This window comes from Lyngbya confervoides BDU141951 (assembly GCF_000817775.3).
Taxonomy (GTDB): domain Bacteria; phylum Cyanobacteriota; class Cyanobacteriia; order Thermosynechococcales; family Thermosynechococcaceae; genus Lyngbya; species Lyngbya confervoides.
On sequence record NZ_JTHE03000044.1, the window covers coordinates 1 to 57,671 of the forward strand.

General features: G+C 54.5%; 42 protein-coding genes (1 of these 42 running past the window's edge). 16 read left to right on the forward strand and 26 right to left on the reverse strand.

The genetic code is table 11. The features are described 5' to 3' along the window. Nucleotides 1-333: transposase (locus QQ91_RS07100; protein ID WP_166274437.1), on the forward strand; the 333-nt coding region annotated here is incomplete at its 5' end. Between the two features lie 44 nt (nt 334-377). Here QQ91_RS07100 and QQ91_RS07105 read toward each other — a convergent pair. From QQ91_RS07105 to QQ91_RS07130, 6 genes are all read right to left on the reverse strand, one after another. Continuing rightward, nucleotides 378-1,232, reverse strand: a complete 855-nt coding sequence (locus QQ91_RS07105) for a hypothetical protein (RefSeq protein ID WP_166274439.1) — start codon at nt 1,230-1,232, stop codon at nt 378-380. Nucleotides 1,233-1,790: 558 nt separating this feature from the next. Beyond that, a complete protein-coding gene (locus tag QQ91_RS07110; protein ID WP_166274441.1) occupies nt 1,791-2,372 on the reverse strand; it encodes a DJ-1/PfpI family protein in 582 nt (193 codons plus the stop codon). Between the two features lie 25 nt (nt 2,373-2,397). After that, complete coding sequence (locus QQ91_RS07115; protein ID WP_166274443.1) at nt 2,398-3,987, reverse strand: trehalase family glycosidase; 1,590 nt, start codon at nt 3,985-3,987, stop codon at nt 2,398-2,400. Between the two features lie 25 nt (nt 3,988-4,012). Beyond that, nucleotides 4,013-6,901 carry a malto-oligosyltrehalose synthase gene (gene treY / locus QQ91_RS07120; protein ID WP_166274445.1) on the reverse strand — a complete coding sequence of 963 codons (2,889 nt, stop codon included), beginning with the start codon at nt 6,899-6,901 and terminating at the stop codon, nt 4,013-4,015. Between the two features lie 61 nt (nt 6,902-6,962). Further along, nucleotides 6,963-8,840 (reverse strand): malto-oligosyltrehalose trehalohydrolase, encoded by a 1,878-nt coding sequence (treZ, locus tag QQ91_RS07125; RefSeq protein ID WP_201277036.1) that lies wholly within the window; start codon nt 8,838-8,840, stop codon nt 6,963-6,965. A 292-nt stretch (nt 8,841-9,132) separates the two neighbouring features. After that, nucleotides 9,133-10,056, reverse strand: coding sequence for a pentapeptide repeat-containing protein (locus QQ91_RS07130; RefSeq protein ID WP_166274447.1), 924 nt, complete (start codon nt 10,054-10,056; stop codon nt 9,133-9,135). Nucleotides 10,057-10,297: 241 nt separating this feature from the next. Here QQ91_RS07130 and QQ91_RS07135 point away from each other — a divergent pair, with 241 nt between their 5' ends. Further along, a complete protein-coding gene (locus tag QQ91_RS07135) occupies nt 10,298-11,230 on the forward strand; it encodes a pentapeptide repeat-containing protein (RefSeq protein WP_166274449.1) in 933 nt (310 codons plus the stop codon). 109 nt (nt 11,231-11,339) lie between these two features. Here the strand turns inward: QQ91_RS07135 and QQ91_RS07140 are convergent, their stop codons facing one another. From QQ91_RS07140 to QQ91_RS07175, 8 genes are all read right to left on the reverse strand, one after another. Then, nucleotides 11,340-12,218 (reverse strand): ChaN family lipoprotein, encoded by an 879-nt coding sequence (locus tag QQ91_RS07140; RefSeq protein WP_250833283.1) that lies wholly within the window; start codon nt 12,216-12,218, stop codon nt 11,340-11,342. A gap of 21 nt (nt 12,219-12,239) precedes the next feature. Next, the gene (locus tag QQ91_RS07145) at nt 12,240-12,464 is read right to left on the reverse strand and encodes a hypothetical protein (protein ID WP_166274451.1); all 225 of its coding nucleotides are present in this window, start codon (nt 12,462-12,464) and stop codon (nt 12,240-12,242) included. 114 nt (nt 12,465-12,578) lie between these two features. Next, complete coding sequence (locus tag QQ91_RS07150; RefSeq protein ID WP_166274453.1) at nt 12,579-13,070, reverse strand: thioredoxin domain-containing protein; 492 nt, start codon at nt 13,068-13,070, stop codon at nt 12,579-12,581. Nucleotides 13,071-13,173: 103 nt separating this feature from the next. Beyond that, nucleotides 13,174-13,878: a hypothetical protein gene (locus QQ91_RS07155; RefSeq protein WP_236095847.1), complete on the reverse strand. Its 705-nt coding sequence runs from the start codon at nt 13,876-13,878 to the stop codon at nt 13,174-13,176. A gap of 155 nt (nt 13,879-14,033) precedes the next feature. Further along, a complete protein-coding gene (locus tag QQ91_RS07160) occupies nt 14,034-14,687 on the reverse strand; it encodes a Tll0287-like domain-containing protein (protein WP_201277060.1) in 654 nt (217 codons plus the stop codon). Between the two features lie 90 nt (nt 14,688-14,777). After that, nucleotides 14,778-15,572, reverse strand: coding sequence for a cytochrome c3 family protein (locus tag QQ91_RS07165; RefSeq protein WP_166274457.1), 795 nt, complete (start codon nt 15,570-15,572; stop codon nt 14,778-14,780). Continuing rightward, entirely contained in the window at nt 15,569-16,216 is a 648-nt protein-coding gene (locus QQ91_RS07170) for a cytochrome c3 family protein (protein ID WP_236095848.1), read from the reverse strand. Before QQ91_RS07170 ends, QQ91_RS07165 begins: the two co-directional genes overlap by 4 nt. 26 nt (nt 16,217-16,242) lie before the next feature. Further along, nucleotides 16,243-17,304, reverse strand: a complete 1,062-nt coding sequence (locus QQ91_RS07175) for a globin family protein (protein ID WP_166274459.1) — start codon at nt 17,302-17,304, stop codon at nt 16,243-16,245. A 649-nt stretch (nt 17,305-17,953) separates the two neighbouring features. Between QQ91_RS07175 and QQ91_RS07180 the strand changes: the two genes are divergently transcribed. The 3 genes from QQ91_RS07180 to QQ91_RS07190 all read left to right on the forward strand — a co-directional run bounded on the left by QQ91_RS07180 (nt 17,954) and on the right by QQ91_RS07190 (nt 21,882). Then, nucleotides 17,954-19,714 (forward strand): cytochrome c biogenesis ResB family protein, encoded by a 1,761-nt coding sequence (locus tag QQ91_RS07180; protein ID WP_166274461.1) that lies wholly within the window; start codon nt 17,954-17,956, stop codon nt 19,712-19,714. A 134-nt stretch (nt 19,715-19,848) separates the two neighbouring features. After that, nucleotides 19,849-21,555: a cytochrome c biogenesis protein gene (locus tag QQ91_RS07185; protein ID WP_166274472.1), complete on the forward strand. Its 1,707-nt coding sequence runs from the start codon at nt 19,849-19,851 to the stop codon at nt 21,553-21,555. 147 nt (nt 21,556-21,702) lie between these two features. Further along, entirely contained in the window at nt 21,703-21,882 is a 180-nt protein-coding gene (locus tag QQ91_RS07190) for a QcrA and Rieske domain-containing protein (RefSeq protein WP_236095849.1), read from the forward strand. 294 nt (nt 21,883-22,176) lie between these two features. On the opposite strand, the gene rbp is transcribed toward QQ91_RS07190, so the two are convergent. The 3 genes from rbp to QQ91_RS07205 form a co-directional block, all read right to left on the reverse strand. Further along, a complete protein-coding gene (gene rbp / locus QQ91_RS07195; protein ID WP_166274474.1) occupies nt 22,177-22,464 on the reverse strand; it encodes an RNA-binding regulator in 288 nt (95 codons plus the stop codon). Nucleotides 22,465-22,732: 268 nt separating this feature from the next. Beyond that, nucleotides 22,733-25,333, reverse strand: a complete 2,601-nt coding sequence (locus QQ91_RS07200) for a M1 family aminopeptidase (RefSeq protein WP_349306858.1) — start codon at nt 25,331-25,333, stop codon at nt 22,733-22,735. Nucleotides 25,334-25,403: 70 nt separating this feature from the next. Next, nucleotides 25,404-26,789, reverse strand: a complete 1,386-nt coding sequence (locus QQ91_RS07205; RefSeq protein WP_166274478.1) for a hypothetical protein — start codon at nt 26,787-26,789, stop codon at nt 25,404-25,406. Nucleotides 26,790-27,276: 487 nt separating this feature from the next. Between QQ91_RS07205 and QQ91_RS07210 the strand changes: the two genes are divergently transcribed. From QQ91_RS07210 to QQ91_RS07250, 9 genes are all read left to right on the forward strand, one after another. Beyond that, the gene (locus QQ91_RS07210; RefSeq protein WP_166274480.1) at nt 27,277-27,753 is read left to right on the forward strand and encodes a hypothetical protein; all 477 of its coding nucleotides are present in this window, start codon (nt 27,277-27,279) and stop codon (nt 27,751-27,753) included. Between the two features lie 3 nt (nt 27,754-27,756). After that, nucleotides 27,757-29,271, forward strand: coding sequence for an FtsZ/tubulin family protein (locus QQ91_RS07215; RefSeq protein ID WP_166274482.1), 1,515 nt, complete (start codon nt 27,757-27,759; stop codon nt 29,269-29,271). Nucleotides 29,272-29,280: 9 nt separating this feature from the next. Further along, the gene (locus QQ91_RS07220) at nt 29,281-32,511 is read left to right on the forward strand and encodes a cell division protein FtsA (protein ID WP_166274484.1); all 3,231 of its coding nucleotides are present in this window, start codon (nt 29,281-29,283) and stop codon (nt 32,509-32,511) included. 7 nt (nt 32,512-32,518) lie between these two features. Continuing rightward, nucleotides 32,519-33,697: a hypothetical protein gene (locus tag QQ91_RS07225; protein WP_166274486.1), complete on the forward strand. Its 1,179-nt coding sequence runs from the start codon at nt 32,519-32,521 to the stop codon at nt 33,695-33,697. Nucleotides 33,698-33,769: 72 nt separating this feature from the next. Continuing rightward, nucleotides 33,770-34,723, forward strand: coding sequence for a hypothetical protein (locus QQ91_RS07230; protein ID WP_250833284.1), 954 nt, complete (start codon nt 33,770-33,772; stop codon nt 34,721-34,723). A gap of 32 nt (nt 34,724-34,755) precedes the next feature. Beyond that, nucleotides 34,756-37,668 (forward strand): DUF3450 domain-containing protein, encoded by a 2,913-nt coding sequence (locus tag QQ91_RS07235; RefSeq protein WP_166274488.1) that lies wholly within the window; start codon nt 34,756-34,758, stop codon nt 37,666-37,668. Nucleotides 37,669-37,795: 127 nt separating this feature from the next. After that, nucleotides 37,796-39,280, forward strand: coding sequence for a WD40 repeat domain-containing protein (locus tag QQ91_RS07240; protein WP_166274490.1), 1,485 nt, complete (start codon nt 37,796-37,798; stop codon nt 39,278-39,280). A gap of 107 nt (nt 39,281-39,387) precedes the next feature. Continuing rightward, complete coding sequence (locus tag QQ91_RS07245; protein WP_166274492.1) at nt 39,388-40,167, forward strand: ChaN family lipoprotein; 780 nt, start codon at nt 39,388-39,390, stop codon at nt 40,165-40,167. A gap of 224 nt (nt 40,168-40,391) precedes the next feature. After that, entirely contained in the window at nt 40,392-40,856 is a 465-nt protein-coding gene (locus QQ91_RS07250; RefSeq protein ID WP_166274494.1) for a DUF2808 domain-containing protein, read from the forward strand. A gap of 72 nt (nt 40,857-40,928) precedes the next feature. Here QQ91_RS07250 and QQ91_RS07255 read toward each other — a convergent pair whose 3' ends face one another. From QQ91_RS07255 to QQ91_RS07270, 4 genes are all read right to left on the reverse strand, one after another. After that, nucleotides 40,929-42,629, reverse strand: coding sequence for a multicopper oxidase family protein (locus QQ91_RS07255; RefSeq protein WP_166274496.1), 1,701 nt, complete (start codon nt 42,627-42,629; stop codon nt 40,929-40,931). Between the two features lie 161 nt (nt 42,630-42,790). After that, complete coding sequence (locus QQ91_RS07260) at nt 42,791-43,174, reverse strand: DUF6464 family protein (RefSeq protein ID WP_166274498.1); 384 nt, start codon at nt 43,172-43,174, stop codon at nt 42,791-42,793. 173 nt (nt 43,175-43,347) lie between these two features. Beyond that, a complete protein-coding gene (gene fusA / locus QQ91_RS07265) occupies nt 43,348-45,435 on the reverse strand; it encodes an elongation factor G (RefSeq protein ID WP_166274500.1) in 2,088 nt (695 codons plus the stop codon). A 194-nt stretch (nt 45,436-45,629) separates the two neighbouring features. Beyond that, a complete protein-coding gene (locus tag QQ91_RS07270) occupies nt 45,630-46,040 on the reverse strand; it encodes an acyl-CoA thioesterase (protein WP_166274501.1) in 411 nt (136 codons plus the stop codon). Between the two features lie 363 nt (nt 46,041-46,403). Here QQ91_RS07270 and QQ91_RS07275 point away from each other — a divergent pair, with 363 nt between their 5' ends. After that, entirely contained in the window at nt 46,404-47,576 is a 1,173-nt protein-coding gene (locus QQ91_RS07275) for a TRC40/GET3/ArsA family transport-energizing ATPase (protein WP_166274502.1), read from the forward strand. 101 nt (nt 47,577-47,677) lie between these two features. Here the strand turns inward: QQ91_RS07275 and QQ91_RS07280 are convergent, their stop codons facing one another. Next, on the reverse strand, nt 47,678-48,265 hold the full coding sequence (locus tag QQ91_RS07280) for a hypothetical protein (RefSeq protein ID WP_166274503.1): 588 nt from the start codon (nt 48,263-48,265) through the stop codon (nt 47,678-47,680). A gap of 211 nt (nt 48,266-48,476) precedes the next feature. On the opposite strand from QQ91_RS07280, the gene QQ91_RS07285 reads away from it, so the two are divergent. Continuing rightward, on the forward strand, nt 48,477-50,579 hold the full coding sequence (locus QQ91_RS07285) for a YrzE family protein (RefSeq protein WP_166274505.1): 2,103 nt from the start codon (nt 48,477-48,479) through the stop codon (nt 50,577-50,579). Here the strand turns inward: QQ91_RS07285 and QQ91_RS07290 are convergent. The 4 genes from QQ91_RS07290 to QQ91_RS07305 form a co-directional block, all read right to left on the reverse strand. Next, nucleotides 50,492-54,382, reverse strand: a complete 3,891-nt coding sequence (locus tag QQ91_RS07290; protein WP_166274506.1) for a DUF7379 domain-containing protein — start codon at nt 54,380-54,382, stop codon at nt 50,492-50,494. The genes QQ91_RS07285 and QQ91_RS07290 overlap by 88 nt on opposite strands. A 154-nt stretch (nt 54,383-54,536) precedes the next feature. After that, on the reverse strand, nt 54,537-55,541 hold the full coding sequence (locus tag QQ91_RS07295; RefSeq protein WP_201277038.1) for a M12 family metallopeptidase: 1,005 nt from the start codon (nt 55,539-55,541) through the stop codon (nt 54,537-54,539). 359 nt (nt 55,542-55,900) lie between these two features. After that, the gene (locus tag QQ91_RS07300) at nt 55,901-56,866 is read right to left on the reverse strand and encodes a hypothetical protein (RefSeq protein ID WP_166274510.1); all 966 of its coding nucleotides are present in this window, start codon (nt 56,864-56,866) and stop codon (nt 55,901-55,903) included. A gap of 156 nt (nt 56,867-57,022) precedes the next feature. Further along, nucleotides 57,023-57,671: the end of an ATP-binding protein gene (locus tag QQ91_RS07305; RefSeq protein WP_166274512.1), read on the reverse strand. Its footprint extends 671 nt past the window's final position; only the last 649 of its 1,320 coding nucleotides appear in the window; its start codon lies off the right edge, out of view; it ends in the stop codon at nt 57,023-57,025.

Here is a 57,671-nt window from a genome sequence, read left to right on the forward strand (position 1 = left end):
CTCAAGCAAGCGTATACCCTGCGTGAGGAGTTAACCCAGATTTTTGAGCGTAATTACACGAAAAGGGGGGCCAAATGTGCCATCCGAGCTTGGTGCAAACGGGTGCGCAATAGCGACCTGGATGAATTTGAGAGTTTCATGAGGACGGTGGACACGTGGTTAGACTTCATCACCAATTACTTTTTAGAAGGATGGTCCAGCGGCTTTGTGGAGGGCTTTAATAATCGAGTGAAGGTTCTCAAACGGCGGTGCTACGGCATCTTTGATGTGGAAACAATGTTCCAACGACTCTCACTCGACCTCGATGGATATGAGAAGTTCGGCTTTACCTAGCAACCACCACATTTAGGGGGTACCACGGGAATTCCGGGAGATCCTTAAATCTTCCACCAGATGGCAGCATACCTATCCTGGCCATTGACGGTGTACCCATCCACATGCGTTAAGCGATACCCCTGTCCCACCAGCTGATCAAAGGTTTGCTGATATTGAGCTGCACTCATCCCATGGCGCGCTTGCCAGGGAAAACTACCTGATTTAATCCAGATTGCGGCATATCTGGCTTGACCGTTTTCCTCATAACCCGTGACATCTGTGAGGCGATACCCTTGAGAAACGAGTTGATTGAACGTTTGTTGGTATTGAGCCGCACTCATCCCATGGCGCGCTTGCCAGGGCGTCCCTCCCCCCTTAATCCAAATGGCAGCAAATCTGGAGTTACCGCCAATAGAATATCCATTGATGTGCACTAAGCGATATCCTTGACCGACTAGCTGGTTAAAGGTTTGCTGATATTGAGCCGCGCTCATCCCATGGCGTGCTTGCCAAACCGTATTAGGATCTCGTTTCTGCCAAAAAGCGGCATAGCGATCTGTCCCATTCACCTCATACCCACTGACATCAATTAACTGATAACCCTGACTGACATACTGATCAAATTTTTGCTGATATTGAGCTGACGTCATATTGTGATGCGCAACCCAGGGCGATTGGGCGCTGGAGGACTGATTCCAAAGCGCAGCAAATCTTGGCTGACCATTCACGGTATAGCCACTCACATCTGTCAAACGGTAGCCGTTACCCACGATGGTATTAAAGTTATTTTGATACGACGAAGCCGTCATGCCATGGCGTGCGATCCATGCGCCACTAGCAAAAGCGCTACTGCACCACAGCGGCAAAAGTGCCGTCGCCAATAGAGACCAAGAGGCCCGCTTAAAAAAGATATTCATGTTTATCTCCTGATACGTTCGGTGGATCGCTTCGTGGGGATATCGAGCGCTATCCAATGATTGAACGAAGTGTTGTTGTAGAACCGAAATGGGGCTAACTCAACCTAGGTCGGTGTAGTCCATTATCGGATCGCCACTGTGCATTGCGGGTGATTCATCCCGAGAGTTTCCAGTGACACTTATCACTCAAGCTTCACTCAAGCCTCACTCAAGCGAACAACCCTTATCTAGGAGATAAGGCCCAGCCCGATCGCCCAAATATCCACCCTTGATCAGATCGCAACGTTGCTGATTAGTATTGTCTTTTGGGCCTCGTTTCCACTTATAGTATCGTTTCCACATTTAGTTGGGAAGCGATCGCCTTCTTCTCCTTTGGATTGGGTCCCTGGCTCACTGGATTGCGGCGATGGCCAGGAAGCCTGTTACTGGCGAAATCTCTCAGGTAGGGTTTGTTAGGGCGATCATCGCCCTTGCTTGCTATCTGAAAACCTCAGACCGCACAGGGGTCATTGCCCCTGCTCCAGGGTTGCCAAACCCATGGTTCGAGGCACCCCAATCTCAAAGCGTAATTTTTGTCCCCAGCACAGCCAGAAACTTGGCCAACCAGTCAGGATGGGCAGGCCAAGCCGGGGCCGTGACCAGGTTGCCGTCCACGTGGGCTTGGTTCATCGGAATCTCCATATACTGACCCCCAGATCGGGTAACATCTGGAGCCAGGGCTGGGTAAGCCGAGCAAGCTTTTCCCTCTAGGACTCCAGCTGCGGTCAACACCTGGGCACCATGACAGATGACGGCCATGGGCTTTTGGGCCTGGGCAAAGTGTCGGACCATCTCCAGCACCCTTGAGTTTAGGCGAATATATTCCGGAGCCCGACCGCCTGGAATCACCAGTGCATCATAGTCTTCGGCCCGCACCTCAGCAAAGGTGGCGTTGAGTTCAAAGTTATGGCCGGGTTTTTCGCTGTAGGTTTGGTCCCCCTCAAAGTCGTGCACCGCAGTGCGGATCTGGTCGCCCGCTTGCTTCTCGGGGCAAACGGCATGAACCGTGTGGCCAACCATGATCAGCGCCTGAAATGGCACCATCACCTCATAGTCTTCCACGTAGTCGCCCACCAGCATAAGAATTTTTTGGGCTCCCATTGCACTGCTCCTTTCAACGATGGGTTCACTGGTCCTTGGTTTCGGATCCCCCTTGATGCCGTTGAAGGGCAACCGGATCAGGATCCTTGGCTTCAAAAAGTCCCAGCAGGGCCAGGAACTCTAGAATAACGCCATTGGTCCAGCCAAACCCAATTTCGTTGGAGCTGTAGCCAAAGAGAATTTCGTCGGAAACCTGGGCGGAGCAGCGCTCCACATCGTATTTTTCAAAAATATTGCCCGTGCGTCCAAATTCTGCGCTGACCAGATGCACAAACTTAGCCGCTAGGCGGTGGGCCTCCGGGTGGTAGCCATAGCGCGTAAGGCCCTGTACGGCAAAAAACTGGAGGGGAGCCCAGCCAAAGGGCGCATCCCATTGATTCCCGGAAACGTGGGTACTGGTGAGTAATCCGCCGGGGGCTTCAAAGTGGACCAGGTTTTGAGCCACCCGCTGCGCCTGCGCTTGGGAAGCTAATCCAGCCCACAGGGGCATAAAGGTCGTGGCAAACTTGTAGGGGCGGCGATGACCGCTGCGGAAATTGTAGTCAAAGTACTGGCCCGCCGCTTCATCCCAAAGAAACTGATTCACTAAATGCTGACGCCGGGATCCTTGATCCTCCCAATAGGCCACCTGATCGAGATGCTTAACCTGGCGATGCATCCAGGCGATATCTTGCTCCATTTGATAGAGCAGCGAATTCAGGCAAACCGGTGCATAGTGAATAATGTCCACGCTAAACGGCCCAAAGCGATCGCTGATATCGAACCCCGACTCGCGCATGGATCGATCGCCCTGATAGAACAGATCCGTGAGCTTGTCTGCCTCCGCATCGTAGTAAAGCCGCACATCGTAAGCGGTGACGGGGTGCTGTTGGTAATAGGCCCGGACGCGATCATAGTGAGTTTGCCCCTGATCATCTTTTTCTGAGGCTAAGACCTCAGGAGCAGGGCCATGACCCAGGGCATGGTAATGGGAAAGCCCCGTGGCAGGATTGAGGTGCGGGGGGACGGTCCAATAGGAATAGTAGCGCTCCACGGCGGGCAGCAAGGAGTGCAGCCATTCCAGATCGGGCCTGGCCCGAAAGACGGCCCGAATCATGGGCGTGAGCAGGGGGGGATGGGATCGGTTGAGCATGTAGGTGCGATTGCCGTTGAGGACGGTCCCGTAATGCTCTATCTCGTAGATCAAAAGTGCCACCATGCTGTGAGCTAGGGCGTATTCCCCATCTCGAAGCAGCCCTAACACAATAAAGTAGCTATCCCAACCATAGAGTTCATTAAAGCGCCCTCCAGGCACCACGTACTCCTGGGGGAGATAGAGCAAGCCGTGTTCCTGCAGATTATCGATTTCTGCGGGCAGAATCTTGAGATCAATCTGACTCAGTTCGGCCGCCGTCAAACTTTGGGCTAAACTTGCCTGAACCTGCTGAAAATTTTCTCGCTGGGAGATGTAGATTATCCAGGGCCTTTGTGGATGATACTCCACCTTGGGATCTTGAGCTGCGGCCAGCAGATGGACTTGGCTGCGGGTGAGCACCCGCCAGGTATCCTGAATATAGGCTCGCAGATGATTAATTTGGTCAGGGGTTGGTAAGGGGAAGGGAGGGGGAGAAGTCACAGGTCAGGGCTTGGAAGTAGGGAACTTAGGCGGTGACCCAGAGAGCCACGGGAAACTGGTTGAGGAGTTGCCCCACCGGAAGGGTTGCCCCTCCAGAGATCGATTGCTGGCTAAACACATCTTGCCACTGGGCCGGATAAGGCTCCGGCATCTCCAGGATTGTGTTCCCCCAAACGGCTTCCCCCAGTGGGAAGGTGCCGGGTGGCACGATTTGCGTCAAAAAGCGCGGCACTACCGTCATGGCCTGCTGGGTTCCATCACGGCGCACAAAGGCAATGATTTGATCGGCGTGATCCCCAACCACCTTGATTGGCAGATAGTCGCCATCTTGAAACACATTCAGAAACTGGGAGCGCGCCGCTAATGCCGTGGCCATCAAAAACAGCTTGATACGACCATCTTCAGGATAGTGGATCAAATTGTCTAACAGGGCTGGGCGATCGCGATCCGCCCACCGCTGTAACTCCTGGAGTTCGTGACGACGGTGATGATAGTCCACCGGACGGCGGTTGTCAGGATCCACCAGGCTAAGATCCCACATCTCGGTGCCTTGATAGATGTCGGGAACGCCAGGAGCAGTCAGCTTAATTAATAGCTGAGAGAGCGAGTTTTGCATGCCATAAAAGGCGATTTTTCCTTGAAACTCGCGCAGTCGCTTAAAAAATAGGTTGTCATCTCTGGGATCGAGGAGACGATCGATAAACGCTAAAAACCCCTCTTCATAGTCCGTGTCGGGGCGCAGCCAGGCGGTATGCACCTTAGCCTCGCGAACCGCCTTAATCACGTAATCCCTCAGGCGCTGCACCAGGGTCTCTAGATCGAAAGGTTCAAAGGGCCAAACTCCCACCAAGGTCTGGTAGAGAAAATATTCATCGTTGGCATCGGGAATCGTGCCCTGCTTGTGGGGCTGGTTCATGACCTGCCAGTCCAAGACTTCCCGTTTCCACTCCTCGGGTAGTTCCGAGAGGACGTTTAACCGCGCGCGCACATCTTCGCTGCGCTTGGTGTCATGGGTGGAGGTGGCGTTCATAGAATAGGGCCAGTAGGCCACTTGATGCTGATTAAAGGCATGAAATTCAGGCAGGGTAACGCCGAAGTGGTCTGGAGATCCGCCCACTTCATTGAGGGATAGAAACCGATGATAGATGTAGAGCAGCGTGTCCTCAATGCCCTTGGCCATGAGCGGGCCGGAGAACTGCTGCATCCGCATGACAAAATTCACCCACTCTGCTTGTTCTGCCGCCGTCAGCCAATCCTCGTGCTCCAGTAGCATCAGCTTGCCAATAAAGTCGAGCTCGTTGGTATAGTTGGGCACGCGTCGCTTGGCAGCTTGGATCACGCGCAGAATATAGGTACGGTTACGTTCATTAAGGCCGTCGCCCGTAATATAGGTTCGGTAGATGGGAAATAGCACCAGCACTTCTACAATGGCACGCCGTAATCCAATCAGCGTAAAGTCACTGGCATAGCGATAGCGGCTGGCAATTCGCTTGAGCTGGTTGGCCAGGTTCTCGATATCACCGGCCAGATTTTTGTCCGCAATCAGCCGCTTACACTGCACTGCCAGGGTTTCGTAGGATTGGGTTTGACCGGTGAAGGTCTGATAGATTTGGCTGAAGGCAGCAGCATGATCGCTGCGACAAAAGATGCCGTTGACCTGATTGAGAAACTCATAGCCCGAGGTGCCCTGCACCGGCCAGCTTTCGGGTAAGGTTTCACCCGGCTCTAGAATTTTTTCAACGGTAATATAGAGATTCCCCAGATGCTGCCGCAGTCGATCTAGATATTGCTGTGGATTATAGAGTCCATCAATGTGGTCAATGCGCACTCCCGTCACCGCTCCTTGATCCACCAGGGATTGAATGAAGCGGTGCGTTTGTGCAAAGACCTGCGGATCCTCAATACTGACGCAGATCAGCTCATTGACGGTAAAGAAGCGGCGGTAGTTCAGCTCTTCTGCGCCCACCTTCCAATAGGAGAGGCGAAAGAACTGGTTAGAGAGCATCTGGTGGAGCAGGTCAAAGTCAGCCTTAGCATCAGGGTCGGGATTGGGAGATTCAAGGGGACTCGAAGCATCAGGATCAGGAGATTCAAAACCGTCAGACGCTGTCTCCCGCATTGTCTGGGGCGATCGCCCATTAAACTGAGCAAGATTTTGGTCTATAAAGGTCTGAATATCCTGGTTAGACTGGTACAGATCCCAGAGAATTCCCTTCACAAAGGCCACTTGGTCTCGATACTGTTGACCGCAAGTTTCCGCGATGGCGCTGTTGAGCAGATAGAGAATCCCCAGTAGCTTAATAAAGTCGGGGTGTTCTCGCCCCAGAGTTTGCTGGATCCGATCTAGATCATGGGTGATGATCTGCGTATAGGATTCAATCCGCAGCGGCAATCGTAGATCATAGTAGATAATGCTCAGTCCTGAGGCATCATACCGGAGCTGTAGATCCCCCCTCTCTAAACAGCGCCCGTAGAAATCCCCCAGCAGGGGAGCGAGGACCTTCCCTTGAATATCTGTATAGGGATGCTCCCACTGAATATCAAAAAACTGGTAGTAGTCAGAATTCGGGCCATATTCCAGCACATCCATCAAGAACGCATTGTCGCTGTCGTAGGCCATGTGATTGGGAACAATATCCTGAAGCCACCCTAACCCGTGGGATTTCAGGGACTGGTTTAATTGCTCAAAGGCCGCTTGGGCAGCCTCCTCTGTACCGTCCGCTAGTTCCGGATTCAGCCTTTGAGGATCAACGATATCATAGCCGTGGGTACTACCCTGCCGGGCCTTGAAAATGGGCGAAGCATAGAGGTCGGAAATCCCAAGCTGGGCCAGGTAAGGAACAATCGCTTCGGCATCGCTGAACTTAAAGTCGGGACGGAATTGGATACGGTAGGTGGCGGTGGGAACTCGCATAGCACACACAGAAGCAGGATAAATAGAACAGGAGGAACCGAGATGGCCCCGATGGGGGGATCTAGGGCTGTAGGAGATAAAGGCCCACGCTATGGGGTTGCAGCGAGAGGGCGGCCCCAGGACTTAGACATTCGGGTAGTTGAGAACCAGGGCCTTTCCAAGCTGGATCGGCGGAATCCAGGTGCTTCTGTCCGGGAAATCTGGAGACCTGGGGAATGGTCACAGGGGTGGAGTTCCAGTTCATGGCCAGCAGCACCGCATCCTGGCCGTGGAATCGATGTACGCTTAACCAACGATGCTCCTCATCAAAGCGGACCTCCAGGGCATCGCGGTCAAAATTTTGCAGGGGGGACAGCGATCGCCGCAGCCCAATCAGGTGACGATGATAGTTCAGCAAAACCTGATGGTGGCCTTGGGTGCGAGTGTCCCATCGCAGCAGGGACCGAGTAAAGGTGTCTGGGGCGGCGGCATCGGGAGGCTCGCCTGCGCGATGAAAAGCGGCAAATTCCTGCTGGCGCCCCTCGCGCACGGCCTGGACTAAGGCGGGGTCAGCATGGCTGACAAAATAGAAAAAGGGAGCCTCCTCACCGTACTCTTCCCCCATAAACAGCATGGGAATCCCTGGAGCCAGCAGCACCGAGGCTGCCGCCAGTTTGAGCGCCTCAAAGCTCACGATGTGGGACAGGCGCTCTCCCAGCATCCGATTGCCGATTTGATCGTGATTTTGGGCATAGATAACAAATTGGGAGGCGGGGCGATCGCTCACATCGTTGCCGTGATATCGTTTGCGTACTGGGGAATACTGTCCGCTGTAGACAAAGCTCGATTGCCAGGCCTGCGCAAGCTGATCCATGCGGCCAAAGTCCTGATAATAGCCCTGCGTCTCGCCCGTGAGTAAGGTGTGTACGCAGTGATGAAAATCATCGCACCACTGGGCATCCATCTGGAAGCCCCCCTGAGTCCGAGGTCGCAGCACCTTGCTATCGTTGAGGTCGCTTTCGGCAATGAGATAGTAGGGACGTCCCTGGGACTGGGCAAAGGTCTCCACCGCTGCAGCAACGCGGGCCAGAAAGGGCTGGGCACCGAAGTCGTAGATTGCATGGATGGCGTCCAGTCGCAGGGCATCAATATGAAACTCACGCAGCCAATATAGGGCGTTTTCAAGAAAATATTGATGCACTCCGTTGCTATAGGCATCGTCAAAGTTGATGGCTCCCCCCCAAGGTGTTTTGTACCGTTCTGTAAAATAGGGAGCAAAATCGGCCATGTAGTTTCCCTCCGGGCCAAAGTGGTTATAGACCACATCCAAAATGACGGCAATGCCTTGCCGATGACAGGCATCCACCAAGCGCTTGAGTCCCTCAACGCCCCCGTAGGAGTTTTGAACGGCGTAGGGATAGACGCCGTCGTAGCCCCAGTTACGGTAGGCTTGAGGACCCTGGGCTTTTTCATCTCCAGGAAACTGACTCACCGGCATGATCTCCAGGGCATTAATGCCAAGGTCCGCCAGATCCGCTAGCCGGGGAATAATGGCCTCGAAGGTTCCTTCGGGCGTAAAGGTGCCCACATGCAGCTCGTAGCAAATGTAGGACTCCAGGGGAATATTGGGCCAGGCGTGATCTTGCCAGGGGTAAGTGCGGTGGTCAATGACCTGCGATCGCCCATGGACTCCTTCGGGCTGGTAGCGCGCCGCAGGATCCGGGCGGACTAAGTCTTGGTTCAACCGGAACGTATAGAGGGTTCCCGGCGGCACAGCGTCGACGACCGCTTCCCAGTACCCCAGGGGGCGAGGCTGCAGCGGAATCTCGCGATCCACGTCCTGCCCCCTAGGGTCCCAAAGTTGCACTGACAGCGACTGGAGGAAGGGCGCCCAGACGGTGAACCGACACTGACTGTGGGCCAGGGGAATTGCACCAACCTGGATACCTATGCTGCTCATAATCAGGACCGCAACGTTGTTTCCCAGAAAATCGGCAGGATCAAGATCCAGCGGACCCGTTCTGCGATGGAGATAGAAGACTTACCCAACAAACATAGAGATCTCAAGGTTTGAACTCATCCTCCGCTGGGCAGAAAGCCTCCCTCCCTCGCTGGTGGGTTGACGGTCTCCTTGGCTGCGACTGTTCTCTGTTCCGGTTGAACCCGCGATCGGCTTGACCCCAAACCACCTTGACCCCAGCGCAACCTGACCCCAGAGGAGCCAGGGCGGTGCAAGCTAGGTCCAGTCAGCTTCAAGTTAGGTTCAAGGCACCCCGTTGGAACAGCTGGCTGCGCTGCTTTGCATCGAGTCCCTGAACATCGGAGAAGACCGCCCCTTCCACCTGACAGGTGGAAAAATCCACCCCGGACAAATTGGCTAGCTCAAGAACCGCCTCTCGAAAATCGGTGCCATCCAGGGTCGCCCCCCGCAAATCAGCTCCCTCTAGCTGAGCCCCATAGAAGGAGGTCTGGGTGAGATTGGCCCCCTGCAGATCAGTTTGCTGCAGTGAACTGTGATCAAAGCTGGCGTTAAACAACAGCGCGTTACGCAGGCTGGCCTTATCAAAACTGGCGGCCACCGCATCGGCATAGCTGAGGTCTGCCCCGCTCAGATTGGCCTCAATAAACTGCGATCGCTGGAGGACAGCGGCGGTCAACTCAGCACCCATCATCTCCGTTCCATTCAGGCGGGCCTCAGTGAGAATGGCCTCTGCCCAGACTGAGTCGGGAAACCGGGCAAGACAGAGATCCGCCCCCTGCAAATTGGCTGCCTTGAAGCAAGTCTGGCGGCCCTGGCATTCTCCAAAATCACTCTGCTGAAGCAGCGCCTGACTCAAGTTGGTGCGATCTAGCTGAGTTCCATGAAACCGGGTGCCCCTGGCGAAGACCCCCTGGAGCTGAGCATCGGTGAGCAAGGCCACATTCATCTTTGCGCCCGTTAGTTGCGCCTCTTGCAAGTTTGCCTGGGTGAGATTGGCGTGAATGAGGGTGGCATTTTGGAAGTTTCCGCCAGGACAGTGAATGTTGCTTAAATTGGCATGACGGAGATAGGCCCGTTCGAAGTTAGCTCCAGGAATGTCCGCATTGGGGATAGCCAAATAGCTTAACTCTTCATTCTGGAGCGATCGCCCTGTTTGAATCAGCGTCAGAACCTGTTCAGGGGTCAGTAATGTCATGCAATCTCCCTCATCATAGAGGCATCCTAGGTTTTGCAGCGGTGTTGGGGCAGCGGTGTTGAGGCCTGAGCTTAACCATACTCTGGACCCCCCAGAAAGGCAATGACCTGGATCGTCCCCAGGAATCCAGCCGGACTGCGATCATTGCCAGATATTTGTAAAATTAGATACAGAAGCTTAGGATCGAATTTGTCCCTTTGAATTTTCCCCCTTAAATTTACCCCGTTGACAGGATCATGGAATGGCACAGCTAACCCCTCAGGAGGTTCTCTCTCATATTCAGGCGGGACAATCCCTCGCTCGGGCAGAGCTGAGCACCATTAATTTGCAAGGGACGCACCTCAACCACGCTCAATTTGTCGATGCTTACCTCCGAGGAGCGAAGCTGGCACAGGTCTCTGGCCGAGGCGCAAATTTTTCAGGCGCAACCCTCATTCTGGCAGACCTGGAGCGCGCCAACTTGGATCTGGCACAGCTCAACCAGACCAACCTTACCCAAGCCAATTTAGCGCAGGCCCGACTCGGTCGGGCCCAGGCCCTGGAGGCTCGCTTCTATGGGGCGATTCTGGACCAGGTGCAAGCCAACCAAGCTCTGCTAGACAGGGCCAACCTGCAAGCCTGCCAGGGGCCTCAGGCCCGCTTTAAAGAGGCCTCTCTCTGGCAAGCCGATCTGCGGCAGGCCAACTTTAGTCAGGCCAGTTTTCAAGGATCCGATCTGCGCCGCGCCCAATGTCAACAGGCCACCCTGGCTGGGGTTGCCCTAGTCAATGCTAATTTTGAAGGCGCCAACTTCCAGCAGGCAATTTTGATGGGTGCCAATCTCAGTGAATCTCTCGGGTTCAAGGCGAATTTTCAGCAGGCAGACCTGACCGGAATGACCGCTCGACAAGCCCAGCTCGATTGGATAGAGGGCGGGAATGCTAGTTTTGTGAATGCAGACCTGACTCAGGCCTCGCTGTTTGGGGCCACCCTCGAAGCCGCCCGCTTCACAGGGGCGAACTTCGCCGGGGCAGATTTACGGCTGGCCAACCTGGAAAGGGCCGACCTGCGAGAGGTTTGTCTGGTGGACTGCAAAGTTCGCGGAGCCCTGTTCACCCAAGCCCTGGGCCTCACGGCAGATCAGCGCCGCTGGCTGCGATCCCAGGGGGCTCTCAATGTCAGCCGGGACGGCTAATCTGGGATAGGTCCGCTTGGATGAGAGGCGGGGAACGAGAGGCGGGGAATCAAAGACTGGGATCGAGCAAGACTGGGATCGAGCAAGACTGGGATTTAGCCATGCGGGGCTAGCGATCAGGGCTTTGCCAGATCACATCAGCGATGGCCTTGTCTTGCCTGGCCGCATCCAGGGGAGGATTGAGCAAGACTATTTTTTGCTGAAGCTGGGGACCCAGGCGGCGCTCCACTCGATCGGGAATACCGTAGCCATACACCACATGGCCCTGTCCCGCCAAAACCACCACCGTGTGATCGGGGTTGGCCTGCCGGAACTGGCTGATATTGGCCGCCATGGTTTCATCCCAGATGACCTGAGCGGTGAAAAAGTGATCAAAGTTGAAGGTCCCGTGGCCGCCATGGCCGCCAAAGGCTTGCCTCACGTACTGACGATAGGCTGCGTTACTGGTATCAATCTGGTCCTGGGGGGGGATGTAGGTCCAATCCTCAGGCTGAAGCGACTCCAGGCCCTGCCGGGCGACCTTCCGGACCACCTCCCTCGGAGCATTTAAGGCCAGTACCGGAATCTTTTGGGCCTGGGCAAAGCGCAGAATGGGGGCATAGAGTTCCCAGGGAAAGCCCCAGCGGGTTTCATATTCCGTGCCTGCCACCAGATCGGCTTCACTAATCTCGCCGGCAATGTAGCGATCCAGCACGGGCTGAAAGGGGCGCTGAAACATCTCCATGGCGATCGCCAGGTTGGGATTCTGCTGATGGAGTGCCTGCACAATCGCCAGCTGAGCAGCGTGGTCTGCGGTGCTGTCATGGCGCTCACCTAAATAAATCACGTCGGCCTGTTGCAGCTCAGCAAGCATGCCCTGCGGGGTAGTTTGTACCGGCACTTCCACCGCCATGGAGGCATCCTGAGGACGCTGGCAGGCGAGGACTCCCAGGGAAAGACCCAGGGTGAGACTGTAGAGTAGGGCGAGAAGTTTACGGGAGGTCAACACAAACCAGGAATTTGACGTTTTTTAGAGATCGGGCTGCTGAACAATAGCGTAGAAGACCAGACCCATCACACTCCCCAGGATAGCAGCCGTGGGAGTACTACAATGGACCGCCAGCAGGAGTGGATAGCTGATGAGACAGAACAGAGCAGCCAGACCCACGGGCGTCCAGAGAAAGGAGATAAAGTCCACAGTTCTCTCTAGCAACTCCAGGAACTGGAGAAATCGATTGAGTATTGTTAAACGCATTCGCTATACCTCTCCAAGATGACGATAAAAAGAAGATCAAAATATGTTTAGGGGGTTTCCATGGGACCACGTCCATTGAGCAATAACCATTGGGGATCAACGGGAGTCCCCAGTTCAAGGAGGAGAGGCGGAGATGAGGCGACGAATCTGCTTGGTCAGGATGGCTTCTGGAACAATTCCGACCCAGGACTGAACCAGCGAGTGATCTGCTTCCAGGAGGGCCAAGTGCGGAACCCCAGTCGCGTGGAACTGCTGAATTTGCTGACGCCATTGGGGGTCATCAATATTGAGCATAACAAAATCAACTTGGGAACTAAACGCTTGGTGCAGGGACTGCAGAGTCGGAGCCAGGGCGCGACAGGATCCGCACCAGTCGGCATAGAACTCCACTAGGGTGGGCCTTGAATTGGCGATTGCCTCAGCATAGGGAACAGACTGCTGCACTAGGGCCTGCTGAGCCATCAGTTCAGCCACCGGCGAGATCCCGGCCAGGGCCGAGGGGGCAGGTAGTCCCAGGCCTAACATCAGGACAATCAGCAACAGCGCGCGCGGGATCTGGGCAAGGCGCCGCAGCCCCGTAAATCGAGGGTTGATCCTCCGTCCCATCCCCATTCCCTCCTCAAGCTTCCCAGGAAGATTTCCTGTGTCTGGTTCCCCGCCTCTGCCATCCTCTCCTGGCCCATGTATCACTGTCCTGCTCAACACGGGATCACTGGTAGTAATAAGCCAGCAGGATGTGAATCACCAGCATTACCATAAACAGACTCACCAGGAAAATATGACTGGTGAGCCAGAGCGATCGCAGTCCCCGAATCAGGGGTCCCTTGGTCAGCGGTCGACTCAACCCTGGCCACCGCCCAAAGTAGCTCCGGGATGACTCTAGAATGCCCGTTTCTGCCACAACCCCCATCAGAGCCGTCAGCGTGACGCCAAAGAAGACCCAGAGAAACAGGGCGTTGAAGTTCAGTCCCGTAGATCCCAGGGTATGAATGAGGACCAGGCCCACCAGGGCCACACCGCTGAAGATATGAACATTTCTCCAGAGGCGGATAGACCCAGGCACCTTGAGGCGCATGGGCCAGGTCCGTCCCCGCTTGCGCGCCGTTAGCACCAGCTCCAACAGCACAAAAAACAGCGAGCTAAACCCCGTGATTTGCTTGTACAGTTCTCCGCGCATCCAGAAATGGAGATCAACCGATCGCGATCGTAGAAAATTGAGATAGAGGGGACTGAGGGCAAAGGGCAGCAGGAGAAGGGCCGTTAGCAGGGTCAGCGCGATGAGAACCTTAAATTGGGGCTGAAGGCCCGGCTGAGACCGAGGCGATCGCGCTTTGAGATCTCCCCCAGAGGGCGAGGAAGCCCTAGGGGGAGAGTCTGGAGAGGACTGATGAAAGGAGGACAGGGAGTCAGGCATAGCCAGAATTTGATGGGCAAAACCAAGCAGGCAAGCGAAACAGATCAGATCAGCAGAACAGAGAAGACTCCAGAAAAGGCTCAAGAGAAAAGCAGGAGACCTCGGTTGTGAACGTAGGGTGAGATCTCCCAGCTAGGTCGAGGAGAAACTGTCCGTTAAGCCTGATCCAAGGGAATATTAATAATAATCCCGCCCATCACTTCGTCCATTGTGAACACTTTGTCTGGGTAGCGCTCCTTGTGGACCGGGTGGGTATTGTGGCAAGTGACGCAAGCCTCAGCCACCGCTTTATCCGGATAAAGGGCTGAGAAGTACTTCTGCCCCCCCACCTCTTGATATTCCTTGTAGGGTTCGCCATTGGCAATCACCGCATCCATGGCGGTCTTCTCAAAATCACTTTTAGGGGCATGGTTATCATTGATATACCAGGGTGAAATGAGATTGTAGGTGAAAAACCCAGACTCGTTGGCGATTTCCGATCCCAGACGGAACATTTGAGCGGGAAGCGGTATCCCATCCGTTTGCTGCCAGCCTTCTGTGGCTTCAATGTTGAGAACCCCGTCTGCCTTTGCCTTCCCCTCCAGGGTTTTGGATCGGTTCACCACATGTTTCGTGTAAGCGGTGCGGTCAGCGGCCATAACAGTATGGATATAGTCGGCCACCAGGTCAGGGGCAATTCCCCCCGTGGCGGCAGGGCCACCCCCTGAACCACTACAGGCCACAACCGTCACAGACACCGAGAGAAGAATGGCCACAAAGGCAACGGTCCGAGTCTTGAGGGTTTGCATCCATCGTTCAAGCCTAGACATAGACATATGAAGTACTCCTTACGCGGGGAATTGAGGTGTTGCCTAAGAGGTAGGCAACTGTTTGTAGTGACGAACTCGGGATTGACGACGCTAGGGCGATTGAGTTCGGCGCTGCTCTAGCTTTCGGACTAACTCAAAGGTGGGCATGGAAGCCGTGGGCGGCTGATCGAAGTTGGCTTCAACCAGGGCGTCGTCAAAAATGCTGTTATAGCTGTATTCCACCCCATGGCAGTTCATACAGACCTCCTTCACCATGCGATCGCGGGGCAGCAGCGTGTAGGTGTTGTTATGATTGACAAGCGTGACTGGGGCTGTGCCCTGCTGCTGCTCATGTCGGGGAAGATGACAGGTGGCACAACTCACCGATGCCTGAGTGGGGCGCGATCGCAGCCGATCCTGGGCAAACAGCTCTGCATGTTTGGAATTCTGATAGTTCAGGGAATGACGGTCATCATGACAGCTTAAACAGCTATCCACCGCCGCCACCGTTGTTTGAACTGAATGTACATCATGACAACTATTGCAGTTCATCGGTGTATCCAGAGCTACCGACTTCATGGGAAGTCTGGCCATTGCCGGGGTCAAAGGCCTCTGGCCTTCCAGGAGACGAATCCCGTGCTTGCCGAGCAGAAAGGTATCAACAGCCTGTTCATGACAGGATTGACAACTTTCGTAGCCAGGCTGGGCGACAAAGGAATGGTCCGTCTGGGTTTGGTGGCAGCTAGAGCAATTCACCTGATTGAGGGCATGGGCACTCTCCTTCCACTGTTGGGTAACGTGATCAACCTGGGCTGCGTCAATTCCGAGGGCGGTCTGGGGAACCCCACCCCAGAGGAACCCGCACAGCAGCAGAGCGATGAGCCTGTTCCAGACCCTGGGAGTCATGTTCCACCTCCCAGAAACTCCTGCCGCAGGTCCGGGGCCGGGGCTTGATCCAGGGGGGAGGATATCCCCCGATTGGGAACAGTCTGCACCGGGAGCATGGGCGGCTGGTCCAGGTTCTGCCGTAAAAAGCCGGTGGAGATCGATCGATGATCGTGGAAGTTATGGCAGCCCGCTGTCCAACAGCCCTCTGCGGCAAACCCATCGTGACTCTGTAAATCTCCAGTAATAATCCCTTCGTGACAGGCCATGCAGAGATCGGGCTGAAGGTGCACGCCCCGCCCAAACATATGCACATGCTCGTTGTGGCAGGTGGTACAAGTCAACACCTCTAGCTTGCTCAGTTCGCCAGCCCAGCGGGGATCTCGAAATTTCTTCGCCCCATGGACATCTTCCTGGAGTTCTGCTTCGTGACAGCGGGTGCAGGTTTCATTGCTGACTGGCTTGAAGCCGTCATGGCAAGACTGGCAAGATCCCTCAAACAGGTGATGTCCCACGGAAGTTTCGCCGGGAAGAAAGATTTGCCTTTGGTCCAAGGCAAACGCCATTGCCACCCACAGCACCATTGCCAAACAAGTCAACGCGATCGCCACTTTGAGACTCCAGAGGGATTGCCAGGTGAAAGTTCCTCCCCGTTTCATCACCATTTAGCGCATCCTCCACAAAGGGCGGGTCAAAGCAGCACCAGCAGCAAGGCAAGAATGCCCATGGTGCCCGCGAGTCCGGCAATAATGGGGATGGGATTAGGTCCTTGCAGGGAAACAGAATCCGGCGAAGCAGTCTCTGGATCTGTCGTGGGGGGCACATGCCCGTTCGTGCTAGGGCCAAGATCGACCGATTCCTGGGAATAATCAGCCCCCTCCAGCATGACCTCGGTAATCACGCCATAGGCCTCAACCCAAGCTTGCCTAACCTCAGGGGTCCAGTTTTGCCCGATCATTTGCGCGAAGGTCTTTAGGAGGGTATTTCCCACCAAAGGATAATGCTCGGGAAGGGCGCCATACTTCACATGACGGGCTCCTAGCCCTTTCAGTGCGGAGGTTAAAGCCTCTGGATTCTTGAGATTTTCCACCACGTACACCAGGGAGGCAATCAGCTTTTTGCGCTGGGCCGGTAGATCTGTACTGGCAAACAAGGGCTTGGCGGCGGGATAATCCGTAAATAGATTTTCATAGAACTGGATGGCAAAGGCATCGGCCTGGGGGGCAACCAGGGCAAAGCTCTCCGTTAATAGCTTGACCTTGAGCGCGGCTTCCTCCGACGCCGGTGCTGATTCGAGGGCAATCTCTTGATGGCTATAGTCAGCCCCCTCTAACATAACTTCGGTAATGACGCTGTAGGCATCGGTCCAGGCCTGCTGGATGTCTGGAGTCCAATCTGCTTGCAAATATTGCCGAAAGGTTTTGAGAAGGGTGTTCCCCACTAGGGGGTAATGCTCCGGGAGCGCCCCATACTTGACGTGCCTGGCACCCAAGCCTTGCAGCACCTCTACTAAAGCTTCGGGCTGGCGCAGATTCTCCACGACAAAGACCAGGGAGCTGAGCAGCTTTTTACTTTGCTCCTGAAGATTGGTCGTCGCGAATAAGGGTTTCGCCTCGGGATAGTCCTGAAATAAATTCTCGTAAAAGCTGGCCGCAAAGTCACTGGCCTGGGGCGTAATCTTGGCAAAACTCTGCTCTAGAAGCTCCACCTGTAGCGCCTTCTTTTGCGCGGATTCGCTGGTGTCTGACGTCATTTTCCTCTCTCCTGTTCTTGAATCTGGCTTCAAATCCCTCCTAAACTGTCAGCGAAAAATTGATCCTCAATCTTGGCAATATATCGCCAAAATTCTGAGATGCTGGCCCCATAATCTTCTAAAATCATGGGTTTTGCTGAGCTAAATAAGATCCTGAAGCCGTGAAGATCTATGCACCTAAAGCTGCCTCTGATTATGAGAAATAAATCATTGATGCTCACTGTCAATTTCAATACACTTTTCTAGATCAAGCTTCAAAATGAACAAACTTAATAGAGCTATAATCTTTATTCAGTCAATGATTTAAGAGCTGCGTGCTAAATCTCTAAAATAAAGCTGAAGATTAATTTACTCGCTTGTAAATCAGGAAGATTTAGCCCAAAAATAAGAGCTGAATTCGTCTAATTCCGTATTTAAAGCTACAAAATAAAAATAAGGATGCTGTTTTTGCGAAGTTATTATGCAGTTCTTGAATGTTTCCAAATTCAAATATACCAATTATGTCAATGTCAGCTTTCAGAAATCTTTTAATTATAAAAAATCTATGATTTTGTGATATTTGATACAGCTGATTCGGCGATTAGTCGAAATTCTAAGGATCAAGTCTTTTAAGGATTTTTCTAATTGCTCAATGACACCTAAGCTGGTCATGACATCTAAGCTGGTTCGGTTTTTAGGATCGGTGCAACTTGCTGTTCCTCTCTTGGGGGCGATCGCGGTTATTTTAATCAGCGCCACGGTTCTGGAGTCAGCGGTGGGGTCAGCGATCGTTCAGCGTTGGGTCTACCGGAGCCCTTGGTTCGGCGGGTTGATATTTCTGCTGGCCGTGAACCTGGGCCTCTCCACCGGGTCAAGATACCCCTGGCGGGGAGCCAGAAAAATTGGATTTGCCTTGACCCATACGGGTCTAATTATTTTAATTGCTGGCTCGGCGGCGGTGATCCATTTGAGTACGGAAGGCATGCTGCTGCTGCGTACCGATGGCCCGGCCCGCCAGGAGATCCGGGTTGAGGGAGACCGGTTAGAGGTGGTGGGTCCGGATCTCCGTTCTCAGCAGGCTGATATTTTTCTAAGGTCTAAGGGCACGGTGTTTCCGCAGCGGGTGGGTTCGCTCAACCTGTTGGGCTATAGCCCTGATTCAAGACAGGCGGTCTCCTTTCGACCTGGTGGATCGGTAGACAACCTCGCGGTGCATCTGCAACTGCATAGCGATCGCCTGGGGCAAACCCTAGATCCCTGGCTAGCTGTGGCTCCCCTCGGCTACGAGCAGATGGATCTTGGCCCGGCACATCTGGAGTTAAGGCAGGCGGAGAATGAAGCGCAACTACAGCAACTGACCCAAGCCCCAATCTCAGGCGGCCTGGGTCTTCTGGAACTGGGAGCGGACGCTCAGCCGTTCAAGATTGAGGATCTTCTCCACCCTGGGGTGCAGCTGTCCTCTGGAGTTCAGGTTCAGGTCAGGCAGGTGTGGCCCGACTTTCGCCTGGATGCTCAGGGAACACCGACCACGGCTTCTCCCCAGTTTTTAAATCCCGCTGTGCAGGTGCATCTCACCCAGAACTCGCTGCAGGAAGATTGGTATGTCTTTGGGCGATCGGACTTTGCGCCCATCCGCTCTGGCCATGAAATTCAACTGGCCATGACCTACCGTCCACCCACCGCCCCTGCCTCAGACTTCTTTCGGATTATTGCCACCCCTGATCAGCAGCTTTACTATGCTGCCAACTCTTCCCACGGCTTCACCACCGGCCCCCTCCCGCCGGGACAAGTTGTGGCTCCCGGTTGGGCAGACTTTCAAATTTCTGTGCTGGAGACCCTGGATCGATCGCAGATTCAGCGCGCGGTGCTTCCTGTCTTCCCTGGGGCCGAGGCGACCCCTCTCACGGTTCCGGCTATCCATTTTAGCCTGCCCACAGGCCAGGACTATTGGGCGCAATGGGGAGAGCCCCTGAAGCTGGAGAGTTCTGAGGGCCCTTACTTTCTGTATTTTGGTCCAAAACTACTGGATCTTCCCTTCTCTGTCCAACTGGATCACTTTATTGTGGAGCGCAATGAGGGCAGCGATTCGGTGGCAATGTGGACCAGTGAGGTGACCTTGCGGGAGTCGGTCTCTGCGCCGCCTCATCCGCGTCGCATTTGGATGAACCATCCCACCTGGTTTAAGGGCTGGAAGCTGGCTCAGGCATCCTGGAATCCCGGCGATTTAAGTCAATCGACCCTCCAAGTGAAGCGGGAACCGGGATGGGTGACCGCCCTGACCTGGCTGGGATCGATACTGGTGGTGGTGGGAATCGGCACCCTGTTCTATGGACGGGCGATCGCCAAAGGAATCGGGGCGGCTCCTGCCGAGCCCATTGCCCCAGACCCAGAGTCTGAACCGCAGCCTGCACCCGATGCAACGCCTGCCTGACAATAGGCTATGTCAGCTATGCGCTCTGGGCAGCACCGGGGGCCAAGGCCCTGAGGGACCGGAAATCCCATCGCTCAATTTCTCTGAACTGCCTCAGCTATCCTCATTTCAGCCTCTAATTCAGATCCTAATCCATGCAACTTTTCCACCGTGGTTCAATTCAGTTTCTCCTCGGACTCTGCCTGGGGGTCTTGGTAATCCTGGTGCCGGTTAGTCAGTTCCAGACCGACAGCCTCGATCCGCTGCGCACGCTAGCCGTTCAGATCGAGGGGCGGAAAAAGCCCTTGGACACGGTGGCGAAGGAAACCCTCCTCAAGATTCACGGCAGTCCCGATTACCGGAGCGCAACGGGCGAGCGTCAAGACTACCTGCGCACCTATCTTTCCCTGTGGTTTAACACCCGCAACTGGAATGAAGAACCCATCGTCCTCCTTCACTACCGTCCCCTGAAGGAAGCGTCTGGATTGCCCCTGACGCAAAAATATTTCAGCTTCCAAGACCTCATGGGCAATCCGGCCTTAGGATCTGTGGTCCAACAAGCCCATGCCCAGGAGACTCAGAACAAACCCCTAACGCGACTCCAGCAGGAAGCCCTCACCCTGGAAGATCGCCTGCAACTCCTGTTTGAATCCGTGGGCAACCCGCGTCTGCCCATTGTGCCGCATCCCACCGATGGGAAAGGCACCTGGGCTGGGATAGAAACGGCTACCTCCCTCTATTCCCCCGCCGCCCTTGCCCCCGCGATCGCCAAGGTCGCCATTCTGCAAGATCTGTTGTGGCAGGGGAATCACCATCCCCCCGCTGCCCTTGCCCCCGCGATCGCGCAACTGAAACAAACTCTACAGCGCCTCAGCCCAGAGGTTTATCCCTCGGCAGCCACTCTGCAGCGCGAAGTTCATTTCAATCGCTTTCATCCCTTTGCCAAGGCCTGGCGGCTTTACCTGCTTGCCTTGGGGGTCATGGTGGCGAGCCGTTGGCTGAGTCCTGGGCCTCTCTATTGGATCGCCCTGGGGCTGTTCACCGCAGGAATTGGAGTGCAAGCCTACGGGTTTCTGCTGCGGATGCAAATTGCCGGACGCCCACCCGTGACTAATATGTACGAATCGGTGGTCTGGGTGGGCTTTGGCATTGCCGCCATCGCCCTGGTGTTCGAGGGGCTTTCTCGGGCCAAGTACTATCTGCTTGCGGCTGCCCCCCTCGCTACGGTTTGCCTTCTGCTGGCCGATAGCCTGCCGGCTGTGCTCGATCCCACCATTGCCCCCCTGGTTCCAGTGCTGCGGGATAACTTCTGGCTGAGCATCCATGTGCCCACCATCGCCCTGAGCTATGCCAGTTTTGCCCTTGCCCTCGGCTTAGGTCACGTGGCCCTGGGAACCGCCTTGTTTACGCCGAAGGCAGACCAGCGATTTCGACGGCTGTCGCAGTTCAACTATCGGGTTCTGCAGGTGGGCATCCTCCTCCTCACCAGTGGCATTATCCTCGGGGGAATCTGGGCGCACTTTTCCTGGGGACGCTTTTGGGGTTGGGATCCAAAGGAAACCTGGGCGCTCATTGCGCTGCTCTGCTATTTGGTGCCGATCCACGGACGGTTGGTGGGATGGATTGGAAATTTTGGGATCAATCTGGCCAGCATCCTTTCCTTCAATGCTGTCCTCATGGCCTGGTATGGGGTCAACTTTGTGTTGGGTACGGGTCTGCACAGCTATGGATTTGGCACAGGCGGATCAGATCTGATCATTGCCGCCGTGGTGGGGGTCGATTTGCTGTTCGTGCTGCTGGTGGCAGCGCGTCACTACGGTTGGCTCTCCGCTTGGACAACATCGGAATTGTCTGGGCATTAACGGTGGTTCCAGGTCTGCCCCCATCAATCCAAGAATGGAGTTCTAAATCATGATGAAACGTCGAGACTTTATGCAGTGGGCGGGCCTGGGCTTGCTGGCGAGCTCCCTACCCGTTGCGCTGGCTGCCTGTCAATCTGATTCCACTCGATGTGTACCCATCAAGGGTGTTCAGTGGCCTGGGAATCGCCAAGCAATCAGTTTGCCTGCCCCTGTCACGGATCAATCTTTAGAACCGATGGAACGGTTAAAAACGGACCTGCGGAAGAGCCGCTGGGAACCTTTGAAGCCAAGATTGAGGCGGATCTGATCCTGGTAAAAGCAGGGTAAGGCGGAGGGGGGATTGGAGAATGCTTCCGCGCCGATCCCTGGCGGTTTGGCCCATCCCCAAGGGGGATATGCCCACAGGGCCTGAACTCTCCTGGGCTTGAACTCTCCTGGTCTTGAATAACGCAGGCTAAATGCAAAGGCTGCGGGCTAGATTCTGGGCAACTGCAAAAAAAGCCAGCCCCCCGATTTCGGGAGGCTGAGGGGTGAAGGGTCAAGCTCAGTGTGAAGCTAGCTCAGTGTGAAGCTAGCGGGTGAGGGAGGCTTGGCTCCTTGCTCACCGAATCACCTTCCACGTTAATAGCGCCGTCCACCTCCAGAGGAACTGCCGCGCCGATTATCTTCGCGAGGTCGCGCTTTATTGACTTTGATCGAGCGTCCCATCCAATCAGCGCCGTCTAGCTCCGCAATGGCTTTTTCTTCCTCCGCATCACTGCTCATTTCGACGAAGGCAAAACCGCGCTTGCGCCCTGTGTCCCGGTCAGTGGGAAGTTGCACCCGTTTGACAGAACCATATTCACCAAAAACCTCGTTGAGGTCGCCCTCTGTAGCCTCGTAGGAGAGGTTACCAACGTAAATTGACATAGAAATACCAACAGATTGAACCTCTATCTTACAACGAGAGCCTGGATCCCCCTTCGCTTCCGGCCCGAAGGCTTAACATTTCGGTACACAAGCCCTCCCTTGAGAAATTGGATTGGGCAATTTTTACCACCGCTATGCTCAAAGAGAATGGCACGGTGAGCATAAGCTTGAAACAGCCCCTCACCTGGCCCAGGACCTAGGGATGGAGTGGTATCTTCAAGGTGCCTGGAATGATAAGCCTTCTCCCGTTAAGGATGGAGGTCAGGAATTAAGGTGATTTTGGCTGAATCTTAGCCTCTAAAGCTCCTAATCGGCTCTTTAACTCTTGATTTTCTTTCTTCAGACTGTCCAGTTCCTCCTGAATCTTCTGCTGATTCTCTTGGGGATCCATGGCCCGCTGCACTTTTTGAATGGCCTCATCTGCCAAGCGCCGGACCCGTCCATCGGGGGTTTGGGCAGAAAGCGATCGCAACCCCGTCACCGCCTTTGGGGTAGTCAGTTTCCCTAAGGCGGCCACCACCGCCACCTGGGTGAGAAAAAACGGTTCGTTGGCCAGATGGGACAGGGTTTGGAGGATTCGATCTAGATTCGCCTCCCTTTGGCCGGCGGCAATCCCGCCCAGGCCGCGAATCGCCGCCAGTCGCAGGGGCTGGGGCGTTCCTACCTGGGTATATTGCAACAGTAGGGTAAGGGCGGGTTCTGATTGGGTCATGTGGGCCAAGCCCGCGATCGCGCCGCAGCGGACCACCTCATTCCAGCCCTGGCGATCCTGCAGGGCTGTTTGCAACAGCTCGATAGCGGTGCCCTCTTCGGGGTGATCCAAAATTGGGTTGGCGGCGAGTTGCCCCACTCCCGTCAGGGCCGCAGCTTCCACGTAGTAGCTGGCATCTCCCCGTTGGGCAATGGGGGCGATCAGCTCGTAGCATTCTCCATGGCCTAGCTCGGCGATCGCCTCTACCACGGATCGCCGCACTCGCGCCTCTGGATCCTTGAGGCCTTGCTTTAAGGCCGCTACCGCTTGATCGAGCTTTAAGGTTGGGATTTGAGTGGCGACCTCTGCCCGCACGCCCCAAAAGGGATCGCTGACCAGGGCGGTTTCCAGCGCCTTCAGGGCTTTGAGCCCGCCTTTTTTAGCCAGGGCCTCCGCAGCGTAGATGCGCGATACGGGGTCTGGGTCGAACTGTAGCTGGGCTGCTAGTTCCGCAAACTCATACTCCAGCGTCAGGGTTTTGAGGGTCGGGTTTCCCACATCAAAGCTGATAAAGGCGGGCTTTTCGGCAAGGGCAAAGTAGAAGCTCTGCTCTGCCTCACGGACTTTCACGGGAAAGGTTTGTAGGGATTGAAAAGCCTGATCGCTCACAGAGCCAAAGCCAAGCTGCAAGGTTAGATCAAATAAATCCTGCTGCAGGCCGTTTTGATCTGACTTCGCCTGATTCTGTTTGATGGTGACCTGGGCCATTTTGTGATCACTATCCCAGCGGTAGGACACCTGATAGTCGGGATGTCCCCCCCGATAGAGGTACTGATCAAATAAAAAGAGAAGATTGCGACCTGTGGCCTCCTCAATGGCTCGCAGCAGGTCCACCGTTTCCACCGTTTGATGGGCGTTCTCCTGGACAAACCGATGCATTGCTTTCCAAAACAGATCCTCGCCCAGATTATGGCGAATCATGTGGTAAATGCAGGATCCTTTTTCGTAAAGATGGCGATCGTACAGCTCAATGGCTGCTCGGTAGATGTGGGTGACCACCGGGCGGCGATAGCGAGTTTTATCTTCACTCAGGTAGTTGCGGGCTTCCCGGAGCCGATAGTAGGCTGCTTCATCGGGGCCATATTCCTGCTCGGTCCACATCACCTCTGAGTAGGAGGCCATCCCTTCCTTAATCCAGGCATGGGACCAGTGCTTAATCACCACCAAATCGCCAAACCACTGGTGCGCCAGTTCGTGGGCGACTAAGGTTTCCGTGGATCGGTTGTCGAGGGCGGCGCGTTCGTCGAGGAGGCAGCGATCGGTGAGCAAGGTGGTGGAGGTGTTTTCCATGCCCCCAAAGATAAAATCATCCACACAGATCTGGGCGTACTTGGGGTAGGCATAGTCATAGCCGTAGGCGTTGCTAAAGAACTCGATCATGCGCGGGGTCTTCCCCATGCTGATCCGCGCCGATTCCTCTAAGCCCGGTGCTACGTAGTAGGTCACGGGCACCGTGCGATCGCCACGGGTCCATTCATCCCGGAGTTCTACAAACTGCCCTACCGCCAGGGTCATCAGGTAGGTGGGATGCACCTGCTGCTGTTTCCAATGGAAAATTTGCTCATTGCCATCGCAGATCGTTTCCAAGAGTTCGCCATTGGAGATGGCCCGGTAGCCCTGGGGAACTTTGACCCGCACCTCGGAGGTGGCCAGCTGTCCTGGATAGTCAAAGCAGGGAAACCAGTAGCGGGAGTCCTCATCTTCGCCCTGGGTCCAAACTTGGGTTGGCTTTTCTGGATAGTCTGAACTGGGCGCAATAAAGTAAAGTCCTCGCTGGGGATGATCGAGGGAATAGTCAATGCTGAAGGTCAGCGCCTTTCCAGCTTGGGTGGGCTGACTCAGGGGAATGGTCAGGTGATGGCCATCATAGTCGTAGTCCTGCGGGTGTTTGTCGACTTTGACCGCTTGAATGTTGAGATTAACTGCGTCCAGGGTGACGGAGGCAATGCCGTCCCGGATGGGGTTGAGGCGAAGGTGACAGGTGCCTGCACAGTGCTGCTGTGGAATATCCAGCGCTAGATCTAAAAAAATATGCTCCACTTGACCAGGGCGATCGGGCACGTAGTTGGGTTTAGCCCCTGGGAGTTCAAAGCGGTTGGGTTGATTGTCCAATTGCATGGCGTTCATCAAAGTTCTTTTGGGTGGGTTCTGGCTAAGATCTGGTTGGGTTCTGGCTGGGGTTTGGGGCTTAGTTTTGCTGTAAACCGACACAAAAGCGCCCCAGGGTCGCCTGCTGGGTTTTGGCCTGGGTTGCGGCAATATTCTTAAGATTTTTCATAAAGCTGATCAGACCGCGCGTTTTTGACCCGTCCGTGGCCTCGTCACGATCGCTCTCCCAGCTCCAGGAGTCCCACCAGTCCGGCTCTTGGAAGTCCGTTACCACGGCATCTACCTGGTACTTATAGATCCCCGGCATCTCCTGCAGGGCTGCAGGGTCAATGACCGTTTCCAGTCTCAGCTGCTGATCCCCGTTCAGGCTCAGATTTTCAAAGGAGAAGGCGTTTTGAAGATTTGGATCCTCACTTTTATCTATAAATTTCTTTTCGAACTTATCAAAGTAGGCAATTTGATAGTTGAACTGGATCGATGCTGGATCAATGGGGACCGCGAAGGGCGAAGCTTGGATCGGAATTTGATAGTCAATGCGCTGGGGAGTGGCTGAGGAGGACAGCTCGAACAGCTCGGTTTGATCAGGATTGGGCTCTTCTAAGGACACGTTCCCATCATTGAGCGATCCAGGTTGACTCAAGTCCCCCGTATCGGGCACGGATTGAGGACGATTGAAATGAGCCAGGGTCTTCACCACTTGGGCGGGAGTAAAGAGGGAAATATTCGCCTCCGCCATGGGGTTGCCGCCGTCTTTTTTCAGGGCCTGGAGGTAAAATTCCACCTCAGTTTGCGGCCCCATGAGCAAAATATAAAAGGGGCGATCGGCGGAGCCGCCGTCGGCGGGATAGGGGTAGGGACTGCCGCCATCGACGGGGTAAACCCGCCCTGAATAGTCGCTGTTGATGCCGATCACGGCGATCGCACTCTGGGGATAGTTAGGGCCAAAATACATCCCCTGAATTTTTTTCAGCAGGCGGGTATTGTCGCCCTCGTCCATATTAAGATCGGTCACCAACACCAGCATCTGGTCGGCTGCTGCCTCATCCTCGGCTCGCACGATGGCCTGGTCCAGGTTACTGGTGACGGGTGGAAAGGCGGGGTTGCTGCCATCGTAAAAATCAGGATTTTTGGCCTTGCGAAACTGAGAGGCGCTCATGGCTTGGGTGGGGGCATGGGAGCGGAAGAACTGGGTTTCTGGCATCCCCCGCTGGCCTGGGGTCAGGGAGAAGGTATTGTAGATCAGCTCAATGGTTTGAATATATTCACTGTTGGGATTGCGGGGCGAAACATAGCCCAGCATAGATCCAGATCCATCCACATGAACATTGGCTGCAACGGTTGCAGGAGCTGATTGGGAAGCGCGTTGGGTTAGGTCGCAGTCCAGATTCTCCACGGCCACCCCGCAGCCGCCCAGGGGAATGAGGCCTAGGCTGGCGACCAGCAATCGTGCGATGCTTTGGTTCATGCTGGGGATAGGGCTGCCTTGACTCCGTCCTTTTATCGATCTCACGCTTACTCTTAAATGCACGTCTGGGGGCTGAGTTTGAATTCTATGCATAAACTTCTCGGTTAATCCCCAGGCCGGGGACCGCACGACATAGACGCTTGTCCCTGGGGCAGGGGAATGGCTGCCAGAATACCCCAACAATACTTCCCTCCGATTCAATAGGCAATGAAGCCAGCACGAAATGCTGGACAGCCATCAACCGCGAACTCATGGCGACAGATCACTTTCTTGGCTGCCAGAGGATAATTGTGGCCTAAAGGTCAGCCAAATCTTAATCTTCGCTACAAATACAGCGGTTTTTCAAGGCTATCCCTTAGAATTGATTTCCGTATGCCGACGAAACGGTAAAGGTATAGTGTAGACCGTAACCTTTTACAAAGTTTTAAAAGTTTTACATCAAAGCTTTAACATTTGCGTCGGAACCTGTGACTTTTTCTTGCACGTTATGAAAACAAGTGAACTAATTCGCGTCATTGGTCTAACGGTGGTGGGTGGGGTTTTAATGTTTGTCCTGCAGCCAGCCCTCTATACTAATCGACTCATTCGCATTTCTGATTTGCAAGGAAAAGTGGATGCCTGGGTGAGCAATTACTACATGCCGGGGGCGCTGACGGTCTTTCTGGCTTCCGTGGTGGCTCTCGTGATTTGGCTGGTGAGCAATCGCTTTTCCAAGGCCCATCGCGCTGACGAAGTGGACCGCTGGCGGATTATCTGGTGGCTAGTGGGCCTCATTCCGGTTCTGGCCATTCTCGCGGCAATTTTTCTGTTTAAGGGCAGCGATGGTGCCCTTCCCTCCCTAACGACCTTTTTTGTGCTGGATGGTCTCTGGCTCTACTGGCTAACCACCGTGACCAGCACCCCCTTCCCCTTTACGTATCTGCCCCCCTTAGCCCCCCAAATTCGCGGTTTGATAGGAGCCTAGGCAATGTCCATTTATCTCATCGGTATTGGTGGTACCGGGTCAAAGTGTATTGAATCGCTGGTTTACCTGGCCTCCTTAGGAATTTTTGGTCCTTCGCCCTTGCGGGTAATGTACGTTGACCCCGATGAAACCAACGGCAACCTGGAGCGTAGCCGGAATGCCCTGAACCTGTACCAGAAGTGCTACAGCATCATGGGGGGCGTCAAGGCAGATTGTGCCTGGATGCAAACCCCCATTGAATCGTTTGATATCTGGTCTCCCTTTGGGGATCACACCGCTAAAAAGGAGCTGAAGGATTGCTTCCACTACAGCACCTTGAAATCCAGCCATCCTGCCCTGGGAAACCTGTTTGATGTTCTCTACACCAAGGAAGAGCGCGAAGCCAATCTGGATGTGGGCTTTCGGGGAAGGCCGGCCATTGGATCGGCGGTCATGAGTCGGGTTGATTTAGATCGCCTGGATCAAGCTCCTTGGGGGCAGTTCATCGAGTCCATCAAGGCAGATGCGGGCGGCGGTAGCCGAATCACGAAGGTTTTATTTTGCGGGTCGATTTTTGGGGGGACTGGTGCTTCGGGGTTGCCCACCTTGGCCAGGCTTCTGGCCAATAAGCTAGAGAAGCTGAATGTGCGCGATCGCGTGCAAATTGGCGCAGTTTTAACCCTCCCGTACTTTGGCTTTTCTCCCCCTGCGGGCCAGGATCCCAATGAGGTCTACGCTAAATCGGAGCAGTTTTTACTCAATTCTGAGGCGGCCCTGCGCTACTACGGCATTCAGGCGAAGGGCACCTTTGATGTGACCTACCTGTTGGGGAACCAAACCCTATCACGGGTGGACTTTAGCGTGGGCAAAAACTCTCAGCGCAATGAGGCCCATTTTGTGGAGCTGTTTGCAGCTCTGGCGGCTCGTCACTTTTTGCAATACCCAGGTGAACCCTCCAACGCGGTGATTGTGGCGAGCCGAGCCCAGCCGGGTCGCCTGAACTGGATGGATTTGCCAGAGTGTAACGTGGTGAAGCCTGAATTTGTGAATGCCGCCCGGTTTGCCTATGCCTGGTTGGCAGACATTTCGCTAGAACTGGCCCAGGCGCGCCAGGTTGGGATGGACAAGGCGCGGCGCGGCGCCCCCTGGCTAGAGCGCTACTTTAATCCAAATCCCAAACGCGAAGGACAGCTTCCCAATCTGGATCAGGTGGATCAGCAGGCAGCGATCGCCATTTTCGATGATTGGTGCAGCGCCTTTCTGCGCTGGATTTATGCGGTGCATCAGTGCGAATCCGAAGCGGTACATCTGTTTAACACCAGCATCTTGGGATCCGTCAATGGCGAATTGCCCGAGGCCTTGTCCCTGAAGGCAGATAACCTGCCTAATCTGGTCTATGGTGATGATCGCGATCGCACTCGCCAAGCCCAGGACACCATGATTCAGCTGAAGCGCAATCTCATGGCCATTGCCCCCCAGCCGCCGAATACGGGCGTGACGGGTCTGGCCAAAGCACTGTATTTAGTATGTCGGCTCTAGGAGACGTGGATGAGTTTTTTGATCCTGCCCCAACTCAAAACCGATAGCGATATTCGGCCCAGTGATGACTGCGGTAAATGGGATGTGCAGCAAAACGGCACCTTTTTAAATTTGGCCTCCAGTTTGGACTACAAAGCACCCGGGCAGTCTCGCAGCATCAGTGCTGTTCCTTCCATGTGGGCTAGACCCCTCACCCTGGAAATGGCCCTCCACAATCCCAACTACCCCATCCGCGAGGAACTGGTGGAGCAGTGGCAGGGGATGCTAGCGGCGATCGCCCTAGCGGAGGTGCGGGGATTTCCCCTGAAAGCCCAGCTGGTGGAGTTAGGGGACTTGGCTGGGGAGAATGACTTTGCCGATGCGCTGTTTGAGCTGACCCCCTTTGCTCTCAATACGCTCTACACCCTTCAGGGCAAAAAGCCCTGGCAGGATGTGTACGTATTTTTGTGGGAAGACCAGCCTGTGGGGATGAGCAGCCCCAGTACCCTGGTGGTGCCTTCCGAAGATGGTAAGTGGGGGGATTTACCCTGGTGGAATGGGCGCACCAAACGGTTAACCGCGCCCCACCCCCACCTGAACGAAACTGAAAAGGCGCTCTTTTGGCGCTGGCTGGAAAATCTCCGGCTGGTGTTAACCCAGCATCGCGGGGCTCCGGCGGCCATTAACCGCATGAGTGAGCTGGTGGATAACTTCCGCAACGGCCTTTTGGAGAGACCGCCGGAGCAGGGGCTCAGCCTGAGCGATGACCAGCAGTTTTTTGGCGTGGCCCTCAATCGCGGCACCCTAGAGGCCTTGAATCGACCGGTGAAGCCGGAGGAGCAGCCTTCCTGCGTCCGGCTCATTCCCAGTCGCGATCGCCACAGCAAGGCGCTGCCGCTGATCTTGATTGATCCCGACATTGCGCGCGCCTGGAACTATCCAGCCCAAAATATCTGGATCCACGAGGGTAAAACCCTGGCATCGTTAAATCTAGAGGATTTACGCAGCGGTAGGCTGGCCTGGACTGCGGTGCGCTATCTAGAAACCCCGGATTTATTCCTGCAAGACTTTAAATTTATTGACCTAGACAACGCCCTACCCGGTGCCTACCTCCCAGAGGGGGCGCCGATTACCTTTAACGGCAAAAAGGTCACCCCGCTGTTACCGCTCAACCCGATTCTGCTGGACTACTTTACCCCCGAGGATCTAATGCAGCGGCTGAAGCTGCAGCCCATTAGCGGTGAGGGACCCATGGTGCGGGTTACCTTAGATCTGCCCTTATCTGGCGTGGCGCAGGATGAGTCGCGTCCCCAAAACTATCGGGTGGTGAAGGATTATCCCATTCTGGAAGAGCATTCCATCCATGAAGTCCCGGTTCTAGAAATCTGGCCGCATTTTCGGGCTACAGGCTGGCAGGACTACTATGCCTTTTACTATGACGCTGAATATGGCGAGGAAACGTTCCAGGTGAATGTGCCCGGCAGCCGGGAGCCCCACCTGTTTCAAGAAGGGCGCGGACTGTATCAAGTCTCGCGATCTGCGGAATTTCCGGGCTATATCTGTGCCCAAGATAGCCAACGCCAGACGATTGGATTAATTTTACTGCGCACTCCTCCACTGGTTTCCCAGGGGGGGCACTGGACGGTGGGGGTTGATTTTGGCACATCTTTTACCAATGTCTATATTAACCAGCGAGGTGTGGTGAATCCATTGCCCATGGAAAATTTACACCTCAAGGTTACCGAGGTGCCCAACGACACGCGGGTTCCAGTGCTGTTTGAATATTTTGTGCCGGAAAAATTCATTCCGCTGCATCAGCCTTTGCCCCTCTCCAGCGTGCTGACCACGCGCGGCAAAACCAACATTCCCGCTGGTAAGGAGCGGGCCATCTACGATGGTCGCATCTATGTTCCAGACCTGAGTACCTTCCAACCCAACGAGAATTGGATTGAAACAGACCTCAAGTGGCGCAATCTCATTCCAAACCGCCTGTTTTTGCAGCATCTGGCGCTGTATGTCAGCGCGATCGCGGCCAATCAAGGGGTGCAGTCGATTCAATGGTCGCTGTCCTATCCCTCGGCCTTCTCCAAAGGAGACTGCACTCGCTATGCTCAGAACTGGCAAACCATTACCGAGGAACTGGTTAAAATTACCGGACTCGATCACCAGTGTCCTTCCCTAACGGATTCCGACTTTTTCCGCACGGAAAGCCTAGCGCTCGCTCAGTATTTTGCCGACCAAGAGGATCACGATTTGGTGCGCAGCACCTGCATTGACATGGGAGGGGGCACCTCCGATATTTCCATTTGGGAAGATAACTGTCTGGTGCATCAATGTTCGGTGCAGTTGGCGGGACGGGACCTATTTTCCCAGTTTTTAGAAATGAACCCGAAATTTTTAATCCAGCTGATGGAGCAGGAAAGTCGGGATTGGCAGGGCCTAAAAGAAGATAAGTTTAACGTCAAGCTAGATGTCTGGATGCGCCGCGAAAGTGAGTCTTGGTTGAAGCTCAAGCGGGCCTTTGTGGAAGAGGATGAACAGTTTCGGGGGCTCTTGCGGCTGATGGCCGTGGGAGTAGGAGGACTCTACTTCTACGTGGGCAAACTTTTAAATGTGCTCCATGCCGAGGGGAAGTACAGCAGTAATGAAATTACTCCGGTTTATCTGGGGGGAAACGGATCGCGGCTGCTCAACTGGCTGGCCATCGGCGGACAGTTTGATCGCCATTCAGAGGTGAACTTCTTGCTGAGTCGGATGTTGAGCTGCGGGTCAGAATTTACCGATACCGAAGAACTCACGCGGTTGAGTAGCCGTCCCAAGGATGAAGCTGCCTGTGGCCTGGTGTTAAGCAGCACCAGGCTCACGGGGCTGAGTCGACGCACTAGAGATCCGGTGATTGCTGGAGAAGACTGCACGGTGAATGGAGTTCCCGTCCTCTGGAAGGAGCGCCTGGAGTTTGAAGATGAGGTGCAAAACTTCGAGATTCCGGCCCTGGTACAGTTGCCCCAGTTTCTAGATGAAATGAACCTGGCACTGCGTGAGCTGGAGGTAGATGGACTGACTCCTATGCCTCAGTTTAAGCCGCGAGTGGGGCTGGAGGAAAGGTATAAAGAATTACTCTGGCGTGCGACTGAGCGGGAGCTACGCAGTATGCTGCTGAACATTAAGGGAGAAAGTCGCAATATTCGTCTAGAACCGCCGTTTATTCTGGGCTTGAAGGCGTTGCTGCGGGTGCTGGGGAAAGAGTGGGCCGGGAAGTGAGGAAATCATGGTAGGACAACCCCGAAAATGCGACATCTGTGGCTTGATGAATCCCGGCGAGTACCGCGACTGTCAGCAATGTGGCTGGAATTTGCGACTCCAGCATTCCCACGAGGCGATCGCAGCAGCAAAGCAGCAATGGGAACAAATGCGTTGGATTAACACCCTAGAATTCCCTCTATCGTCAGCTTCGGAGGTCCAGCTTCCAAGCCTGCCCGATAGACCCTCCACTTTCTCTTTAAGACCCAAACCATCTCCCCAGCAAAACTATAGAAATCTGAAAGTCTTTATCGAGCAAGTTGTCGCTCAGACTTTGAACTCCCAACCCACGCCTCGTCCACCGAACACCTATCTGCAACTGGATCCAGAGGCATCTCCTCTCCACCGCCAGAATGAGGTGATGAGGGAGTACTCAGAACTCCAGGCAAAGTTTGAAACTCTAAAGCAGGCGATCGCCCAAGACCGCGAAACAGTACAGACCTTTCGATCCAGACTAGAACAGCTTGAGCGCATTCCACCACAGCCCCACATCTATTCGACGGATCTGCAAGCCCTCTGGATTGAACAAGTGAGTCAAAAATATGAGGAGCGAGTCCAGCATCTTGAGCAAAAACTTCAGGAGCATGGACAGTGGATGCAAATGATTTACCAGGAATATTTAGAGGTCAGTCGTCAGTTGCAGTCCTCTTTTAGACATAGGCCCTCTGAGGTTGCTGCAGCTCAGAATGAGGCCGTTTCTGAACCGGAGGATAAGCACGCTTCGGTGACTCAACAATCTGCCATCAAGGTACCAGAGGTTCTCAGTCCAGTTGAGCAAGCCATCGTTAGCCAGTACAACAAGAGTGCCAGCCATTATGCTAAGCAGTCCACAGAGGTTTCGGAAACCGAAGAAAGTCAGAGTAACCGCCGCTTAGGCGATCCGGGTCTGGTGAAGTTTGAAAAAAAAGGGCGGGGCAACTATTGGATTATCAGTGAGAGTAATCGTGAATACCTGGTGCCCAGCCAGCGCATTCGCATTAACGAACATAACTACAAAACCATCGAAGTGATTTTTGCTTGCCACAATTATCATCCGGGTGGATCTCAGGACTTTGTGCTGAGAAAGCCCGCGACCGTGGCCGCACTGCCGGGCGGCAACCAATGGCAGTTAGAGACTCCAGGCATTATTGATTTTCAGGGGCCATAACCCAAGGGAGGTGTAAAAATGGCGCGATCGCACTTTAAAGTCACATGGGGGGTGATTCTGTTGAGCGTAGGTATGGGATACCTTTCCCCAACCCTTGCCCAGTCTCCCTCCCCCAATGCTTCGCCTTCCCCCAGTCCATCGCCCTCTCCCGCTGCCGCCACCGCCAGTCCGTCCCCTTCACCCTCAGGAGAATCGCCTGGTGAACCCCAATTGGCAACCCTCACCCAGAAAGTCTCCCGGCTTCCGTTGCTGATGGTGATTTTAGATGCGGCCTTGATGGTGATTGCTCTGTCGACAATGGCGATCGCCCTGCGAGTTTGGCTGTCTGCCCCTCAGCGATCGACCGCTGAGGCTGTTGCCGCTAGCTCCTCTCAACTGACGCGAGAGATTGCCCAGCTCAATCACCTGATTACCCAGCTCAACACCACCCACACGCAGCAGCTCAAGCCTCTATCGAAGACCCTGGATCCCTTGACGACGATTGCCACGGCATTGGGCCACTTGCACTCAGACCTTCAAGACCTCAAGCAGGTTTTGAAGCCCCCGGTAAACGCCCCTGAGCAAAGCAATATAGCGGTTTCTAGCAGGGTCGACAACCGCTGGGATGCTCTGCAGGCCTTTGATCCCACCCAGACAAAAGATGGAGATTACCTGCAATCTAGCCTTCAGTTGTTGAAAGACTATAACGATTTTCCCCAAGGGTTGACCCAATATATTGAAGTGGCGGAAACGGAAGAGAGTCAATCCTATAGTCGATTGGGCGAGACGAATAAGGCCATAGAACTGGTTAAGCGCGATCGCGGCAACTACTGGGTTGTGAGTGAAGCCGGACGAGATTATCTAGTGCCCAAGGAAAACTTAAAAATCAACACCCACAACCTCAACACGGTGTCTCGTCTTTTTGAATGCCTGCACTATCATTCTGGAAGCCAGGAGTTCCGCCTGATTGAGCCAGCCCAGGTATCTGCGCTGAAGGCCAACGAAGTTTGGATTTTGGAGAAGCCAGGTGTTTTAGAGTTTCGGTAGGCTATACAAGTGAGTTGAGCGGAGCCTTTGCTGTGTCTTCTAAGCCCCCCCTGGAAAGTTCCTACGAGCAATTTTTGGAGCTTTACAACAGTGTTCCTCAAGTTTTGTCTGCTTATGCTGTAGCCGTTAGCGAAACGGCTGAGAGCTACCAGGAAAAAAGGGAGGAAGGGCTGCTATTTCAGGCTGACCTACGCGGGAAACTTTGGATCATTCAGTTACGATCTCCTGAATCAGAGCTGGAATGGCACCTGGTACCCTGTACAACTTCAAACTTCAACCCCAAGCGAATCCGTGCCTATCGGTACCTCTTTCAGGTTGAAGGTGAGATTCCTCATCCCCACAGCTCCTACTTTCTAGTGAAAGCTGCCCAGGTGATTCTTTTGCCTGATGGTCAAACCTGGCAACTGAAACAGTGTGGGATGCTGCAAGGCGAAGCGCGGTCATCGAAATCTCTAACCTCCCTCAATCAACAGGTTGCAGATCTAGAGAAACGAAACCGACAGATTGAGCAACAAATCCAGAGGCTTTCAGGTCTGGAAACGCAAAATCAACAGATCGAGCCGAAGATTCAGAAGATTACGGATATAGAAGCACAAAGCCGACAGATCAAGCCACAGCTTCCGGCAGATCTTGCTCTCGCCGCCAAACCTGAAGTCCAGCCTTCCGGCGTAAAACTCATTCGCAATGAAGATTCACATGACAACAAGCCAGCTTGGACATTAGCGAGCTGCCTTGAAACATCAGATTGTTTTCTGCCAGACTTTAAATTCATTGATCTCGAAAATGCTTTGCCGGGCGCATATCTGCCCAAGGGTGAACCGATCACATTCAAGGGCAAACTGGTGACGCCGCTTCTGCCGCTTAATCCAGTTCTACTGGACTACTTTACCCCTAAAGATTTAGTCAGGAGGCTAAAGCTTCAGCTTTTGGGTAATGAGGGTCTGATGGTGCGAGTCACTTTAGACCTGCCATCAAGTGTAGTGGATAATGACTCGCGCCTCGAAATCTACAAGGTAACAAAAGACTATCCACTTCTGGAAGAAAACTCTATCCATGAAGTCCCAGTTCTGGAGATTTGCCCCCATTTTCGTACAGCGGACTGGCAGGATTACTATGTCTTTTATTACGACGCAGAATATGGGGGTGACACATTTCAAGTGTATATTCCAGGAAGTCAGCGGGTTAACCACTTTCAAGAGGGAGATGGACAATACCAGATTGCTAATTTAACAGAATTTCCGACTTGCATTCGTGCCTTAAATAGTAAAGAACAAACCATTGGCCTTATTTTGCCTTTAACCCCAGATCTCATTGAACCCTATCGATCTTGGACTGTTGGGGTTGATTTTGGAACCTTCCGCACGAATGTTCACATTAATCAAGATGGGCGTATTCAGCCGTTGCCACTGGCAAATCTGAACCTGAAAATCACCGAGGTACCCAACGATACACGTATTCCGGTCCTGTTTGAATATTTTATCCCCGAGTACTTCGTTCCCTTGGCTAAACCATTACCCTTACAGAATGCTCTAACCACAAGAGGAAAGCCCCATTCAAACTCGAGCAAAGAGCAGGTCATCCTTGATGGTCGAATCTATATTCCAGACCTGAGTACCTTCCAACCCAACGAGAATTGGATTGAAACGGATTTAACCGGCAATCCCACATCTCTGCGTCTTTTCCTACATCATTTAGCCCTGCTCATTAGTGCAAATGCTGTTAGGCAGGGCATTGCAAATATTCAGTGGTCCCTATCGTACCCTTCGACATTTTCTGTCAGAGACCGTATTCGTTTTGCTCAAATGTGGCAAGTTATCTCTGAAGAACTCTCAGAAAGCACTGGCCTTCAATATCAATGCCCTAAGTACGATGATGTCATTCACCTGCGCACCCAGAGCTGGGCACTTGCCCAATATTTCGTGAATTTTCAAGGGCAGGAGTTTGCAACTAGAACCTGTATTCATATAGAGGATTTAATCTCTAGCATTTCTATTTGGGAAGATAACCGTTTAGTCAGTCAATGTTCACTGCAATTGGCGGGACGGGATTTATTTGCACAATTTTTAGCAATGAATCCTGACTTTTTTCTACGGTTGATGGAGCAGGAAAGCCGCGATTGGAAGAAACTCAAAGCAGATGATTTTTACTTGCGTCTTGACGTTTGGATGGGTCGAGAAAGTGAACAGTGGTTAAGGCTCAAGCGAGTTGCTGCGGGAGAAGATGAACAATTCCAGGGGTTATTACATTTGATGATTGTCGGATTTGGGGGACTATACTACTACGTTGGCATGTTGCTTAAGAAGCTTGCCACTCAAGGCAGGTATAGATCCGATAAGATACCAGCAATGTTCCTGGGCGGGCATCAATCATCCCTACTACATTGGCTTGCGCCTAACGGGGCGTTTAGCAGCGGTTCAAAGGTGAATTTATTGCTGAGTCGGATGCTAAGTGCTGGGGCAGAGGTCGCTGATACAGAATCACTCACATTCTTAAGTACCTGTCCACTAGATGATGTTGCTTTGGGCTTAGTTTCAAATCGAACAACGCTCGAAAAGTTGAACTATGGAGCTAGAGACTTAGTCATTGCGGGGGAAGATTGCAGGGTGAATGGAAAAGAGGTTTCTTGGCAAGAATTTCTTCAGATTGAAGAAGAAGTACGCAGGTTTCAGATTCCGATCCTATTCCGACTTCCCCACTTTCTAGGCAGCATGAATCGGGCACTTGAGGAGCTAAGTATCGAAGGTCTAAAGCCTCAACCCTATTTCCAACCTCGAAGTCGCTCAGACGAATACCAAGAATATATCTGGAAAAAGGTGCATCTTGAGTTGTACAGGAGCTTGCCAAGCTTTACTGAAGAGAATCACCGTTTACAGTTTAACCCACCCTTCATTTTAGGCTTGAAGGCTCTGCTGCGAGTTTTAGGACAAGAGTGGGTCAACAGATAAGCATTTTGGGAATTTAATTAAGCAAATTTAGAAGAATTCAAAAGCATCGGTTATAAACCTGGTTTTCCTCCTAGACCAAGATGCAGTCTTAAGAAGAAGATCCCTAGTACCACCATCCTATTTCCCCATGGATCAGTCTCAATGTACAGCATTAGCAGTCAGCTACGATCAATTTATTGAGCTGTACAACAGCATTCCCCAGGTTTTGTCTGCCTACGCGATCGCGGTCAATGAAACCGCTGAAAGCTATCGTCAACAGCGGCAAATCCAGCTTGAATTTCAGGCCGATCTTCGAGGGAAATTCTGGATTGTGCAACTGCATCCTCCCCATCAAGGACGGCAATGGTATCTGATTCCCCAGGCTAGCTTCAGCTTTCACTACCGCAAAATTCGTGCTTTCCGACATTTATTTGAGGTGGAAGGCGAAATCCCCCATGCCCATAGCCCATTCTTTGTGGAAAGCGCTGCTCAGGTTACGCTGTTGCCCGATGGTCTCACCTGGCGCGCAGAGCAGACGGGACGAATTCAGAGTGGCACACCACCAACCCTGTCCTTGGCGGCTCTCAGTCGTCAACTTCAGGCCATGGAGGATCGAGTTAAACAGCTAGAACAGCAGCCGCAACTACCCGTAGAGTCGTCCTTTGCCGCAGCAAGTTCAAATATCATTGTTACCCCCTCCGCTCGTTCCTGGAGTCAAGTCAAACAAATTCAGCACCTCACGGGTCATGAAGATGACATTCGAGCGCTCATTATCCGACCTTGGGCTGAGAAGCAGAAAAATATCTTGATTAGCGGCAGTCACGACAAAACTATCAAATTTTGGTTTTTAGAAACCGGTGAATTCATCCAAACCTTCAATACCCTTGAAAAGGTTCAACTGCTCCGCTATAGTGCGGATTCAAGGCAATTAGCGATCGCAGACGCCAGCGCCACCGTTGCCCTTTGGGACCTAGACCATCGCCAAAGTAGTCGACTTGTGCATCAGCAGGGCGTCGTTGCAATGGCCTTTGTTCCCCAGTCTCCGCTGTTGGTTTCCTATAGTTTGGATCGACTGTTATCCCTTTGGGACCTGCGCACTCAAAAACTTCAAACAGTGGTCGACTCAACCGCTGAGCCCCTAGTAGACTTAGTGGCTTTACCGGATGGACAACATTTAATCACCAGTCATGTAGCCACTCAAACCACGCCCGGCGTCCTCAGCTATTCTCTCAAGCTCTGGAACCTGAAAGCTCTCAATCGTCCCCAGGCGACGGTCAAAGTCCCTTCCCTAATGTCTTGCCTGACCTTAAACACCGATGCCTCAGTTCTGGCCGCTGCAAGCAGCGATCGCAGCATACACCTTAGAGCAGTGCCCTCCTTAAAGCTAATCCTGGTCCTAGCCCCCCATAGAGGGGGCGTTCAAGCCCTTGCCTTTCATCCCGAGAATGAAATCCTGGCTACCGGAGACAGTCATGGCGAGTTTAAACTCTGGCATTGGAAAACAGGGGATTGTTTGACTCAAGGTTCTGGTCGAACGGATGCCCTCAATGCTCTCACCTTTAGTCCCGAGGGAGACAAACTAGTGACCGCTGGGAAGGGAGGCGACATTCACATTTGGGGTCCAGATCCTTAGCACGCCCTCCCAGTGCCTCGGTCAGCCCCTCCCAGGGAAACACTTTATAATGCGGGGGATAACTGGACCATCGGAAGAATATGGGATTGAGTGGACCAAAACGATGCATGGCGATCGCGGTTGTGGCGGTCTTTCTCATGCTGTGGGCTGGGTTCGGACCAGCCTGGGCCATGTCTCCTGACCCGGAAGAACTTCAGACCTGGAGTCAAGCCAATGTTTTGTATCTAGCGGAAAATCACGACCAGATCGCCGACCATCAAAGCCAGATGCAGATCCTGGAGCAGTTACCGGCCCATCGCGTTACCCTGGCAATGGAAATGTTTCAGCGTCCCTACCAGGCTGACCTCGATGCCTATCTCACCGGCGACCTGGATGAGACCATGCTCAAAACTCGAACCGAGTTTGAACAGCGCTGGGGATATGACTGGGAATTTTATGCCCCCCTGTTGCGCTTTGCTCAACATCACCACATTCGAGTTCTGGCGCTCAATACCCCCTTAGAGGTGACCCGCAAGGTCGGATCGCAGGGATTGGCAGGACTCGATCGCGCCGATTTTCAATGGATCCCCCCCATCGAAGATGTAGACCTGGATCATCCTGACTACCGCGATCGCCTTCGGTATTTCTATGACACCTATCACGCCGACCAAGCCAGCCACGAAGGGTTTGATTATTTCTACCAGGCTCAAGTCCTGTGGGATGAAACGATGGCAGAGGCGATCGCCGCCCAGGTAAACACCCATCCCGATCAACTGGTGGTGGTTTTGGTGGGAGCAGCCCACGTGTTTAACGAGTACGGCATTCCCGAACGCGTCGCCCGCCGAATTCAGATCCCCCATTTTCAACAATATTCAGTGCGCCTCACCCCTCCAGAGCGGATCCCATAACGGAACTTGAAACTGCCCCCAAACCGGGAAGATCGGCTAAAGTGCCGATAAAATAAGCCCTTGACAGGTAAAATCCCAACTGTTATTCTCTGAAGAAATGAAATAAAATACGTATTATCCCTGAGATGCGTTCGAATCTGATGTGCTACGGCAGCCGATAGGTCCAGTTTCGACGAGACGGCATCATCACACTTGGGGGCAATCCTGTTCTGTGGGAGGACAATATGAAGCGGCTTTACTCCATTCTTGCGGCCAGTCTGTTAGGGCTAGGGAGCGTCACACCCGCGATCGCCCTTGGGAGTGCCGAGATCTCTCAGATCGTTTCCGCCGTTGCGGTTCCCAAGGATCACAATGCTCCCTTTGCCCGCTATCACATTCGTATCCAGGTTGCAGGGAATCCAGTGTCTCAGTTAAAAATGAAGACCCCGTCGGCCCTCCAGATTGGGCAGGTCGCAGCCTTTGCCCAGGGCCAGACCTTGCCGGTGCAGTCCACCACCCTTCCTTCCGGTGAAACCGAGCTAACCTTTGCCCAGGCGGTGCCGCCGGGAGCGGAACTAGAGGTGCAGCTCCTGAATGTTCGTCACGCCACAAACTTAAACCGCATTTGGCAGTTCCCCATTGCGGTGAGTGCCTCTCCAGGTGCCGCCGATCAGTCCATTGGCATTGCCCGGATTCATACGTTTTGGTAGCGCGGCGCCCTCTGCCCAGGCCCCCGGATCAGACGCGGATCACGCCATACTCTGCGAATCCTGGGCCTCATCCTAGCGGCCCGTCCCGTAAAGTTCCCGGTCAAACTCCTCAATTGCCTCGCGGTCGTAGGGGTTCGGAGGAGTGGGATAGGCCACTTTAAAAGGGCTCATCTGGGCAATGTCCTGAGCTGGTGCAGACTTGGGGCTGGGGCCATTTTGCCCCACCTCAAACACCGTCATCATGGAATGATCTTCATGGACGAGATTGTGGCAGTGCATCATAAATTTTCCCTGGATAAATCGGCGCTTGTAGCCCTTCCTGCGGGGGCCAAACTCACCAATCACCCGGACCACCTGAAATTCACCCACATGAAAAACATCCTTCCAGCCCATTTCATAGGGCCGGGGGGGTAAACCATTGCGATCGAGCACTTGCATATCAATTAAATGAACGTGGACGGGATGGAACCAGCCGCTACCAGGGTTAAAAAACTCCCAAATCTCAATATCGCCAACGCCTGGATTAGCATCCACCCGATTTTCGTCCCACTGCTTTCCGTTAATGAGCCAACGGTTAAAGCTCCGCTCAAATCGAAAGGTTCTGGTGCGATCTGCCGTCTTCTCCGGTAGCCGCTCCACAGGTCTGAGGGTCTCGGGAATCTGGCTGTCATCAGGAACCTCACCCCCCACAACCTCAAAACACATGAGGGTATGAATGCGATCGTCAATGTCAATACTTCCCGAAAACCCAATATTTTTCAGAAAAAGACAGTCCCCCTCTTCATAACGGCAAAAGTCAATGATGATCTCATAGCGCTCCGCCATATCAATGCGCAGGGTTTGATAGGGGGTTTTTAGCTCTACTGGGGTTGCCAGGAGCCCACCGTCGCTGCCAATCACCACCATGGTTTCCCCCACGGTCAGGCGATTTTCCTGTTGACTTAAGGCCAGCTGAAAGCTACGAGAGGCCGAGGCATTTAAGAGTCGGAAGCGGTACTTGCGACGTTCCACCTGCATTTTGGGCCAGGGGATACCATTGACCAGGCTCACGTCTCCATAGGTGCTGCGCATCTGGCGATCGTCAAACACCAGCTGTAAATCCTCACCATTGAGGGGATTGACCTCAAAGAAGGCATCCCGCAGAATCAGTGGGACATCGTAGGGGCCTTTGGGGAGGGGCAGCTGGCGTTCCAGCTCATCTTCCACAATGTACATCCCCGCCAATCCCTGGTAGACGTTGCGGGCCGTGTGGTCAATCGCATGGTCGTGATACCAGATGGTGGCAGCGCGGTCATTGGGATAGATGTAGTCTTTAAACTGCCCCGGTTTGATAAAGTCTGTGGCAAACCCGTCGTACTGAGGTAGGGACGCCATGCCATGGAGATGAACCACGGCATTAATCTCACCGCCTGATTGATCCTCCCCGAGCTGATTGATAAAGCGCACCACAGACTGTCGGCCCCCCTCCTGTTCGTCTCCGCCCCGCTGTCGGATGGTGGGTCCTGGCAATCTACCGTTATAGCCCCAAATTTCGGTGGTGGTGCCAGGGACCAGGGAAATCCGGGCTTTTTTAAGGGCGATCGCATAGTAATCCGTGGTTTTGTCAGAGTAATCGGGCGGCAGGACAGGGGGGATGGGCAGCGGCTCTACAAAACGCGCAATCCTGGGGCTAAAGGGGGCGGCTAACACCGATCGGGTTGACCCCAGGGGGAGAAAAAAAGCACCACTGCTGATCAACCCTAGCTTAATTGCATCGCGTCGCGTGATTTTCATTGCCATTCCTCCAATATTGCAGAATGGAGCTGCGCGAAGGAAAAATTATACGACTAGATTATATTCGGGCCAGCTTCCCTGATTCTGCGTTTAGATTCTCACTATAGGCCTGAAATATGACAATTTGAGCAACCCTAAGGTTCCCTCAAGCTTTTAAAGACTTAACGATACATGGGGCGATCGCCATCCCCTGCACAGGCCTGGGGCTGGTAACTGGGACAGCGATCGCAAGGGCCGTCCGGATTGACCGCACAGCGCAGAAGCGTCGATCGGGCATTGTAGCGACAGCTCATATCACCAATGACCCACCGACCACCGATCCAGGATCGATCCGCGATCGCCTCAATTTTCTGAACAGACAGCAGGACGCGATCGAGTTCATAGCGATTCATGCTCAGGCGGTAGCGGTGCCGTCGTTCTAAAACCACGTAATAGGCGCCCTCAATTTCGATCTGGGCGCCGGGCTGAGGATTCCACTCCAGCTGAAAAGATCCCAAAGGGGTTTCTTGCACCAGAATATCCACAGAAAAGACTTCCGTTGTCATACCGCCACTACTCGCGTCTCCATCCGGGGCCGACCTCAGCAAGTTGGCCTGGATCTCAAAAGACCCTGGTAGCGATCATCCTACCAAGGTCTTCGAGATTCTTGGAGGGGGAACTCAGCCAGGTTCAGGCCGAACCCCTGCCTCCCTCCGTTCTATCCAGCCAGGACTCCCAGCTAGGCCGCAGCCGCTTGCCGTTCTTGAACCTCCTTAATGACCTCATCCGCCACGTTCTTGGGGCAGGGCGCATAGTGGGAGAACTCCATGGAGAACTGGCCGCGTCCTGAGGTCATGGTCCGCAGGTCACCGATGTAGCCAAACATCTCGCTCAGGGGCGCTTCAGCCTTAATTCGAACCCCTGTTACCCCGGCATCCTGGGACTTAATCATGCCGCGGCGACGGTTGAGATCGCCAATCACATCCCCCACGTTGGCATCGGGGGTGAACACATCCACGTTCATGATGGGCTCTAGCAGTTGCGGACCTGCTTTAGGGATGGATTGGCGGTAGGCCGCTCTGGCCGCAATCTCAAAGGCGATCGCGGAAGAGTCCACCGGGTGATAGGATCCATCGGTCAGGGTCACCTTCAGATCCAAACAGGGAAACCCTGCCAGCACGCCCTTATCAATACTGCTTTCAAACCCTTTCTGCACCGCTGGCCAGAATTCCCGCGGCACGTTTCCACCGGTGACCGTGGACTCGAACACAAACCCGCTACCCGGTTCGCCCGGCTCCACAATATAGTCAATCTTACCGAACTGACCTGACCCCCCGGACTGCTTCTTGTGGGTATAGCTATCCTCAACGCGCTTGGTGATAGATTCACGGTAGGCCACCTGGGGCTTGCCCACCTCCACCTCGACTCCGTGAGTCCGCTTGAGAATATCCACCTTGATGTCCAGGTGCAGCTCACCCATCCCCTTAATGATGGTTTCACCGGACTCTTGATCGGTTTCCACATAGAAGGAGGGATCCTCCTGAACCATTTTGCTCAGGGCCAGACCCATTTTCTCAGTCGCTCCCTTGTTTTTGGGATTGAGAGCAATGGAAATGACCGGGTCAGGAAAGACCATGGGTTCCAGAGTGGCGGGTTTTTTAGGATCGCACAGGGTGTGCCCCGTTTGCACGTTCTTCAAGCCCACAATGGCAATAATATCCCCGGCTTGGGCTTCGTCAATCTCTTCCCGAGAGTCGGCATGCATTTCCACTAGGCGACCGGCCCGCTCCGTTTTTCCGGTCGCAGTGTTCAGCACCGTATCCCCCTTTTTCAAGGTGCCGGAGTAAATTCGGGTAAAGGTCAAAGATCCAAAGCGATCGTCCATGATCTTAAAGGCAAGGGCGCGCAGCGGTGCATCGGGATCCACCTTGGCAACCTCACCCGTTTCATTCCCCTCCAGATCCACTTCGGGCTGGGGCTTAACCTCCATCGGATTGGGCAGATAGTCCACAACCGCATCCAGCACCAGCTGCACCCCTTTATTCTTAAAGGAGGATCCACAGTAGGTGGGGAAGAACACCAGATCGCGGGTGCCCTTGCGAATACAGCGCTTGAGAGTGTCCAGATCTGGCTCTTCACCCTCTAGATACTGCTCCATTACCTCATCGTCCTGCTCAACGGCCATCTCGATCAGGGCTTCGCGGTATTCTTCCACCTTCTCGGTCATCTCAGCTGGAACATCCTGAATCTCATAATTCATCGGATCTCCCGAATTATCCCAAATCCAGGCCTTGCGGGTTAACAGGTCCACGACCCCCACAAAGTCTTCCTCAATGCCCATGGGCAGGGTCATCACCAAAGGCTGCGCACCCAGGATATTTTTAACCTGATCCACCACGCGATAGAAATCTGCGCCCATACGGTCTAGCTTGTTGACGTAGATGATCCGGGCAACCTTCGAATCATTGGCGTAGCGCCAGTTCGTCTCGGATTGCGGTTCAACGCCCCCGGATCCACAAAAGACCCCGATTCCTCCGTCTAACACCTTCAGGGAACGATAAACCTCAATGGTGAAGTCAACGTGTCCCGGCGTGTCAATGATATTGAACTGGTGATCCTTCCAGAAACAGCTCGTCGCCGCCGATTGAATTGTGATGCCGCGTTCCTGCTCCTGCTCCATAAAATCAGTGGTGGCTGCGCCATCATGCACTTCCCCAATTTTGTGGATTTTCCCTGTCAACTTCAGGATTCTTTCAGTTGTGGTCGTCTTGCCTGCGTCTACGTGAGCAAAGATGCCTATATTTCTATATCGGGTGAGATCTTTCATGTTGATTTACTACATCAGTTGACAAAACTTTAATGACCACCTTCAAGGGAGGGGTGAAGGAAATCACTGAGACAGGGTAGGCCCATGGTTCCAGGCTTTACACCTTAACACTTTTTGTAACATTTTACTATCATTCTCAGGCCCTCAATAGTTTTTTGTGCTAGTGAAAACCGGCCAGAGAAGGAGCCACTGATTTAGGGCGACAGTAAGCTCAGGATTTTGGTCTCAAATGCGGCTGGAAGCTGCCTCATGACCTTTTTTCGGGTTCGATCCAGGGGGACCAGAGTGACCAGGGCCTCCAGGGCCACCTGTTCGGGATTCTGGGTATACACCACCTGCCGCCAGATCAAGCGCACCTTTTCCCGCCGCAGAATTTGACTGCGCACTAGGCCAGCTTGCCCCATCGTCAGCGATCGCAGGTATTTTAGATCCAGTTGCACGACAGGCAAGTCGCAGCCCAGGGCCACAAGGTCTGCGTAGTTCAATCCCACCTCTTGCAAGGCCTGGAGGCGTGCTTCTTCCAACCACCGCAGATAGGCCCCATGCCAAACCACCCCAGCATAATCCGTTAGATGGGGGGACACTTGCACGGGATATTCAAACACTCTAAACCTCAAGGGCACCTCAGGTAAGCCAACGGGTGCAGCCAGCGCAGCGCCCCAGTGAAATGTCGATAGTCCTGTCTTAAAGTAATGTCTTAACTTCTAAATGTCTGACTATCTGATAAATGTCTGACTATCTGATACATGTCTGACTTTATTTCTACAGTTTAGTGGCTTGAGGATGCCCTGCGGCGGGCAGCAGATGAGTGGACTTGGTTCCGCTTGAATTTCTCTACAGTGCTACACTCAAAACAAGTCGGCTTCTGTGATTGAGCCGCATCCAGGCCCGATCCTTCCTCAAAGTTGCCGGATCAATGCCACTTTCTTCTGTTCATCCTCAATTGTTCCATCCATCGACAAAATTTTATGCGCGTTATTTTAATGACAGGGAAAGGCGGAGTGGGCAAAACGTCCGTTGCTGCTGCCACAGGTCTGCGTTGTGCCGAGCTGGGCTACAAAACCCTTGTGCTCAGCACCGATCCGGCCCACTCCCTGGCGGATAGCTTTGATCTCGATCTGGGTCACGACCCCATTCAGGTTCAGCCCAATCTCTGGGGAGCAGAGCTCGATGCCCTGTTGGAGCTAGAGGGCAACTGGGGAGCCGTCAAGCGCTACATTACTCAGGTGCTGCAGGCGCGGGGGCTCGATGGCATTCAGGCAGAGGAACTGGCCATTTTGCCTGGAATGGATGAAATTTTTGGCCTGGTGCGCATGAAGCGCCATTATGACGAAGGGTTTTACGATGTTCTCATTATTGATTCGGCTCCCACCGGAACAGCCCTGCGGCTGCTCAGCCTGCCGGAGGTGGGGGGCTGGTATATGCGTCGCTTTTATAAGCCCTTTCAAAACATGTCCGTGGCCCTACGCCCCCTAGTGGAGCCTTTATTCCGGCCCATTGCGGGGTTTTCCCTACCGGATCGAGAGGTCATGGATGCGCCCTACGAATTCTATGAGCAAATTGAAGCGCTAGAGCGCGTCCTGTGCGATAACCAACAAACCTCAGTGCGGTTGGTGATGAACCCGGAAAAGATGGTCCTCAAGGAGTCGTTGCGCGCCCACGCCTACCTGAGCTTGTACAACGTGGCAACGGACTTGGTAATTGCCAATCGCATCATTCCCGAGGATGTGAGCGACCCGTTTTTCGTTACCTGGAAAAATAATCAGCGGCAGTACCGCGAAGAAATTCAGTCCAATTTCCACCCCCTTCCCGTCAAGGAGGTCCCCCTTTACCAAGAGGAAATGTGCGGTCTAGAAGCCCTGCGGCGCTTAAAGGAGACCCTTTACGCCAGCGAAGACCCTACCCAGGTGTATCACGCTGAGACTACCCTGCGGGTTGTTCAGGAAGATGACCGCTACAGTCTGGAGATTTATCTTCCCGGCATCCCGAAGGATAAGGTGGACCTGAGTAAGTCTGCCGACGAGCTCAATATCCGCATTGGCAACCATCGTCGCAATCTGGTGCTGCCCCAAGCTCTGGCAGCGATGAAGCCTGCCGGGGCCAAGATGGAGGAGGATTATCTCAAGATCCGCTTTACCTAGGGAGAGAGGGGAGGAGTTTTGGCCCTCAACATTTATTGCAGCTATTTCAGCAGCATTTAGCTCAGCAGCATTTAGCTCAGCAGCATTTAGCTCAGCAGCATTTATTGCAGCGAAAAAACGCAAATGCCGTTGGCACAGAACCCCAGGCTGGGGGCTGGCGCGAGGGACAGGTTGGGCAATCCGGCAATTTGATAGCGCGGCTTGCCGGAAAGCCTGACGGGTTCACCGTAGCCGCGGTCAATATGGTACTGAAAAGTGGAAGCAGGGACCTGAACTTGACAAGCGGTGGTGCCGTTGAGGGGGTGATAGCACTGGGCTGCAATGGGCGCTTTCCCACGCTGGAGCAGGGTGAGGGCCTGGCGGGAGGCCTGGAAACATTGATCTTGCCAGCAGAGCCCGGCAGCATCGATTCCTTGCCAGTCGGCGTTCAGTCCATCTCGTAGCTGAGCCTGAGGGGAATCGAGACGGATTTCTGTGAGGCTGCCGTCGGGCCACTGAATTTGGAGGCCATTCCCCAGGGGAAATCGATGCACCTGGCAATGGCTTTCCCCCCGAAGGGGATGCAGACACTGGGTGGTAATGGGCTGAGAAGCAGATTGACCTTGGCCCAGGGCAGGTTGTGCAGGGTGCCAAAGGCTGGCAAATCCTAAACCCAATCCAATCCAAACCGGAAATTGTCGCAAAACCATAGGGCGGGGTGAGCGGGCTACCTGCTTAGCATGCCCGTCCCCGGAAAGCAATCAACGCCTGAGAAGGGAATTGTTACCCAAGCAGAACTCCCACCCAGGCAGAACTCCCACTCAAGCAAAACTCCCACTCAAGCAAAACTGCCACCCAAGATAGATGACTGCCCCCGCCTAAATCTCTAGGGTCGAATAAAAATCGGAAGGTCGCCGTAACGTGCAGCTTGTTTTCGCTCTGCTAGCAGGACTGGTCATTGCCGTTATGCTTCAGGTGGTGCTCACCAGTTTAGGGATTGCCCTGGGCTTGACGGTCCTCAACCTTGGGCCAGCGTCTGACCCCCCGATGGACTCTCAGGGTGATGATTCCTCGGCGCAAGATCCAGCGAAGAATCCATCCCGCGCCTCCCCGGCGAAGCCACTGCCTGTGACCCACATGCTGGGCGGCGGGATTGCCCTGAGTCTCTCCATTGTTTTATTTCTATCCGCCCTGGCGGGAACTGAATTTAGCCAGATTCCGGAGCCGCGTCGAGGCTTAGTGTGGGGTCTGATGGTGTGGGCAACCTACTGGCTGCTGTTGTTTTGGCTCAGCTCCACCACCTTTGCCTGGGTAACAGAGTCCCTGGTCGGAGCTGCGGTGGGCGGCAGTCGGCTGTTAGTTTCAACCATTGGGCGGCAATGGGGGCCAGAGCCAGAGAATTCAGCCGAGGATCAAACGCTAGATCGTCTGGTGACGGAGGTGTCGAAACTGGCCCAGCAGCAGGCCCAATTTCCCAGCCTGCTGGCCCATCAGCGTCAGGATCTGCTCAGGGATCTGTGCGAGCGCACCTCCCTATCTGCCGAGCAGGTGGATCGGGTCATCCATGAGGTGATCAGCCGCACCCAGGGCGATCTTCCACCTGTGGAGGCGTCTCAGCCCCAGTCTTCTCAGGGACTGGCGGGGGTTCGCCAGGTTCTAGCGCAGGCGCTGGAGAGTCTGGATTTGCCCAGTTGGAAAACCCTGCTGCGCAACGCGATCCAATCCCAGGACGGGTCTGACTGGGATTTAGAGACCCTGTGGCATCAGGTGCAAACCCTTCCGATCCCAGGAAGGGAGGATCTGGACGTGATTGAGCAAGATGTGCAAACCTATCTGCGCCATGCTCCAAGCTGGGCCTTGCGTCCTGAAATTTTGCAATCGGAATTTTACGACTGTCTTTACGATCCGCAAGCCGATCCGCAAGTCCTGCAAGGGCAGATCCTGCAGATTGGCCGCGATCGCCTAGGGGCATGGCTGCAGGCAAGGCAAGATCTGTCCTCCGATCAGATTGAGACGCTCCTGGAAGCGTTGATAGAGGTCAGAGATGCGGTAATCGCAACCGTGACCCCGCCGCACCTGGATACCCCCATCGAGCCCATCCAGACTCGGCTGCTGGCCTACTGCCGCTATACCAATCGCGAGGCCCTGAGTGCTGCGGCCATGGCCCAGAAAGTCCAGGCCCAGCTTGAAGCCCAAGAGGGGTTAGGGCGATCGCTACCTCCCGTGGACCAGGCCTTAGATCTTCCGGCCCTTCGGGCTGCGCTCTCCAAACGGAAGGGCCTCTCGAATCGGCAGCGTCAGGCCCTGATGGACAGCTTAACAGCAGCCTGGCCTGCTCCCCAGGCCGCGGATCGGAGAGAACCAAAACCGGATCAAGGAGATCTAAACTCGCCAGACTCGCCCCCGGCAAACCAACCCCGTCCCTGGCTGGTGCGTACCCTGCAGTCCTCTGAGGATGTGCTTCATTATCTGCAGCGGCAACTGAATCACTACCTGCGTTTCCAGGATAAATCAGCCTTAAATCCGGCCCAGATGGCTCAAGATTTGGGCCAGATCCTGCAGCGCCTCCTGGGGCCGCTGGTGACGAAGCTGCCAGATCCCGCTGCCCTCCAGGGATTGGAGGAATCCTGGCAGCAGGCCCTAGAGGCCCGATCCGATCTTTCCTCCCTGGATCGTGAGGCGATCCGCAGCGGGTTTCAGTCGGCCTGGCAGACGGCGCTGGCGGGGACCGAAAACACGCTACGGAGTCTAGAAACCTCCATCAAAGAGGGGCTGGCCACTGCGAGGGAGGCCCTTGCCAATGGAGATACCCCCCTTGAGCAGGTGCGGCAGCAGGTGGTGGACCAGATTGTCAGCATCCAAGCTCAACTGGCAGCGCAGGCCCAGGATTTAGCCCTGGATTTGCAACAGCAGGCTGAGGCAGCCAAGAGACAGGTTCAGATTGCGGCCTGGTGGCTGCTAGGGAGTTTACTGCTGTCCGGGGCGAGCGCGGCGATCGCCGGGTGGCTAGCGGTTTTATATTGAGCGGGCGCTGCACTTGAACTACCCTGGGGCGCAGACTGTTGGCGATCAAATTTTCTCCAGGCCGCAAACCCCAACAGCACAACGGCGGCGGTAATCAGCCCGATCGCCACGCGAACCATCAAATCTTCCTGCCGCTTGCTCTGATCCATGCGGTTCGCCAGCCCCACCGGGGACTCAATGGCGTCTAAGGACCTCGGAGCAGAGACCGTGGAAGGTTGGGCCGCAACATTAACTGCAGCCATGGCTTCCTCAAAGGAGGAGGGCAAGGATTCGAAGTTGAGGTCCTCTGGATCGGCTGGGGAGGCTTCTGGCGGGGGGCTGTCCGGTGTGGCCCCTTGAAAGGCACGAGCCACCGCATGGCCCAAGCCCGTTAGCCCTGCGGGGTCGGTGAAGTACACGAGATGATTACAGGCCACCTCCTCAAAGACCGGCTGGGGAACGCGATGCTCGGGCAGGCCTTGAATACTTTCCACCGAGACGGCAATGTCATTGGGTTGGCCCCCAAAGGGAAGTTCCACGGCTTTAAACAGCTTCCGCAGCAGCCGTTCCGGCAGCGTTGCCGATGTATCCCCAGGAATTAAGTGAGTATTTCCCACCACCACGCTATAGGGCGTTTGGGGATCTTCGTTCATCCACAGCCCCTCTAAAAATTCCGATCCCGGCTCCATTTCATCCAGGGTTACATCAATCTTCTCAAGGCGTTGGAGCAGGGCACCCAGGATATTTAAGGGCATCACCACCGTGGAGAGGCCATTCAGCAGCAGCGCCATTGCGATGGTGATCCCCCGCTGCACCTCGGGCCAGGGCGATCCGGCATTCGGGGTGCCCAACAGGATCAGGTGCTGCACAACCTGATTCCCCCCCAGGGCCTCAATAAAATGGCGAGACACCAGTCCCCCCATGGAGTGGGCCACAATATGCAGGGTTTTGCCGTGGTCTTCCCCCAGTCCCACCTCCCTGAGTCGCCGCTTCAGGGCGGCGGCATGATCTCGAATGGAGGTATTGATGCTTTCGTAATCGTAGGTGAGCACGAGGTCGTACAGTTCATTTAGGGTTTGGATCTGACCGTCATGCTCCACTTGGGTCGTTTCCACGCTGGGCACCATACTGCGCGTATCGCCAAAGATACCGTGGATAAACAAGACAATGGAATCGGCCTGGGCAACACGCTGTTCCACCACGGCTCGTTCTGGAAGATAGGACACCGCACGCTGCGCCACTTCGGCAACGGCAAGAATCGGATAGTCAAACTTCACCCCGAGTATCTGACTGAGATCCTGCCCCAACTGCCTGCGTAAGACCTTTTGGAAATAGATTTGAATCGCACCCCCAACGCTTCGGCGATTTGGGGTGGGGGCTGGCAATCGCTGCAGTTCAATTTCAGTCTTGCCCTCGCGATGGAATCCTAAGCCCAGGGGCAGATAAAACTCGCCATCAAAGGCGACGGGCAGGATCTGTTCATCCTCCGCCAGGGTTCCTGGCACCGCCAGCTTTAACGGATGATCTGGCGTGACGGCCTCGGGATGATGTACCTGGGTGAGCTCCAGGGTGCTCAATCCTGGATCCACGCCACGGCTGGATCGAAACTGAAACGGCTGGCTTCCCTCCCGCAGCAGGGGCGGAAGGGGGGGATGGCCAACGTCTCGGCTGGCCTGGGCAACGCTGACCAGCCTGGCCTGGGCCTGAAACTGGGGGGGGGCTTCCAGGGTAACCTCATGGCCCAGGGACTGGCGAGATTGCGGACTGACGGTCACCTGGGGTTGGGGCCGCACGGTGACCAAGGTCAACTGGCTCGTAACCCAGCTATCCACCTGCTCTAGCTCCTCTTCATCGGCAATACCGCGCGTGGTGACTCGTTTCATCAAGCGATTTAGGGATCTGCGGCTGGAGGTGCCTAGCGATCGCGTCGGTTCTGGTGGCGGCCGATCCAGCTTGTCCTGTGCCAATAGCCGGGGATCAAACTCGGTGGTGCTCACAATCAGCTTGAGAACATCCTGGTATTCCGTCACCCCCTGCTCCCACAGCCGCTTGGGAAGACTGGTGGGAATTTGGTCCGTGCGCTGCCCCCGCAAAATGGCCGTGGCAAAGATTTCCGTCTGGGGATCGATCCATTCCCCCCCCGCTGCAAAAAAGGGAGCGGAGACGGAATATTCCTCGGTTAAATCCAGGAGGGCGCAGTAAAGGCGCTGGTCGGTTTGGTTGGTGATCTTCAGCTGGAAGGTGGGATTTTGATCGCCCTCATACTCCAGGCGCACCACAGCATCGTTCACTGCTTTTCCCTGGTGATAAAGCTGCATTTGCACCGCATTAGAGGGGAGGGAGCCCGTCCCTGCGCTGGCCAGTTCTAGGATGGTGGTCCAGCGGGCCATATGCTCTAATCGCTGGACCACCTGGGTCACCTGCTCTGGGGAAAGGCCGACAATGGGATCCACCAGGGTCCGCTCATCGCGGGGCTGAGTGATGCGCCAACGGTTGTCCGCCACCGCCACCCGCAGTTTCGCCTGGGCAGGACTGTCCACCCTCTGGAGGTAGAGGGATCTGGAAAGATCCGGTTCAATCAAGGCGATGGCGGCGGCATCTCCCTCCAGGCAAACCGCCAGGGGCTGGATCGGAAGGCTGATCACCACCGCATTGAGCACAGTTTCTGGGGTCAACCCCTCCGGTTCCTGGGTAAAACCGACGCGACTGTAGCTGGAGAATACTTCCAGGACCTGAATTTCGCCAATTGCAGCGGCAGGGCGCTCCAGGTCCGCGGCCGGAGCACCCTGGGGATAAAGCGCCAGAATCATCGGTTCAGCGCCAGCCTGGGGCAGACCATGAACCGCGCCACCATCAATAATCCACTGGCCTGGCCCGCTGCAGCTCAGGGTGTAGTAGGGCGGGCGCGGGGCGATCGCAGCGGCCTCCGAGTTGCCTAAAAACGGCAACTCTAAATCCTGGGGATGGGTCGCCTCCAGCTGGGGAGATTGATCCTTAATGCGTCCCCGAACTAGGCTGCTGGCTCGCTTAAACAGGTCCCGATAGCTCAGGGATCCGCGGGTCTTTTCGAGGGTATCCACTAAAAAATAAGAAAATGCGCCCCGCTCCTCGCCATCTCCAAGATATTCACTGGCCAGCTCTGAGTCGTGACAGCCAGCGAGCAGGATATGCCGACCCACGGGAAGACTCCAACCGCTTTGGCGATCCCCGACCTCGGGGAGATCGTCGCCAGGGGGAGTTGCTAGCAGTCGAGACAGGTAGGCTTCATCCGCAGAAAAAATAAAATCCTGGAGGTTTCGTTGCCGAAAATCCGCCGGGGAATGGCGCACGCCCTCGGGAATGATCTCCCGCGTCCCAGACCCAGAGTGGCAGCAGTCCATAATCATCACAACTTGCGGATGCTGCTGGGAAAGCTGCTCAATGAGATAGCCTAACTCCTTATCGGCTAAGTCTCGTCCCCCCGCTTCGCGGCTATCCCAGCAAACCAGCGTTTCGTTCATGCGATCGGGTTCCATGGGCCAAAACTCTTCCGGTGCAGCCTCTTGAGACCCGTGACCGCTGTAGTAGAACAGAGCAATATCATTGCTGCCAGCCTGCATTAGATGGTTCCGAAATCCGTCAATGACCGCCTGCCGGGTAGCCTGGGCGTTTAAGAGCTTATGGATATGCAGTTGATAGGCCTGGGAATCAACGCGATCGCTCAGGTAAGTTTCAATGCGACGAATGTCATTGACGCAGCCCTTGAGGGGCGGAACGCGGCCAATATAATCGTCAATTCCCACCAACAGAGCGTAGATGTGGCGATGAGTGGCGGATGCGGTCATGATGTTTCCTCAGGGACGAAGACAGTTCGAAGACAGTTCGAAGACAGTTTTAAAGAAGACAGTTTCAAAAGGGCGTGAGGGAGACTCCCATCGTCTCCCTCCACTGGGATGAAACATCATTGCTCAATCAGCAATGATCGAGGGTTCGGTCTTATTAGGTCTTATACAGGCGGACCCCGTAATCGCCGGTGCCAGCGGCACGGTTATAGTGTCGAATTTGAATCAGGTATTCGCCGGGATTCAGGTCCACCGCGATTTTAGGGTTATATCCCTGACCGCTGTCGTCATCCTCGGCCACAAGCTGGGTTGCATTATTGGGGCCGTACAGCTTCATGATTAGGTCGGTGGTACCCGTGGTTTCAATCACGTAGTGCCCTGCCGTTGCGGCTTGGAATCGAAACAGATCCTCTTCTCCCGCTTCCTTAATAGAAGCCGTTGTTGCCGGGATTTCCGTGACGTTTAAAGCCGTGACCGGGGGCGGTCCGCCGCGACCCGGGTACATCAGCTCGCTGGCAATAAAGGCCTTGTCCTGCGACGAGAGCGTGTCATTCGGTTCGGTGTGAAAGCCATCAAGGGTCCAGTCTGCTGGAAAGCTATAGAGCATAATGGACTGGGCATCAAATTCCGTGCCATTGACCTGGTCAGCACGATACTTGTTCAGCACGTTATGGCGAATGGTGGCTTCATCCCAGTTATTGGGCGGGCCGGATAAATCACGAATCACCACCGCTTCGTTCCAGCGAATGCCCTTATCCGGGTTTTGATGTTCGTGGGCCAGGCCAATGGCATGGCCAAACTCATGCAGGACGACGGCCTCGTCGAGCCAGCCAAAGTTCATGGTGGGGCTATTGCGGGGAACGCGCTTGGCATCGGTGCCCACGTAGGACCAGGCCCCATCATCGGCAAAGGCGATGCGAATGTCTGCATTGGGGGAGTCATTAAACTCAAAGGTGAGATTCGCGTGATCAGTCCACTGGACGGCATACTGCTTGACAACATTGCGTTGCGCATCGGTGCCCTCCATAAATCGAATCGAGAGTGTTGAACCATTGGGCCAGGCCTTCCCAATGGGCCCAATGGCGCGAGTCCCAAACTGGTTACGATGCGGTCGTCGCAGCTCAGAGGGCAAGATGCGGTCGAAGCATATTCTTTTGGTCATGAGTTTCTCCTTAGTCATTCGTACACAAGTCGTTCAGGACACGACAGCCGTGTCTTGAGTCAATGGGGACTTGATCGATGACGTATTCCAGGACCCAACTTCTGTGCGAGGGGTGAGGAGGATAAATATCCGTCAAAGAAAGAATATTAGGTGTAAATACTCTCTTCTCTATAAATATCAGGAGACCCCCCTGTAGCTCTGCCAAACTTATTGATTCCTTAAGAATTGCAGGGGGAAGCGAGACGTCCTCGTCGCCCAGGGCGAGGCCAGGGAATCGAGCCAGAGAAATTTAGCCAGAGAAAATTAGCCAGATAAAAATTAGCCAGAGAAAATTAGCCGGAGAAATCTCGCGCTTGAATTCAGGACTCGGGTCCCTCGACTGATGAATTTTGTCCTGCCGAAGATTGGCCCAGTTCAGCATCTCTGGCTTGCAGGGTTTTAATGTGGGCAAAATCTTTGGCTCCGGCGATCGCCGGGATGGCTTCATCGTAGAGGTCAAACCAGGGCAGACCGTAGCGGATGTAGGTGGCCACATCAATGGGGCTAGGCGTGGGCGCTTGTCCAGTGACGGCTGCGTACTGATCGCTGTTGAGGATATGAACGGTGGCGGTGGCGGTTTGGGTTGGGTCCCAGGTCGGCAAGCCATAGGGATCGCGATAGATTTTTTGGCGCATTTGACCACCGGCTCCCAATCCCATCGACGCTGAGGCCGCAGGTCTTGCCATGGCGAGGCCTGGGGGGATTGAACAGTCGGTGGAGGGTGGGGGTGGCGGCTGATCGGGAAAAATCCCAGGCTTGGGATCGTATACCTTGACCTGTATCCCCCCAAATTGCTCTTGCCCGGTGAGGGCCGCTTCGACGCTATACCCCTGTCCCAAGGGCATGGCTACGAACTGGCGGACGCTCTCTTCTTCCGTGTTAATGCCGTCCAGCCAGAGTTGCTGGGGGATAACCAGGTAATTTTGCGGCTGATCGCTCAGATCTCCCTGCTCCCAGGACTGTGCAGATACGGCATTGATCCGCCCGATCCCAATTTGCACGGCATTGGGTTTCCAGGTCTGTCCTTGGAAGCCAATCCACAGCGCCTCCCGCTGAAAGAGGCTGATCAAGAAATCCTCATCTTGCCAGAGGTGCCGCTGTTGGGGATTAATCCGCTGGTCCAGGCGATGGCGGTACTCTCCGACCCGATGCACCGGAAAGGTTCCCAGCCCTGGTGGCAAGGGATAGGTGTGACCATCATCGGGAATGCGCAGGGTGCGATGAAAGGTCAAACTACAGCGATCGCCAAAGCAGATTCGGTGGTGATTGAGGGTGGGCTGGAGCATGGGAGTCCGGAGGTGGGTGAATGACTCTATCCTAGGCCAGCGCCTGGAGGCGAAGATCCCCAGGTTCCACAGGGATAAGGAATCGGCACCAACGGGGTCAGGGCGTTCAGCATCCTCGGCTTGGGCGTCCTAGGGCTGGATTGGACAAGCTTCGCCTCAGAGCTCAAAGGTGGAAAACTCGTCGGCGGTGGTGGCGGAACGGGGCGATGGCGCCGCCGAGTGGGTGGCCTCTGCCAGAATTCCAATGTCCTGCTGCGCAATGAGCTGATGGATCTGAATTTGGGGATTTTGCTGCAGAATCGCTAATAGATTAATAAAGGCCATGATCGTGTTGCGCGGCGTTCGGAAGTAGGCATCGCCAATCCGCTGGGAACAGTGGGCCATAAAATCCTGAATATCTTTCGCCTGGAGCAGATCAGCCCTGGCTTGACCGTGAACAAACACTTGCTGAATCTTCGTAAGCAAGATGAATAGGTCCTCCGGCTGGAGATTGTGCAACTCCAGCACCGGCCCACTGTAGTCCACCAGTCCCTGGGACGCAAAGGGGTTGAGGCCCAGTCGAGTTTGCAGGGCCGGATAGCTGTAGAGCCCCCGACGTTTATCCCGGAGAAAGTCCGGGGTCCCCCCCAGTAAAAAGCCCAGGCCACTGCCATTGCCCTGCAGGGTATCGTTGAGGATGCGCAGAATCTGTTCATAGTTACCGCTGCGAGCCTGAGGATTGGAGAGCTTGTACAGGTTCACTAACTCGTCCAAACAAATTAAGCAGCCGCGATAGCCTGCCAGTTTAATCAACTGGGCCATTAGC

Bases quoted from the DNA above. Each gene is read 5' to 3' on its own strand.
- QQ91_RS07240 (WP_166274490.1), top strand. From the start codon at position 37,796: ATGGATCAGTCTCAATGTACAGCATTAGCAGTCAGCTACGATCAATTT.
- QQ91_RS07145 (WP_166274451.1), bottom strand. From the start codon at position 12,464: ATGCGTTTAACAATACTCAATCGATTTCTCCAGTTCCTGGAGTTGCTA.
- treY (WP_166274445.1), bottom strand. From the start codon at position 6,901: ATGCGAGTTCCCACCGCCACCTACCGTATCCAATTCCGTCCCGACTTT.
- QQ91_RS07230 (WP_250833284.1), top strand. From the start codon at position 33,770: ATGGGATACCTTTCCCCAACCCTTGCCCAGTCTCCCTCCCCCAATGCT.
- QQ91_RS07260 (WP_166274498.1), bottom strand. From the start codon at position 43,174: ATGACAACGGAAGTCTTTTCTGTGGATATTCTGGTGCAAGAAACCCCT.
- QQ91_RS07210 (WP_166274480.1), top strand. From the start codon at position 27,277: ATGAAAACAAGTGAACTAATTCGCGTCATTGGTCTAACGGTGGTGGGT.
- QQ91_RS07255 (WP_166274496.1), bottom strand. From the start codon at position 42,629: ATGAAAATCACGCGACGCGATGCAATTAAGCTAGGGTTGATCAGCAGT.
- treZ (WP_201277036.1), bottom strand. From the start codon at position 8,840: ATGAGCAGCATAGGTATCCAGGTTGGTGCAATTCCCCTGGCCCACAGT.
- QQ91_RS07135 (WP_166274449.1), top strand. From the start codon at position 10,298: ATGGCACAGCTAACCCCTCAGGAGGTTCTCTCTCATATTCAGGCGGGA.
- QQ91_RS07225 (WP_166274486.1), top strand. From the start codon at position 32,519: ATGGTAGGACAACCCCGAAAATGCGACATCTGTGGCTTGATGAATCCC.
- QQ91_RS07215 (WP_166274482.1), top strand. From the start codon at position 27,757: ATGTCCATTTATCTCATCGGTATTGGTGGTACCGGGTCAAAGTGTATT.
- QQ91_RS07150 (WP_166274453.1), bottom strand. From the start codon at position 13,070: ATGGGACGGAGGATCAACCCTCGATTTACGGGGCTGCGGCGCCTTGCC.
- QQ91_RS07190 (WP_236095849.1), top strand. From the start codon at position 21,703: ATGTGTACCCATCAAGGGTGTTCAGTGGCCTGGGAATCGCCAAGCAAT.
- QQ91_RS07105 (WP_166274439.1), bottom strand. From the start codon at position 1,232: ATGAATATCTTTTTTAAGCGGGCCTCTTGGTCTCTATTGGCGACGGCA.
- QQ91_RS07170 (WP_236095848.1), bottom strand. From the start codon at position 16,216: ATGGTGATGAAACGGGGAGGAACTTTCACCTGGCAATCCCTCTGGAGT.
- QQ91_RS07155 (WP_236095847.1), bottom strand. From the start codon at position 13,878: ATGCCTGACTCCCTGTCCTCCTTTCATCAGTCCTCTCCAGACTCTCCC.
- QQ91_RS07110 (WP_166274441.1), bottom strand. From the start codon at position 2,372: ATGGGAGCCCAAAAAATTCTTATGCTGGTGGGCGACTACGTGGAAGAC.
- QQ91_RS07175 (WP_166274459.1), bottom strand. From the start codon at position 17,304: ATGACGTCAGACACCAGCGAATCCGCGCAAAAGAAGGCGCTACAGGTG.
- QQ91_RS07280 (WP_166274503.1), bottom strand. From the start codon at position 48,265: ATGGTTTTGCGACAATTTCCGGTTTGGATTGGATTGGGTTTAGGATTT.
- rbp (WP_166274474.1), bottom strand. From the start codon at position 22,464: ATGTCAATTTACGTTGGTAACCTCTCCTACGAGGCTACAGAGGGCGAC.
- QQ91_RS07295 (WP_201277038.1), bottom strand. From the start codon at position 55,541: ATGACCAAAAGAATATGCTTCGACCGCATCTTGCCCTCTGAGCTGCGA.
- QQ91_RS07130 (WP_166274447.1), bottom strand. From the start codon at position 10,056: ATGACATTACTGACCCCTGAACAGGTTCTGACGCTGATTCAAACAGGG.
- QQ91_RS07205 (WP_166274478.1), bottom strand. From the start codon at position 26,789: ATGAACCAAAGCATCGCACGATTGCTGGTCGCCAGCCTAGGCCTCATT.
- QQ91_RS07290 (WP_166274506.1), bottom strand. From the start codon at position 54,382: ATGACCGCATCCGCCACTCATCGCCACATCTACGCTCTGTTGGTGGGA.
- QQ91_RS07300 (WP_166274510.1), bottom strand. From the start codon at position 56,866: ATGCTCCAGCCCACCCTCAATCACCACCGAATCTGCTTTGGCGATCGC.
- QQ91_RS07165 (WP_166274457.1), bottom strand. From the start codon at position 15,572: ATGACTCCCAGGGTCTGGAACAGGCTCATCGCTCTGCTGCTGTGCGGG.
- fusA (WP_166274500.1), bottom strand. From the start codon at position 45,435: ATGAAAGATCTCACCCGATATAGAAATATAGGCATCTTTGCTCACGTA.
- QQ91_RS07200 (WP_349306858.1), bottom strand. From the start codon at position 25,333: ATGCAATTGGACAATCAACCCAACCGCTTTGAACTCCCAGGGGCTAAA.
- QQ91_RS07245 (WP_166274492.1), top strand. From the start codon at position 39,388: ATGGCGATCGCGGTTGTGGCGGTCTTTCTCATGCTGTGGGCTGGGTTC.
- QQ91_RS07250 (WP_166274494.1), top strand. From the start codon at position 40,392: ATGAAGCGGCTTTACTCCATTCTTGCGGCCAGTCTGTTAGGGCTAGGG.
- QQ91_RS07275 (WP_166274502.1), top strand. From the start codon at position 46,404: ATGCGCGTTATTTTAATGACAGGGAAAGGCGGAGTGGGCAAAACGTCC.
- QQ91_RS07160 (WP_201277060.1), bottom strand. From the start codon at position 14,687: ATGTCTAGGCTTGAACGATGGATGCAAACCCTCAAGACTCGGACCGTT.
- QQ91_RS07180 (WP_166274461.1), top strand. From the start codon at position 17,954: ATGACATCTAAGCTGGTTCGGTTTTTAGGATCGGTGCAACTTGCTGTT.
- QQ91_RS07185 (WP_166274472.1), top strand. From the start codon at position 19,849: ATGCAACTTTTCCACCGTGGTTCAATTCAGTTTCTCCTCGGACTCTGC.
- QQ91_RS07220 (WP_166274484.1), top strand. From the start codon at position 29,281: ATGAGTTTTTTGATCCTGCCCCAACTCAAAACCGATAGCGATATTCGG.